Origin of the sequence: Halomonas sp. PA16-9, from assembly GCF_009728585.1 — a bacterium.
Lineage (GTDB): Bacteria > Pseudomonadota > Gammaproteobacteria > Pseudomonadales > Halomonadaceae > Vreelandella > Vreelandella titanicae.
On record NZ_CP040453.1, the window covers coordinates 111,379 to 163,128 of the forward strand.

The following is a 51,750-nucleotide window of genomic DNA, read 5'->3' on the forward strand; positions in this document are numbered from 1 at the left end:
ACCTCGCTCGCCGCCGCCCGGGAGCCAGGGTAGCGCTCTTCGCCAGCCAGCGGCTCCATGACTACGCCGAGGACCATGGCCTGCAAATCGTCCGCGAGTGTCCCGACACGGTACTGCTATGCCGCGATGTGCATTTCGACTATGCGGCGTTGACTCATCTCGTCGGCCATCTCCAGCGCGGCACCGAGCTGATCGTCGCCAACCCCGACACCTCACACCCCAGCCTACTCGGCCCCCCGGTACCCGAGACAGGGGCCTTGCTGGCCGCTGTACGGGCGGTTGTACCGGACCCCCCTCTGCGCATCATCGGCAAACCCCAGCCTTTTCTCTTCGAACTGGCATTAGCACGTGCCGGGGTAACGGCACGCGAGGCATTGATGATCGGTGATAACGCTAGCACCGATGGTGCCGGCGCCCATGGCTTGGGTATTGCCTATGCCAGCGTCGTACCCAATGCCGGCTTCCCGCACCTCACAGGAGGCTCCCCGTGCTGACCTTCTTAATCAAAAGCTTGTGCAAGATGGCCCTGACACTGTTTCTGATCATTACGGTGGTGTTCTTCGCCACGCGGCTCTCCGGTGATGCCATCGACTTCATCGCCGGCGAGGGGCTCGATGCCCAGAGCCGTAGCGAGCTGATCACCTACTATGGCCTGCAAGAAGATATCGTCACCCAATACTGGCGCTACCTGCACAGCATCGCTCAGGGCGAATTCGGCATCTCCCTGATCGAGCGGCGCCCGGTCACCACCATGTTCCGTGAGCGTGTGGTGCCGACCCTGCAGTTGATCGGTGGGGCCATTCTGCTGACGCTAGTGGTCGCCATTCCGGCGGGCATCTATGCTGCCGTACGGCGCCAGCATGCCTCGGCCAAAGGCATGATGACAGCCGCCTTTATCGGCTATGCCACGCCTAACTTCGTTTTGGCCACGCTGCTACTGCTGGTCTTCTCCTACTGGCTACAGATCCTGCCCAGTGCTGGCAACTCCACCTGGCTGCACTACCTGATGCCGGTGACCGCGCTGTCGCTGACCTATATCGCCTCCCTGCTTCGTTATACCCGCAATGCCACCCTGGATGTGCTCGGCCAGGACTTCCTGCGCACGGCACGCGCCAAGGGAGTATCGGAGCGCGAGGTGATCTTTTATCACGTGTTACGCAACACCCTGATCACCGTGCTGTCAGTCACCGGGCTGATGGTGACGGGGTTGGTATCGTCGGGTGCCGTGGTCATCGAGAGCATCTTCTCGTGGCGCGGTATCGGCGACCTGCTGGTTAACGCTGCGATCCGTCGCGACTACCCGGTGCTGCAGTTCGGTGTGCTGGCAGTTGCCGCTGCGGTCATCACTCTTAACACCCTGATCGACATCGCTTATGCACTGATCGATCCGCGTGTACGCTTGGGAGCACGCGCCGCATGAATCATCCTGCACTGCTCATCTCATCGCGCCGCCAGTGGCTGGGTATCTGGTATGACGCCGGCCCCTTGGTGCGTCTCGCCATCATCCTTGGCCTGGCACTGCTGGCCGCCTCTCTACTGGCCCCCTGGCTCGCCCCCTTCGATCCCAATCAGCAGAGCCTGCTGGCCCGTCTCCGCCCCCCTGTCGGTTTCGAACGTGGCATAGCGGGCCATTGGCTGGGCACCGATGAACTCGGACGCGACATCCTCTCCCGCACGCTTCACGCCCTGCGCATCACCCTAGGCATCGCCCTGGCCGGTGCGACCATCGGCATGCTGTTAGGGCTGACGCTAGGCTTAATGGCAGGACTCAAGGGCGGTGTGGTCGACGACATCATCGCCGGCATCGTCGATATGCAGATCGCTGTGCCCTTCACTCTCATTGCCCTGCTTGCCGTGGCCATCTTCGGCGGCGATTTACTGGTGCTGATCGCTGTGCTGGGCATCTCCGGCTGGGAAACATTTGCCCGCGTGGTGCGCGGTGAAGTGATCAAGATGCGCGGCCAGCCGTTCATCGAAGCAGCCCATGCCAGCGGTGCTTCAGCATGGCGCATCGCCACGCGTCACCTACTGCCCAACTTGATGTCACCGCTGGTGGTGATGTTCGCCTTGAACTTCTCGCAAATCGTGCTGCTTGAATCCACCTTGTCGTTCCTTGGGCTAGGGGTGCGCCCGCCCACGGCAACCCTTGGCAGCATGGTCGGACAGGGCCGTGACTACATGCCGAGTGCCCCCTGGCTGGTCATCGTACCGTCGTTACTGATTCTGCTACTGACACTGGTCGTCCAGTTATCGGCGATTTCCTACGTGATCGTGCCGATATCAAGCTACGCCGCAGATAACGCAACCCGCAACACCCGTGCAGGCCAAGCCAAAATGGCCCAGGCCGCTCCACTGGAGAGCATCATGAAGCAACTGCTACTTGGTACCCTTGCCATTACCGCCGCGACGCTGGCGCTAGAACCAGCCCTGGCACAAGAGCTACGTGTCGGCGTCCAGAACATGAACAACTATCTCGATCCCGGCAGCGACCACTCCAACGCCGGCTCCCAGTACTACTACAACAGCTTGACACCCTGATCGACCGCGACCATGGCGGCAGCGGCGAGTTTATCCCCGGCCTGGCGACCTCGTGGGAGATCGTCTCACCACAGATGATCGAGTTCACCCTGCGCGAAGGCGTGCGCTTTCACGATGGCTCTGAGATGACCGCCGACGATGTGGTGTTCTCGCTGAACCGCATGTTCTCGCCCACCTATCCTCCGTACCTGGTACGCAAGCGTGACCGGCTGAACAACTTTACCCGTGCCGAAGCCACGGAAGATGGCAAGGTCCGCGTCTATACCGCTCGTTCTGAACCGCTCTTCGAGACACTGCTGTCGATGCAGCAGACCATGATCGTGCCTAAAGGGTATCTCATGGGCCTCAGCGGCCATGCCGAAGTGGACGAGGTGACAGACTATGAAGCATTCGGTCTGGCACCGGTAGGTACCGGCCCGTACCGGATCGCTAAGTTCGTGCCGGGTGAGCGCATCGTCTACGATCGCTTCGATGACTTCTGGGGCGAACCGGCACCCTTTGAACGGGTTACTGTCACACGTATCCCCGAAACGGTCAGCCGCGTTACTGCACTGCGCTCAGGTGAGGTGGATATGATCACCAACCTCGCTCCAGACCAGCTCGAACTCGTTGATGGCGACCCTAACCTCAAGACTGCCGGCTCCATCACGCCGCTGTTCCACGTCATGATCATGAACGTCAACCATCCACGGCTTGAAGACCCTCGCATCCGCCGCGCCATGAGCCTCGCGCTTGATCGTGACCTACTCAACGAAGCCCTGTGGCTGGGCATGGCCGAGGTTCCCTCCTCGCACACCATGGCCGAGTTCGGCGAGTTTTATATGCCCGAACTCGACACCTTCCGCTACGCCCCCGACGAAGCCCGGCGCCTGCTCGACGACGCCGGCTACGACGGCACCGAGATCATCTACGACACCTACTCCTCCTATTACACCAATGAGCTGCTGGCTGCTCAGGCCATGAAAGAGATGTGGGGTGCCGTCGGCCTCAACGTCACGCTCAATGTAACGGAGTCCTGGAACGGCTGCTCGCCGGAGCTGATGGCCCGTAACTGGTCGAACCCGATGTACTTCGCCGACCCCTTTGGTTCCTTTGGTGTGATGTGGGGGCCGGATGGCCCTTCCGAGAGCTGTGGCCGCTTCAACACCGACGAGGCGTATGCCGAGATCTGGGATCGCTTCCGCTTCTCCCCCACGCTTGAAGAGCGACGCACTGCCTACGCCGAACTGATGGAGCGTATCGAGCTCGACCCACCGGTACTGCCGCTCTATCGGCCCTATGAAGCGTGGGGCATGCGTGACGAGATCGACTGGACGCCGCTGGAGACGCATATTCCCTATGTACTCGACTTCCGCGCCGGCCGCATCGCTGTATCGGCTGACTGAGCCACTGGCTCAGGCAACCGCTGCCAGCCGCGTTATCGAGCGTGCCTTTGCCCTGGCGGGGCACGCCTCTCTTGTATAGGTAGGAACACCCTACAGGAAGGAACACCATGAGTGTACGACTCGCGATCATCACCGATATCCACCATGGGCCGGACGTCTGGACCAAATGCGGCCATGCAGCGCTCAGCCTCACCCGTCAGTTCGTCGACTATGTCAACACCACCAAACCGGACGCGGTAATCGAGCTGGGCGACCGTATCTCGGATGTCGATGCCGCCACCGACCACCGTCACGCCACCGAGGTCGCCGAGGTGCTGGCAGGCATTCAGTGCCCGCGCTACCACATCAATGGCAACCATGACCTTGAGTACCTCTCGGTAGCGGAGAACGCCGCAATTCTTGGCCAACCACTCCACCATCGAGTCGTCAGGCTCGGCGACTGGGATCTGGTGCTATGGCATGCCGACGCACGGATTCATCAGCAAGCTGAAGGGCGCTACCTACAGCTTCCGGCAGATGACCTGGCCTGGCTGCAACGCACCCTTGAGTGCGCCGAGCGCCCCCAGCTAGTCGTCAGCCATATTCCCGTATCACCCAATGTGCCGGTCGCCCACTACTATTTCGAGCGTGCGGCACATCTCGCCGCCTACCCCCAGGCGCCCGCCGTGCGCGACGTCCTGGCGAACGCCAAGGTACCGGTCGTCTATCTGTCGGGGCATGTCCACTGGAATACCGTCACCCAGGCGAGCGGAGTCTTCTATCTCAGCCAGCAGTCGCTCACTGAGGGCTTCACCACCCAGGGCGACCCCGCCGCCGCATGGGGGGTGATCGAGCTTGGTGAGCATGTCGACTGGGAGGTGTTGGGTAACGACCCACTGCGCGTGCGCTTCACACCCCCCGCCGCACGCTGGATGCCGCCGCTGCAGCGGCTGGCTCCTCAACCCTCGGAGGCCGTCTCATGAACCAGCCCTTGCTCGAGGTCGAGGATCTGCATATCCGCTTCGCCGATACACCAGTGGTGAAAGGGCTCAGCTTCACGGTGCAGCGTAACGAGACCGTGGCGCTTGTCGGCGAGTCGGGTTCCGGAAAATCCACCACGGCCCTGGCCATCCTGCGCCTGATCGAACGCGAAGGTGGCGAAATCACCGCCGGGCGCATTCGCCTGCATGGCCAGCCACCCTTGGAACTCTCCTCACTGAGTGACAAAGCGATGCAGGCAGTGCGTGGGCGCTTGATCTCGATGATCTTTCAGGAACCCATGACGGCCCTCAACCCCTTGATGACCATCGGCCGCCAGCTGCTCGAGGCCATCGAACGCCACCAGCCGCTGTCACGCGGCGCAGCGCGGCAACGTGCCATCGCCGCACTCGAGGAGGTGCAACTGCCCACCCCGGCCCTCAAGTTCAGGCAGTATCCCCATGAACTCTCCGGCGGCCAGCGCCAGCGTGTCATGATCGCCATAGCGCTGGCCTGTCGGCCTCAGTTGCTGATCGCCGACGAGCCATCCACCGCCCTGGATGTCACCACCCAAGCGCAGATCCTCTCGCTATTACGGCGCCTTCAGGCCAGCACCGGCATGAGCATACTGTTCATCACTCACGACATGGGCGTCGTTGCCGAGATGGCCGACCGGGTGGTACTGCTGCGCCACGGTGACAAGGTGGAAGAAGCCCCCACCCGCAGGCTGTTTCGCCAGCCCCGTGAAGCCTATACCCGGTTGCTGCTGGATGCCGCACCACGCCTGGGGGCCGGCGCGCCGCCAGCGCCACCGCCCAGCAAACCACTGCTCGAAGTACAGAACCTGGTGACCGCCTATGCCGGACGCCGCCGCCACCCTTTCGCCCCGCGTAGTGAAGTCCGTGCAGTCGATGGCGTCAGCCTGCATGTCGGCGCGGGCGAAACCCTGGGGCTGGTCGGCGAATCAGGCTGTGGCAAGTCAAGCCTGGCCCGCTCGATTTTGCGGCTGGCGGCAATTCGCAGCGGCTCGATTCGCCTTGATGGCAACGAGATCAGCCAGCTAAAAGGGCGCGAATTGGTGCCCATGCGCCGCGCGGTGCAGATGATCTTCCAGGACCCCTTCGCCTCGCTCAACCCACGCCTGCCGGCCTGGCGCCTGGTCACTGAGCCCGCCTTGATCCACGGGCTTGTCAGCGAGCGAGAGCGACGCCAGCTAGCCATCAGCCTGTTCGAAAAGGTCGCGCTAGGCCCCGAACATCTACAGCGTTACCCGCATCAATTCTCGGGCGGGCAGCGCCAGCGGCTATCGATCGCCCGGGCCCTGTCGGTACAGCCCAAGTTAATCATTGCCGATGAGCCGGTCTCAGCACTGGATGTCTCCATCGCCAGGCAAGTGACCGAACTGATGCAACAGCTGCAACGCTCAATGGGCTTGGCGTTTCTGTTTATCAGCCATGATATTGCAGTTGTCGAGCGCGTCAGCCACCGCATCGCGGTCATGTATCAAGGCAAGATCGTCGAGACCGGGCCAACCAATAGCGTACTCAACAGCCCACGTCATACCTATACCCGCCGATTGATTGAGGCGGTGCCCCATGCTCGGTTCGGGAAAGAGAGCACAACAGAAATAGCGAAAGCAACAGCTGAAAGATTTGGGTATCCGGATGAAGTGGTTGACGATCCCTGCTGCTCCATCAATACCTTAATCCTCCCAGAAGGTTGATAGATCGACGCCGAAGTTCTTCTCTGGCTCTGGGAGCCCCATGCTGTAGGTCATGGTGGCCTTGCCTAGGAATGGGGATTCCTTGGTCTGCGGTGCCCTTTTCTTGTGCTTGGTGGTGTATAGCATCCGGGCTCGCATCACCTCGAATGAATAGCCTCGCCCATCGCGGTTTTTGTCCTTGGCTAACCGGTTAATCGACTCCGTGAAGGCGTTGGTGATCGGGTGTCGGTCTCGAAGTAGGTCAGCATCTCCTCATGCCAGCCACTGATAGCACTGACGAGATCTTTCCAGACCTCCTTTTGCCCCTGTGGGATGTCGTCAATCCAGGCAGTCAGCGCCTTCTCGGCGTCACGCCGGGTTGTGGCGTCCCAGATGTGGAAGAACCGCTCCTTGTGCTCGTAGGCCGCCAAGAGCTGGGGGAATGCCCCTGTCCAGGTCTCCATGATGAGCCGTTCGCGATCTGAGACATCGTGAGCGCGCTTCAGCAGGATCTTCCGGTCACCCTTGAGGGTTCGGCGCTGGTTGGACGTCAGCTTTTTCCTGAGCCCCTTGCGGACCTTTTCCAAGGCCTCGTTGGCCATTCGCACGACGTGGAACTTATCGACCACAATGCGAGCCTGCGGCAGCACCGCCTGGACAGCACGGCGGTAGGGTTTCCACATATCCATGCTGACGATCTCGACCTGGTGGCGCTCGGTCATGCTCATGAGGCGCCTCGTCACCGCGTCCTGCTGGCGACCGGGCAGCAGGTCCAGTAGGGTACGCTCCTCCAGGTTGGTCAGGATGCAGCGGTAGCGGCGGTTCAGGTACAGCTCGTCGATCCCCAGGCAGCGGGGTGTCTCGAAGCGATGCCAGGCTGCCAGGAACTCAGCCTTCTTCTTGAATATCTCGCGGACAGTCTTCTCGTCGAGGCCCGTGGTATCAGCCACGTAGGCGTAGGGGTGATTGAAGGCTTCCTTCTCGACGTGGTTGTAAAGCCTCCGCGTCATGCGGTGATCGTCTACCATTTCCGGAAGAGCTGGCCGGAACGTCCTTCCACACGCCCGGCAGGTGTAGCGGCGACGGACCACCCAGAGGGTGACCCGCCTTCCGTGGATGGGTAGGTCGCGATAGGCCACATCGCGCTTGCCGAACCTGACAAACTCACTCTCAACGCCGCATTCCTCGCAAGCTAGAGGCTCAGGAGCTTCGACCTGGTAGTGGAGATCATGCTCTTCCATCTTGGTGGCTAGGACGTGGTACTCGGGAAGGTGCAGGATGTTGTCAGGCAAGCTGGTCATGCAAACTTTCCTTGTCGACATGGTCCATAGATGATTGCGACTCTTTGACCGCGTTGTTTTCTACGAACTGAAGGTGATTTACTCCCTTGGGTCTTCTGCTTCTCTGAGCCCTTCATGCAATGACGCAATTAGCGGGCAAGTGATATTGCCTTGTTGTGCATGGCATCGGTCGACCATTTCGCTCAGCACCTTCTCAATTCTTTCAAGCCTGTCGATCTTCTCGCGAACGTCCCCTAACTTGTGCTCTGCGAGAGCACTGGCTTCTTGACAGTGGGCGCCATCTTCCAGCCGAAGTAGGTCACTGATCTCATCCAGACTAAAGCCCAGCTGCTGCGCCGTTTTCACGAACGTCAACCTGTCGATATCGGCGGCACTATAGCGTCGAATACCTCCGGGAGGTCGTTCGGGCTCCGATAATAGCCCTCGTCGCTGGTAATAGCGGATTGTCTCGACATTGACGCCGGCCGCCTTGGCCAGGCCGCCAATGGTCATGGTGTCCGCCACTTTATCTGCATGTCTCTTCATGATGCTTGACTCCGTACCAAGCTACGGAAGTAACCTTATCGTAGCTCCCCCCATCCCGAAAGGAGAATCGTCAATGCGGACACCTAAAACGGGGCGAGGGCCCCTGGCCGCCGGAGGAGTCGCGGCCCTCCTGGCCTCGGCGTGTTGCCTCGGCCCGCTGGTTCTGATCACGCTGGGCGTTTCCGGCGCCTGGATCAGCAATCTGGCGTCGCTGGAGCCCTATCGCCCGCTCTTTATCGGCGTCGCGCTGGTGGCGATGTTCTTCGCCTGGCGTCGCGTCTTTCGGCCAGTGGAAAAGTGCCAGCCGGGAGAGGTGTGTGCCGTGCCACGGGTCAGGACGGGCTACAAGGCGATCTTCTGGCTCGTATCGCTGCTGGTGCTAATCGCCCTGGTATTCCCCTACGTCTTGCCCTTGTTCTATTAAAAGGAGATCTACCATGAAAGCTCGTTTCGCCTTCATCGCGCTACTCGCCCTGCTCAGCACGCCCGCCTTAGCGGCCTTGCAGACCGTGAAGCTGTCGGTGCCGGGCATGACCTGTGCCGCCTGCCCGATCACCGTCAAGGCCGCCCTCAACAAGGTGGACGGCGTCTCGCAAGTCGACGTGAGCTACGCGGATCTCGAGGCCGTGGTCACCTTTGACGACGCCCGAACGTCGGTGGAGGCATTGACCGAGGCCACCACCAACGCTGGGTATCCATCAACCCCGACATCCTCGCAAGCGGATCGAGAGTGATCATGAAGAATCCCAAGACCCTGCTGCGCGTGAGCGTGATCGGCAGCGGCGGCGCCGCCATGGCGGCGGCCCTGAAGGCCGCCGAGCGCGGCGCCCGGATCACCCTGATCGAACGCGGCACCGTCGGCGGTACCTGTGTCAATACAGGCTGTGTGCCTTCGAAGATCATGATTCGCGCGGCCCATATTGCCCACTTGCGTACGGAAAGTCCCTTCGATGCAGGCCTGAGCGCCCAGGCGCCGGTGGTGGATCGGGCCAAGCTGCTCGAGCAGCAGCAGCGACGTGTCGAGGAACTGCGTGACGCCAAGTACGAGGGGATTCTGCGCGACCACCCGGCCATCACTGTCCTGCACGGCGAGGCCCGGTTTATCGATGCCCATAGCCTGATGGTCAAGCTGAACGAGGGCGGCGAGCAGGTCGTCCACTTCGACCGCGCCTTCATCGGTACTGGCGCCCGACCGGCAGTACCGCCGATCCCGGGTCTTGCCGACACCCCCTACCTGACCTCTACCAGTGCTCTGGCCCTGGACACTCTTCCCGAGCGGCTGATTGTGATCGGCGCCTCGGTGGTGGCCCTGGAACTGGCCCAGGCCTTCGCCAGGCTGGGCAGCCGGGTCACGGTGCTGGCCCGCAGCCGCCTGCTCTCCCAGGAAGACCCGGCGGTAGGGGATGCGGTGGAGGCGGCGTTTCGCCGCGAGGGCATCGAGGTCCTCAAGCAGACCCAGGCGAGCCGTGTGGACTACACCGACAATGAATTCATTGTCGACACCAACGCCGGCACCTTGCGGGCGGATCAACTGCTGGTGGCCACCGGACGGACACCCAATACCGAGGCCCTGAACCTGGCGAGCCTCGGCGTGGAAACCGCACATGGGGCTATTCTGGTCGATGAGCATCTGCACACCACGGTGCCGGGGCTCTATGCCGCCGGTGACTGCACCGATCAGCCGGAGTTCGTCTATGTCGCCGCCGCCGGGGGCAGCCGGGCTGCCGTCAACATGACCGGGGGCGAAGCCACCCTGGACCTGAGCGCCATGCCGGCGGTGATCTTCACCGACCCCCAGGTGGCCACCGTCGGCCTGACGGAAGCCGAGGCCATCGAGCAAGGCTTCAGCGTCGATACCCGTGAGCTGGACCTGGAAAACGTGCCGCGTGCGCTGGTGAATTTCGACACCGGTGGTTTCATCAAGCTGGTGGCCGAACGCGACTCGGGCCGGTTGCTGGGGGTGCAGGCGGTGGCGGGGGAAGCCGGTGAGCTGATCCAGACGGCGGTGATGGCGCTACGCGCACGCATGACCGTACACGACATCGCCAATGAGCTATTTCCCTACCTGACCATGGTGGAAGGGCTCAAGCTCTGTGCCCAGACTTTCACCAAGGATGTGACGCAGTTGTCCTGCTGTGCCGGGTGAACGATATGAGCGCGACCGTGGTGCCACTGGGCGGCGGCACCACGGGTTTTGGGCATGGACACCACAGGGAGCCCTGTCACGATGAACACGACACTACCAGATTGCGGGATGATGGGGGCGATGGGCTGGATAATGCCAGTGATCGGAATTGCCCTACTATTGCTACTGGTCCTGGGCATCGCCTGTTTGGTGAAGTATCTGCTCTCTAGCAAGTGAGCGTACTCAGCGAGCCATCAACCAGCTAATCCGTTGTGGGTTGAGTTTGTCGGCCACCTTTCGCTCTCGCATACCAACCAGATAATCCGGATACCCAAAATAGATTGCCACGATGAGCCTGATGATGCGCATGGGGGGGCCTATTACGGGTTGTGGGTCGCCAGGATGCCGCCCAACCAGTTGGTCACGTGCATCCGCTCCTGTTCAGTCAGCCGGTCAAGCAGGGCTCGGAGTTCATCGGCAGCCTTGATGAGCGCGCCGTGGCGAGTCGAGTCGAACTTGCCCCACTTCGGAAGCGCACGGTAGCCGCAGCCGCTGCCGTTCGAGGAGTTGATCGACACCGACCACATCCACTGTCCGTCATGCGGCTCAAGCTGGATTCGCGCCAGCGCCAGCTCCATATCACGAGGCCCGCCATGTGCCTTCATCCGCTGGGTGCGCATGAGGATCAGCTCGTTACCGTTCCCATCCGCCTGGGCGTTTGAAAACATATCCAGTTGGATCTCAGCCAGCATATCGTGCCCTCGGTCAGTTGGCGTGGTGCGTGATGCAGGCAGTCTCGGTGTCAAACACGAGATCGGCGCCGGAGAGATCCAGGGGGATGTTCAGCCGTCCGGCAAGCTGAACAAAGGCGTTCTCGCCCCCTTTCAGCAGCATGTGGCCGGCACACTGCATGTCGGTCTTTTTGTGGCAGACGAACGATTCAGCAGCCAGGATCTCAACCATCCGTTGCTTGCCGAGCCACCCCTTCAGGGTGTCCTTGCGAAACGGGCAGTCTCGGCAGGGCTTCTGGATGTGGGGCAGCTTGGGCATGTGCTTTATCCCGACCAGTTATCTGAGTGGGTAAGCCCGCAGGCGGCTCTTTGCATCTGGGGTGAAAGGGGAAAGCCTCAATGCGAGCATGTCGACTGTCTGGCCATCCCGCTTGAACCATTCGAGTGCTTCCTGGTTTACCTCGGCGTCGAAAGCGGCGATACCGTGAAGTTGCTGTATTGCTGCCTTAACACGGAGCTTGCGGAACTTCCTGGCGGTCATGGTCATTGGGCGTTTCCCCCGAGAGAATGTTGATGGTCTAAATGTACGCCTCTAGGGCGTACATGCAAGCGTCTTCATCTTCTAGCAGCCATTCTGTAGGCGGCCCGAATCAGGCGGTCGGCTTCCTCATACCGGGCCACCGCATCACTCACCGTCGAGCGCGTAGCACCTGTCTCCCGGCTTGCCTCGGCCTGAGACAGCCCATCCACCAATACTCGCCTAGCTGCTCGGTTAGCCGCGGACTCAGGGCTTCCGCGCATCAGCTTCACCAGGGCGTCGTATTCCGCTCCTGTCATCGCCATCAATGATTCTCCTTACACCAGCCCGGATCGGCCGCGCTGGGTCTGTTGACCACCTGTGAAGGCTTGGCTAACGAGTCTTGGTCGGCTTCACCCTGGGGGGTGGAAGAAGCCGTGGCAGCAGCCGGTCGGTGAAAGCAGCAGCACTCCCTGGCACAGTACCGCCTTCGGCACGGATGGAGTCGACCAAGGTGGCCCGCAGCATGTAGACCTGCACAGGCGCCGGCACCGGGTAGGTGCCGGCACGCCATTCGTACAGCCGGTTGAGGCGGTGCCGCGTGCCCAAGGCATCGTTCAGCTGCGCCAGGGCGTCAGCGTGTCGTTCGCCGTTGGGTGTGGCGGCCTGTAGCCAGCACTCCACGAGGTTCGAAGGGCGCTCCATAGGATCTCGGCTCTGTTGGTGGTGGGCAGGCGTGCATGCGGTCAAGGCGCAACGCAGAGCGTCATGGCCGGTGACATCACGAACTCCAGGCGGCGCTCGCCATCCTGAACGATAAACCCGGCTCCGATCGCGGTGCTGAACTCAGTGGGATGGATGACCAGCCTGAAATCGATCTCCTCCACCCCGAGGTAACCGTCCAGGTCGCTGAAGTGTAGGGTCACGTTCTTCCCCTCGGGGATACTGTCTATCGACTTGACCACGCCTTGGTAGTGGGTGCCATTGATTCCGCGCATGTCCACTTCCCGGGTGCTCTCACTCCACTCGAGGACGTTGAACGCAAACGCGACGTTCTCAGCACCCGCTCTCATGCAGTGGTAGTCGTCTGCCGCCGCGAGGCCGCTCGTGAAAAGTCCGGCCGCCGCAACGGCGCTAAGTCGCATCTTGCGTCCCATCATTGGTCAAGCTCCTAGTAGGTCCAGCCCAGAGTAAGCGAAATCGTTGGTTTGGCAATCGCCCCGCTACGCGAGGCGAGCCCGGGTGACCGGAATGAGTGCGGTGTCCCCATTCGGAAAGCCGACCCGCAAGTAGGCCGCCGCCGTCTCGATCCCAATCACCCTGCCCTTGGCAAGGGGGCTGTTGGCCAGTTTGAAGGGGCCAGCCGCGGCCACCGTGGCGGGGACAAGCACGGCGTCCCCAGTGCGAAACAGCCTTGGGAGGACTAGCCACGAGATGATCTCGGGCATCATGTCGAATACCAGGGCCATGCCGATGAAGGCGATCAGCAGCCCGCCCAGGAGCTGAGGCCAGGGTGGCATCAGGAGCATGGGCAGCACCAGGGAGTAGACCATCAGCACCGCGGCAGCGCTGAACAGGCAGTCGATCAATCGCGGTGCGTTGATGATCCATTTGCGAAGCCGCCCTGGCGCCGGCCGCTCCCAGGCGGGGTCAAACGGCATTGCTTTCCTCCTCGAACATGCGGGCCATGTCGATCTGGCGGCTGAGGTATTCCTCGGTGATGGCCGATGCGCGGGCCGCGACTTCGGCACCGTGGAGCACATGCGGGGTGTCCTCGACCCCCTGGGCGATCTCCCGGAGCCCGCCAGGATCGAAAGGCACAGCCCTGCCGGGGAAGATGGCACCGATGACAGCCTGGAGTTCGCCAATCGTGGTGATCTCGCGGGGCATTGTCCCGAAGATCCAGCTCCCCTCGAGGTTGAAGAAGTACGTGCCGAGAGGCCTGTCATGGCCGATGACGCCATGCTCCCGCCACTCAGCCAGAGAATGCCCGAGACGGTCGATCAGGCGATCATCACCCGTCCTTTCATCTGTGAGCACTTTGCTGAAGCGATGTCGTGACATGGGGCTATCCTCAAGGCGTGGCAGCATCAGCAGTGCTGTCCCGCTCCCGAGCAGCACTCTCGGTGGCGTGGCGCTCCCAGTCGCCCTCCTCGACCCACTGGTTGACCCGCTCGGCTACCGTGTCCCAATCCGCCCCCGCCGCGAGCTGCGCCAAGGCTTGTTCTTGTTTGCCCGCGGGCAGGTAGCGGAACAGGGTTTCCTTGGCGAGTTCGCGCCTGGCGGCATCGGTCTTGATGGTCATCTCAATTTCCTCTGTGGTTGGTGGTGATTTCCAGCGAGGGGTGCCATGGCCTTTCCCCTCGCCAGGGATGGTGTGTCCAACGCCGCGAGCCGGCGTGGAAAGCGTGGAAACGCTATGCGCCAGGCCAGCAGCAGGTTTCCCAGGCATCGGCAATGGCCACCAGGGCGCTCGATCGGGTGGCTTTCATTTCTGCGACTGGCTGGCGCTGGCCGGGGATCACCGTCAGCCAGGCCAAGGTGTCGGCGTCCACCTGGAAGGTGAGCGTGGCTTGGGCCTGGCACTCCAGCAGCGCCAGCAGCTCGCTGAAGGTGACCGGGCGGTGTTCGGCCTCGGGGCTGCCCACTGTGATCCCGGTGATCCTGTCCCCGTCTATCGTCCCGATCCCTCGTCGTGAGAGTTCTTCGAGCAGGGTGCGAAGGGAGGTGCGTGGCTGGTCAACCGTGTCGGCGTCTGCCGCGAGGAGAGCGTTACTGGAAGGCATGGAGGCGCAGGTTCCCCGTTTCCTGACGAACACGCTCAACCCACTCCCAGTAGCTGAGGGAGGTGTCGCCGTTGTCGCGTTCGAGCTTCCAGTCCCGGCGCGGGAATAGCGGGTGTTCGTCCGCCTTGCGGTGGCGCTGGTGCGCCAGCAAGGCGCGAAGGCTGGGGGTGGGCTTCTGCTCCATTCCTGAGTCTCCTTCCGTTGAGCAGCAGGCCGGCTGCGATCGCGCTGCCGGCCAACAGGGTTTACCAGTCGTAGACGGCCAGACCGTCCGTGGGCGATACATCGGCATCGAACATGAGCCAGCGGACACCCAGCTTGCGGGCATCACTCGCCAGGCTGTTGAGCACCGGCAGGGCGTCGGCGTGCTTGCCCAGGGGGTTGTACTCCTGGTCATCCTCGACAAAGCCTGCCAACACCACGAACCATTCGCGGTGAGAATTGGCCCCGTTGATCTCACGGCTTTCCATCAGGGTTGCCACGGTATCCGCCTCGATTTCCGGCAAGTGGCCGGTCATCAGGACAACCATGCTTTCCTGCTGGCGAATCTGTGCGGTGGCTAATGGGGTGGTCATGGTCTGGCCTCTCTCTCGCTGTGGAACACCCCTTTATTATAGTCCTATATCTAGGACTATGCCAGCGCGAAGCCTGCGCCAGCAAAGGGATATACCACAATTTCTCCAAGGGATAGGGGCGCGACCGTCACTCCCGTTTTGTTTCGCATGCGAAACAGAATGCCCAAACGCACACCGGGCAGCTCACCCGTAGGTGGCTGCCCGGTGGCGGTGCTGTGAGGCACCAGGGTCAGGTCTTGCTGGTGTCCTCGGCCAGCGTGTCCGAGGCAGAGGACAGGGAGGCTTCGGCCATGGCCGCTGCATTCTCACCGACCTCCTCGGGTGACAAGAGCCCACCCCCCTCGCCAAGCAGGATCGCGTGCATGGCCACCATGGTGAAGGCTTCCAGGCGCGTCATTTCCAGGGCAGGAAGGTCAAAGCGCGAGGTGTTCAGGTCTGGCTCGTCGTACATGTTCGGCATGGCTACCTCCTAAAGCGCAGCGGCCACCCGCGAGGGTGGCCATCTGGGGTTACATCTGCTCCCACTCGCCTCGCTCGTTCTGGCAGGCGGTGACACTGTTCGCGGCATCCTCGGGGCCACCGCTGACCGACACATGGTAGTCGATGCAGGTGTTGCCCTCGGCGTTCACATACGGCTCGCTCTGCTCGATGTTCTGCTGCATGTTGGCCACATCCTCATAGCCTACCTCGGATTCGCCCTGCATGGCGGTGAAGGCGCTACGCAGCCCTTGGTCGGCCACACCCAGCACGCCAGCGCCAGCCGCGCCGTAAGCGGTGCCTGCCAGGCCGGCAGAGCCCCCGTTCATCATTCCTTGCACGCCACGCATGTTGTGGGCGGCGTTGGCCCCTGCGTTGCTGGCACCGCTGTCGCGACCACTCATGCGGTCGGCTACCCCGGTGATGGCGTTGGCGGCGCTGCCTTGCAGGCTGCCTGCGCCCTGGGGGACGGCACACCCAGTTGCCAGCAGGAGCAGGGAGGTGGCGGCGATGGTCTTGATGGTGCGATTCATGGCTTCTCTCCTTGTTGGTTCTTATGCCAGTGGCATACATGTAATTATACTAGACGACAAATTACAGTTCAACCAGCAGCGCAACAATGAATGGACGGTTAAGCTACAGATGCTCGCCTTGTTTCGCATGCGGAACAAGCCTGTGGCTCGTAAATGGCGGAGTCAGCGCGGCGGGGGTAGGCGCACAGGCCAGTGGCTACCCGTTTCGTTGGCTGTACTGAAAAACATCGTTTAGTATAGATAAGGCTTATTGATGGACTCGGGAATGCTGATCCAGGAGGCAAGTGGGGAGCTGTCGCTGCTATCGCGCATGGTGGTAGATCGAGCGGACATGCGTGAAAAGGACGGGAAACTGGTGCTGACCATCGACCCCGATAGCGCACGCCTTCTGACGATGGGCCGTGTGCGCCAGGAGATCGAACAAGCCGTGAAGCTCACCTGGGGGCTGGAGGTCGTCTATGAGCGGTCCTCGTAGCACCCGCAGCGCCCAACTGCTGATCAAGCGCCTGAAGCGCGATTGCGATCTGGAGTGGCCGGGTGGCCCGGATAATGCCGGGCTCATCGTCAGCAGTGCCACACGGCGCTGGGAGCTGGTCACGCTGGATCGCACCCCCGCCCCTGTTATCACAGGCCCAAGCCCAATAAGCACTCTTCTGCGCGACGGGTTCCTTCTGATCCGTTGGCCTGACGATACCCAGGAGCTGTTTCACGTCGAGACAGCAGAGACGCAACTGAGCCACCGGCTGCAACAAGCGAGGGTGGCCGCAGCCGGAGCATGACTTGAGATGAGCGACACTACGACCTACCGGGTAAGCCACCGCGCCTTGCTGGGCTACTGGCTACTGATCCCCCTCGGGGCGGCCCTCTACTTCGTCCCTGGTGCCTTTTTCGGCACCGCGAGCGAGACAGCCCACCCGGCCATGCTGAGCGCCCTCACCTGGATAGGGATGGGGTTGGCGGCCTGGGGCCTACTCAATGCCGCCTATCAGCGCCTGGCGCACCTGTATGTGGTGGAGCCGGAGCGCATCATCGAGCGCCACGGCATCATCGCTCGCCGTGTCACCCCGCTCTATATCTCCCATATTCGCTCTACCGAGGTGAACCAGTCGATCCTCGGGCGGCTGCTGGGCTTTGGCACCGTGGAAATGTCCGCAGCGGGCACCAGCACCAGTGAGGCCCGGTTCGATCGCGTGGCCCATCCGATGAAGGTCATGGACGTGATCAACCAGCATGCCCAGCGCCAGACAGGGCAGGCTGAGGCATCAGGGGAGTGAATGGCCATGATGAGTGTGGATCTGCTGCTGGGGAATGCGCCGGTTGAATCCGGCGACCTGCAAGGCATCGAGGAGCTGATGCCGGAGCGCCAGCTCCTCGTTCAAGTTTTCCTGAAGGCCATAGACGATCTGAAGAATGGCACGGCTGGTCATCGGTTCTCGGCGGCCGAGTTCCTGGTAGGCCCCGTCGCGGAGGAGTACATCGGGCACCTGGGCCTGCCGGCCTATGTGCCGAAGCTGGCGCTTCTGATCCATGCGCCGACTGGGCTGAGATCCTGCCTCGAAATCCCAGACGACCTCTCCGATGTGCTGGCGCGGTATCAGCCCGCCTCGGAGGAGACAGGGGTTGCCGCTCGGTGACGCGCCCACCGCTGGATACGCTGACCTGCTCAGGGGGCCTATGATGGCCCCCTGAGTGTTTCGTGATGAGGTTCGATTAACGCCTCTAGCGAGTATCGCCAGGGGAGAAGCGCAAATTGAACTGCCTAAGGTCGGCGGCTTGCTCAGGGGGCAGTTGGCGTAGCTCGGGGAAGGGGGCTGCTTTTTCGACAGCCTCAAGGACTGACCTATCAAATGCTGAATCGCCACTGGTGCTCTCAATGGTGGCTTGCCACAGATCCCCGCTCTCAGTGAGCTGGACTTGAACAGTCGCAGCGTGAGGTGAATTAGCCTCGGGCGGCCTCACCCATGCGGCCTCTGTCGATCTTCGGACAAGATTGATAAAACTGTTGGCTGCCTCTTGCGATTGGCGTGCCGCTTCGGCGTTACGTCTAGCCTCGTACTGCCTTCGCTCTTGATGGGCCTGTCGCTCTCGATCGTCTAGCTCTTGGCGGACAATTTCACGGATTCGCTCATCCAGGGCACGTTGATCGTCTATGGTCTGTGCGCTTGGCGATGACTGTGCATGAGCCACCAGCGGGATCGCCAAACATGCAGCGCCGATTGCCTTTAACACCTTGCGCGATCGGCGTTTATTACGCTCATTCACTGATGCACTCCCTTCTAATAAAGGGTATACGGATTTAATGGTTGATGGGGCACCTTCACCCTCCAACTCGTGACGCCTCCGCCACGGCCAAAAACTTACTGATTAATGAGGCTTCTGCCCGGTCCTTGAGACAGATGACGTGCGCGTGTGTATAGAGCTCCAACCCTGCCACGGGTAAGGCCACCAATCGCTTACTGGGCGTAAAAGCCGTTTGCGCGACGACGCCCAACCCCAAGCCCTGAGCCACAGCTTCGCGAACGGCTTCCCGGCTGCCCATCTCCACGGATGTGCGCACTCTCACCCCCGCGGCGGCCAGGCCGAGCTCGAACACGGTGCGCGTGCGTGAACCATCTTCGCGCATCACAAATTCCTGATCCTGCAGGTCATGCAGAGTCAATGAACTTTTACGGGCCAGCGGATGGCCCACGGCGGCGAACACGACCAACAGTTGCCGCTTGAACGGCATACACCACACATTGGGGTCATCCACGTGATGCAACACCACACCCACATCATCTTCCTGATCCAGGACGCGTCGGGTGATCAGGCGCGAATCGCCCATGCAGACAGACACTCGCACCTGCGGGTACTGCTCGCGGAATCGTTTGATCATCGGCGTCACGTTGTAGGGCCCTATGGCCCCGACTTTCAAATGGCCCTGATACTGGCAACGGGCACTGAGCAGTAGCAACATGGCTTGCTGTTCGGTCTGATAAAGGCGGCTGGTGGTTTCGTGCAGCAGTTTGCCAAAGTCCGTCAGCTCGGCACCGCGCGGCGTGCGGTGCAATAACTCCACACCGTAGCGGGTTTCCAGGCGGCTCAAGTGGGCGGAAACCGTAGGCTGGCGCAATCCCAAAAAGCGGGCGGCGGCGGACAGGCTGCCACAGCGGGCAACCGCTTCGAAGGCTCGAAGTTCGGCGCTGGATGAATTTGTCATTACTCACTCCGCGAGACTATAGACTCCACCTATACCCTAAGCGGTAAATATGTCGATTTAATTAATAGGCACGTCATCAAGGCTCGGCATACTGTCGGCTCCAACCCCTGGAGAGGAGCCAAGATTATGTCGAGCACCAACACCGAGGCCGCCGCCCGGGATACTGCATCCCCGAGCCAACCGGCACAACTTCAAACCGAACAATTGAGTGTGACCTACAGCAACGGTCATCAAGCGTTACAGCCCAACTCCCTGGCCTTTGCGCAAGGCGAGTTTGTGGTTCTATTGGGCGCTTCCGGTGCCGGTAAGTCCACGTTGCTGCGTTGTTTGAACGGGCTCGTAAAGCCTTCACAAGGCAAAGTCCTGTCTTCGGCTTGTGGGGATATCGCTACGGCCGAAGCACGGCGAGCCCACCGCCGCCAAACGGGCATGATTTTTCAGCAACATCACCTGATTGGGCGGCTGTCCGTTTTGGACAATGTGTTGCTTGGGCGTATTGGCTACCACAACAGCTGGCGCACCCTGTTGCCCTGGTCCAAAGATGAGAAGCGCATGGCGCTGGCGGCCATTGATCGTGTGGGTCTGTTGGACTATGCCCTGCAGCGGGCCGACCAATTGTCCGGCGGGCAACAGCAGCGTGTTGGTGTGGCCCGGGCGCTGATTCAGCAGCCTTCCATTTTGCTGGCCGACGAACCTGTGGCCAGTCTCGACCCCGCCACGGCGGAGCACTGCTGACCCTGATTCACAGCATCTGTAAGAGCGATGGACTGACCGCTATCGTCAGTTTGCACCAAGTGAATTTCGCCCGGCGTTTTGCCGACCGCATTGTCGGTCTGCGTAGCGGTGCCGTGGTATTCGACGGCCTGCCCGGCGCGCTCACCGAGGCCGCCGCCCATGGACTTTATCAACGACCGGACAAAGCCAAATCCACGCAAGAACAACCTCACAGGCCTTGCGGAATGAGCCATTCCGCGATGCTCCACTTCCTTCAGCCCTGTAAATTACTCTCGGAGATTATTATGAAACTGCATTGGCTATTTGTTGCCTGCTTAAGCTTATTGACCCTGGTTTGCACACCGGCATTTGCCGAAGGGAAAGACCCTTCGCGCCTGCGTGTCGCCCTGCTTCCCGATGAAAACGCCTCCACTCTGATTCAAAACGCTCAGCCACTAAAACAATATTTGGAAAAAACCCTGGGCAAACGCATCGAAATTGTGGTCACCACGGATTACTCCTCCATGATTGAAGCCATGCGTTTCGGCCGTATTGAAGTGGCTTACTTTGGCCCCTTGTCCTATGTGTTAGCCAAGTCCCTCGCGCCCGGTCTGGAGCCGTTCGCTGTAGGCGTTGAAGACGGTACTCCCACCTACCACTCCGTCATCATCGCCAACGCCGCCGGCCCGGTGAAATCTTTGGCGGATGTACGCGGTCAGTCTTTTGGTTATGGTGACCAAGCGTCCACTTCCAGTCATTTGGTTCCGAGAGCACACCTGTTCAACCAAGTCGGACTGGATGGCGATAAAGACTATCGACCGGTACACCTGGGGACTCACGATGCGGTAGCCCGGGCGGTTCAGGCGGGGCAGATTCCGGCCGGCGCTCTGTCCAAACCCATCTACGATATGTTGGTGGCTCGCGGTACGGTGGACGCCAGCAAATTGGTAGAGCTGGAGCTAACTGCACCGATTCCCAACTATCCCATTGTCATGCAGGGCGACTTGGCTCCGGCGCTGAAGCAGTCCATTCGCGATGCGTTTTTGAACATGTCGAGCCCCGAAGTACTGGCGGCGTTTCGGGTTGAAGGCTTTGCCGCCACCGACGATTCGGCCTATGACGTGCTGCGTGATACCGCCCGCATTCTGAACATAAACCTGGGAGAAATGTAATGAGCTCGGTGGCAACACCATCCTACGACCACCTCCTGGGCCAAGCCCGGACCCAAGCGGTGCGCAAGGCACGTTTGGTGGCCGTGATTTTGGCGGTATGTCTGGCGGCTCTCGCAATCACCGGCTTTTTTGACCCGGCGCGCTTCATTGAGGGCGGCCCGGCCATCGCACAGCTGGCTTCGGAAATGGTGCCACCCAACTTTAGCCGTTGGCAGCACTGGCTTAAACCGCTATTGGATACTTTAGCCATGTCCATTGCGGGCACGGTGCTGGCGGTGCTGTTGTCACTGCCACTGGCATTGCTGGCGGCGGCGAACACCTCGCCCAACCCCTGGGTGTACCACAGTGCACGAACGCTGTTGGCGGCGCTGCGCTCCGTACCCGAAATCATATTGGGCATACTGTTCGTGGCTGCGGTGGGTTTTGGCGCATTGCCCGGTGTGCTGGCTCTGGCGCTGCACTCGGTGGGCATGGTGGGCAAGTTCTACGCCGAAGCCATAGAGCATGTAGACCCCAAACCCCTGGAGGCGGCCAGTGCCGCCGGGGCTAGCCGCATGCAGGTGATTACCCACTCGGTAATGCCCCAAGTGCTACCGCAATTGGCGGACATCACCATCTACCGCTGGGAATATCACTTCCGTGCCTCGGCGGTGTTGGGCATCGTCGGTGCCGGTGGTATCGGTTTTGAATTAATGGCCGCTCTGCGCCTGATTAACTACGCCGAAGTATCGGCCATATTGCTGGCAATTCTGGCCTGCGTTGTTGTGGTAGACGGCATAGGTGCCGCTTTGCGAAAAAGGCTTCGATAACTATGACAGACAAGATTTTGATCACCCACCCGGTACACGAGGATGTATACCACCGATTGGCTGCCGTAGCCGAGGTGGACATGAACCCCGATCTGGAACCCTGGCCCTACGCTGAAGTGTGCCGCCGCGCGCCGACGCTACCGCCATCATGGGTTTTTATGACGGACCGAGTGGACACCGAATTACTGACCAACGCACCGCGGTTAAAAATCATCGCCTGCGCGCTGAAAGGCTACGACAACTACGATGCCGAGGCCTGCGCCCAAGCCGGGGTGTGGCTCAGCATTGTGCCGGACCTGCTCACCGCCCCCACGGCTGAACTGGCCGTGGCGCTGGCGCTGGGTCTCGCCCGTCATGTGCGCGCAGGTGATGCCTTTGTCCGGCAAGGCAATTACCGTGGTTGGCGTCCGCACTTTTACGGCTACGGATTGCACAATTCCACCGTCGCCGTACTGGGGCTTGGCCGTTTGGGCAGCGCCCTGGTGGAGCGCTTGCAGGGGTTTGGGTGCGCCCGAATACTGGGTGTGGACACTCACGCCAGCTTACCGGGGGTGGTGAATTGCTCGCTTCAGGACGCGCTGGCGCAAGCGGACTTTGTGTTTTCTTTGTTGCCGTTGTCCGAAGAAACCTGGCACCTTCTGGATGCCGCGCACTTGCGTGCCTGTAAGCCGGGCCAACTGCTGATCAATGTGGGACGCGGCTCTGTGGTGGATGAATTGGCGGTAGCCGACGTGCTAGCGGAAGGCCGCCTGGGGGGCTACGCCGCCGACGTGTTCAGTTGCGAAGATTGGGCTTATCTGGAGCGTTTGCGAAAAATTCCGGACGCTTTGTTGCTGGCCGAAAACCCCTGTTCACTCCCCATTTGGGTTCGGCTGTACACAGTGCCCGACGCGCCATAGAACACCGGCTGCGGACAACATTCTGGCCGTGCTCGCCGGACGCGCGCCCGAAGACGCGGTCGCCGAGGCTGAGATACGCCTAGCCGTCTGCCCATAACACCATCGTCAGCCGGGGAGGCGGGGCCAGGCCCAGTCTCCCAGCTTACCTCTCGCCCCAACCTGCTGATTTGGGGAGATCAACCAGCTATTCCGGATACCCCTAATAAACCCAGCGTGGTGTGATTTATTCACTCGGCAGATAGGCTGCCGCCTTTAGCGTCAAGCCACGCCTCAAGCTCCCCTAGCCTGTCCTTGGGGAGCCTCACCGCCACCGTGACAAACTCCCTATCCAGCTCGGCCTGTATCCGCTTCACCGCCTGGGATACCGCCGCCCGACTGATGCCGTGGCGTTCCCCGGCCTCGCTCAATCTATCGCACACTCCCGTCAGAACGTCCGTCGCGGCGTCGCACGCCCTCCCCTTCATTCTGAGCCTCGCCAGAGCAGCGTATAGCTGCCCTGGTGTCACGCTTGGCTGATCCATGGTCCACTCCTTAAAAGTGTTCAAAGAACACCTTTTCTCTTGATGTAAATAGCTATAGTGACGTAAAGTGTTTACATGCTACCCCAGCTCGCCGAGGAGGAACACCAATGCTGGAACCACAGATGCAGGTGCCATCGCCCGCCATGGGCGCGATGGATGAGTTGCTGGCGCGTCGGGAGAAGGCGCTGGCGCTGGTGGCGTCGGCCATGGCGCAACTGGTGGAGGCCACCACCCTCATGCCCATCCGCGGCACCGAGTTCACCAGTGCCCTGCGCCAGCAGTCCTGGTTCAGTCTCGACACCCGCCCGGAGGGGTTTCAGCAGGAAGTGATGCAGGCCACCCAGCGGCCTATGACGGCAATGGCTGGCGCTGGCTCCTCGACTCGTCGGGCCTGGGCGACCTGATGACCGCTGACGACAAGAGGGCCATCGAGCGCCAGCTCCACAGCGACCCCATGCCGCTGAGCCGTGAGGCTATCCAGGGGACGTTCGTGGCGCTGTTCGAGAAGCGCCATGAGGTTTCCGCCGCGGCGTCGTTGAGCTGTTCCGGGCTCTGCAAGCAGTACCGCAGCCACAGCGCGTTCAAGATCCAACGCCGGCTCGTTCTGAATGGCGCGTTCAGCCAATACGGCGGCTGGGCGAGCTTCAGCAGCGCCAGAGAGCGGGTGGATGACCTGGAGCGGATCTTGCTGGTGCTGGAGGGCCAGAGCCCTCACAGGTGCCCCACGGCGAGCGCCTGAGCTACCGCCTGGAGGAGAGCCGCAAGGCCGCCCTGTTGGCCGAGGTGAGCGCACAGGGGAGCTTGAGACGGACTGGCTGCGCTGTCGCTGGTTTGCTAACGGGAACCTGCACCTCTGGCTGAAGCGAGAGGATCACATCGACCGCATCAACGCCCTGATCGCGGACTACTGCGGCGCTGCGCTGGCGCATGACCACCACAGAAAGACGGGAGCCTGACCATGATCCACGAGCCCATCGAGAACCGCGCCAGCACTGAGTACCTAAGCGACCCCGGAGAGTTCTTCGCCCCGGTGGCGGCCGACATGATCGACAACCTCGTGGGTAAGCGCGAGGCGCGGAAAGCGGAGGTCGAGGCGCTGGCTGACCTCGTGCTTGGCGAGGGATACCAAGGGGCCATGGCCCTCTTTCTGGATGCCAACCACGACCTTTCCCGGTACGGCGGCAGCCAGGTGTCTCGGCTGTTCAACGTGGAGAAGGCGATCGCGGCCCTGGATGCGGACATGTGGCAGCAGACGCTCAATATGACCGATGTGCTCGACGTGATGCCGGCCGCTCGCCGCAATGAGTGGCACGACGCCATCCAGCGCCATCAGGTGCCTGCCTTCGAGGAGCAGAGCGTTCGGGCCACCCTGGAGCAGCTACTGCGCCAGCGGGCTGAGTTCTTCGCGGAGAAGGTGGACGGGGTGTTCCGGGCGCTTTCGGGGGAGCACGTCACCAACCGGCCGGAAGGCTTCAGCAAGAAGATGATCTTTGGCGGACTGCTCGATGTATTCGACTTCATCGACACCCGGCGCAGCGGCTATCTGCATGACCTGCGCGATGTGCTGGCGCGGTTCATGGGCCGCGAGGAGCCGTTGTGCGACACCACCCTCAAGGCCCTGGACTTGGTTAAGCGTCGTCTCGGGGTGTGGCATGACCTCGATGGCGGGGCCATCAGGCTCAAGCTGTACAAGAAGGGAACCTGTCACGTCGAGGTTCACCCGGATCTGGCTTACCGCCTGAATGCAGTCCTCGCCAGTCGCTACCCTTCTGCCATCCCGGCCTCATTCCGTCGCCGCCCGGCGTCACGCGCCAGCGAGAAGCGCTTTGCAGCTCTCCAGACCCCGCTGCCCTCGCCGGTCATCAGCCTGATCGCGGATGGCCGCCTCGAAGGGGGCATCCTTCGACTGTCATGGCACAGCCTCGATCAGCAGCCCAAGCACGTCCGGCAGCTCGTGGAGGAGACCCTGGTGGGCCTCGGTGCCGTCAAACAGGACACCGCGACCTATGCCTTCGACTATGAGCCCGAGGATGCGCTGGCGCTGGTGGTGATGAACGGTTGCCTGCCGGAACAGCGCTCGCACCAGTATTACCCGACCCCCGGCACCCTGGCCGAGGAGCTGGTGGCGCTGGCGGGGATCACCCCAGAGGACAGCATTCTGGAGCCCAGCGCCGGCCAGGGGCACCTGGCCGACCATCTCCCCAAGGCACAGACCGTCTGCGTCGAACTGGCCGACCTGCATTGCCGGGTACTTGAGGCTAAGGGGTTTGCCTGCGAGCAGGGTGACTTTCTGGCCTGGGCGGCATCTCCGCGGGTGGCTGGCGCCTTCACCAAGGTGGTGATGAACCCACCGTTCAGCCAGGGCCGGGCCAACCTGCACCTTGCCGCAGCAGCGGGATGTGTCGCCCCGGGCGGGCGGCTGGTGGCCGTGTTGCCGGGCTCCCTGCGTGGCAAAGACCTGCTGCCCGGGTGGTCGATGTCCTGGTCAGAGCCGCGGCAGGGCGAGTTCGCCGGCACAGGGGTCACCGTGACGCTGTTGGTGGCTGACCGGCCGAGTGGTTGAGCCTATGGCTGGCGCTGGGCACCCTCTCGCGCCAGCCGTTCCCGATCGGTAGCATCGCCAGGAGCATGCCCATGAGTGGAGATCGCATGAGCCGTACCTGCCAAGAGGCCTATCGACTGTCCCAGGAGCTGTACCGCACCTACGGCCACTACCAGCCGTCACCCTTCCGTGCCTGGACAGCCGAGGACATGGCCTGGCTCGCGGGGGCCGATGATGCCTCGGGGCATTACGTCGAAAGCGCTCCAAGCGTGCTGATCCCACCAGAAACGTCTCTCGCAGCCGAGGCCCAGCTCACCCTCTTCTAGTGCCAGCGCCAGCGCCAGCCCTGGCCTGCATCATCGTGTGACACTCCCCTCGCACCTGAACCCACCATCCTTGTTTCGCATGCGAAAAAACGCGCCCTGGCAAACTTTTTTCGCCGATCGTGCCCTTTAGCGTCAGTGCCGCCCCTATCCGTCAGTGAGGCCCAATCGGGCAACTGATGAGAGAGCACCGCTGGAGGCGGAATCAATGTTTGCGATGCGTGGTAGCACGCTGATCGGCGTAGCGATGTTGGTCTGGGTTGCCTGGATCGTTCTGGCGACAAACTCCCAGGAGAGAATTGAGCGCGGCTGCCAGCCAGTGTTGTGGGCGGGCAATGTCGTGACCTCGCTGACTCAGCTGACAGTTTCGCAGTATCAGGACTCTGTTCACGAGTTCTTCCTGTCCACGGACTATGCCTGTCGCTTTACCCTGTGGCGCCTGCTGCACGAGGAGAGCTGGCAGGAGTATCAGCGCGAAGTCGACGGTGACGCGCTGGATGAGGAGGGCCGCTAATGCCCGCTCTCCGCATCATTACCGCTTTCCGCCGCACCCTGACGGCGATGGTCATCACCGCTGGCCTGAGCGCCGGAGCGGCGACCGCCAGTGATCAGCCCATTGCATTGGTCGAGTTCGCCAGCTTTGACTGTCAGTTCTGCCAGCAGATGGGGCAGCATCATCACAGCATCGAGGCCGCGGTAGACAGCGCCGGGCTCGACTATCGCTATGTCCCCCTTCCCTCTCACACCCGCCTCGCAGAAGCGTGGCGTGAACGCGCCTATTACGCCTCCCGGACCATCCCGGGCATTGCCGATGAGGCAAGGCGTGCCTTCCTGGCCGCTGGCGCCACCAACGTGCCGCTCAACGAGCTGGACGCCGTGCTGGCGCACCTGGAGCTGCACCTGCCCCAGGTCCGTTGGAACGACTTTGCTGAGGACCATATCGACGCACCGGGCTCCCAGGAGGCTCTGGAGCGTGGCGTCGAGCTGGCGCGGCGAGCCGGACTGCGCTCCTTCCCGTCCTTTGCCGTGGTGTCGCGTTCTGGCGTGGAGCTGCTGAGCCTGCCGGCGGACGTGGACGCGAAGGCGCAGGCGGTCATCGACTATCTGGAGACTCTTTGATGCCGATCCGTAACCCTGCGCTGGCCGTGGCGATCGCGGCCGTCCTGGCGGGCTGTGTCGCGACACCCCCCGAGCCGGAGCGCCGTACTGAGCTGCCCGAGGCCTACAACACCCTCACCAGTCGCTATGTCTACGTGCCCCCCTACACCCAGCAGGGCACCTACGCCACCCACACCTACAACTGGTACTACGGCGCCGGCAAGGGCCTGACCCGCTATGCCACGGGCGGCCGGGTCTATGACGAGCGCTACTGGCAAGAGCGGTATGCCTCACTACCGCAGTCACACCGGGACGCCATGGACTCGCTGCCGCTGGCACGCTTCAACTTCGAGTTCGACTCCACTGCTCTGACGCCGGAGGCCCAGCGCCAGCTCGCATCCTTCCTGGAAGGGGAGGCCCTGAGCGGCAGCGTCCTGGTGGTCGGGTACACCGATCACATCGGCCCCGAGAGCTACAACGTCCCCCTTTCCCAGCGTCGTGCCGAGGCGATCGCGCAACGTCTGCGCCAGGCGTGGCCGAACGTGCGCTTCCTGACGGAAGGCAATGGCACCTACCCCAAGCTCGTCAACGACACGACCGATGCAGCGCGAGCGGCCAACCGCCGCGTCGAGATTTTTCACCTGGAGGCTGACCAATGAACGTCTTTATCGCCCATGCGCAGATTCTGAGGAAGGAACCCCCGAAGGAGCGCGGACGCTCTGGCTTGATGGTGCTGAAGGTGGGGAAGAACAAGAAGACCACCGAGGCGCTGATCCAGTCGGTGAACCAGATCATCGTGCGCATCCCCGGCCACCTCTCCGACCGGGCCGCGAAGCTCGAGGTGAACTCCTACATCGAAATTTTCGGCCATGTCGGCGGCATCGTGCGCCGCTCTCACCTCAGCGGCGAGCAGCACCTCGGCGCTGAGTTGGTGGCGAACAACATCCAGGCCGCCGCCCCAGTCCTCGAGGGCAACGTCGAGAAGCACCTCTTCAACCGCTTTATCGCCATCGGCCTGCTGCGTGGCGTGAAGTCGCCCGAGAAAGAGGGGCCGCCGAGCACCGCCTACCTGCAAATCGGCCCGGATCGTCCCGACCTCGGCCGCTCGTTCCAGCACACCGGCGTCATTGGCCTGGCCGCTTACGGCCGTGTCGTGGATCGCCTCGCCAAGTACGAGGCGGGCATGCCGCTGCATGTGGAAGGCCGCGTGACCGGCCTGCTGCGCAAGATCCCCAAGCCAGGGGCTGAGGGTGGGTTCGAGGAGAGTCTGGAGGTGGGGCTCGTGATGGATCGAGTGAGCCCGACCGCCATGGTGGCCGAGCGCATGCTGACGCCCTTCCAGCCGCCCAAGCCGGCCGCGGAGCAGGCGCCTTCGGCTCCCGAGACCGAGCAGGCGAGCGAGGAGGCCAAGGCGCCGCCCGCTACCGCTACCACTGAGCAGCAGAACTAGGAGGTGGTCAGTGTTCGCCCTACCTGATTGTGCCATCGAGATCGCGGACTACTACCAAGTGCCCATCGAGATCGTCGCCGCCGTGCGCCAGCAGGAGAGCGGCAGCCGGGGACAGGCGGTAGGCCGCGTGGGGCCGAACAGCAATGGCACCTATGACCTGGGAGCCATGCAAATCAATACATGGTGGCTCGACCAGCAGACCAACCGGAATTACCTCCAGCAGTGGGGGATCACCGAGCAGGAGCTGCTGGAAAACGAGTGTACGAACATCGCCGTAGGCACGTGGATTCTCTACGAGAACATCACGCGCTTTGGCGACTGGGAAGCGGCCTTGGCCGCCTATAACGCTGGCAACCCGACACTGCCTGTTGGGCAGCGCTACGCATCGCAAGTCCTCTCAATACTAGGAGATCAGTACCAATGAAAACGTCCATCAATATGCGTGAGTCTGCGGCCAAGCCGGGCAAGCTCGCTACCTTCCGCCAGAATCTCGTGACCAAGAAGGACCAGCTGACCAACCAGGGGCTCTTCCTGATGGCCATGCTCATGGTGTCCTCGCCGGTGATGGCCGATGAGTTCCAGGACTTTGCCGACAAGGTGAAAGACCTGGCTCACGGCCCGTTCGGTATCGGTATCTCGATCCTCGCCTTGATCATGGGCTGCCTGTTCGGGCTGGCGCGTCAGTCCGCGGCACCGGCCTTCCTCGGGCTGGGCATTGCCGGCGCCTTCGCGGTGGGGCCTTACATGATCGAGATGATTTTCAGCTGGTTCGCCGACATCTAAGAGGGACGGGTCATGTCCAACGAGTCCTACCGAATCCCCAAGGACATTGATGCCCCCATCCCGATCTTCGCCTGGGAGATCACTGAGGTGGTGGTGGCGATCATGGTGTTAGGGGTAGCCATTATTATGCGCCTGTTCGTGCCAGGCCTAGTCGTAGCCATCTTCATGATGATGATGGCTAAGAAAATGCGGGCGGGGCAGAAGCGCGGCCAGGTACAGCATATGCTTTGGCGCATGGGGCTCCGGCTTGACCCGCTTCTGGCCAGATTTGGGCCTCGCCCGATGCGATTGGAGTACATGCGCTGATGAAATACCTCAACGCATTGCGAAATCAATGGATCGTTGCGAGGAGCTGGATGTTCAGTTCTCTGCTTCTCGCAGGGATGCTGTTCTACATGATGACGAGCTACGTCCAGCTGGCGGCAACATGCCGACTCGGCTGGTCCCTTATGACCTCCATGTGTTGGAAGGCCCGGTGGAAGTGGGTGCCCGCGCCAGCCACACCGATGGGGAGTATCTGAGCCAGATCGCCATCGCGGATGTCCAGCTGCACAGCAGCTGGACCCCGGCGAACGTGGCCAGCCAGTACGGTCGCTTCCAGAACCGGATGACCCTGCCCTCTACGCGAGGGCAGGCACCGACCTTCAGGCGCGGGTGCCTGACCTCGAAGACTCCGAGCGCTCACAGGCGTTGTTCGTGGAGCGCTCAGAAGCGCGGGATGACACAGTTCGCGTCTATGGCCGCCTGCGTGTGTGGCACGGCAGTGACCTCGTGGAAGACGATCCGATCGTCTATCGCGTTCGCTACAGCTTCAGCAATGGCATCCCGTACCTGGCAGCCTTCTCTGTGGAGGAACAATGAACAAGCCCAAGATGCTGCGGCTGGTAGCGGTGGCGGCCCTGGCGGTTGCTCCCCTTGCTGGCGCCAGCGATGAAGTCCAGACGGTGGAAATGTCCACTGATGCCTACAACCGGCTCGTGTTCCCCGAGCCCTACTCGCAGATCGTCATCCCCCCGGAGGCCGAGCTGCGGGATAACCCCGTGCCCACCGATGGCAAGCGGGGTCTGTTGATGCGTCCGGCCGACGAGGCCGACCCGTTCTCCGTGTTCGTCCAGCTGCGCAGCGGCGAGGCCTTCACGGTGAGAGTGCAACCCAAGAGCGGCATTGATGCCCAGGTGTTCCGCTACCGGAATGCCCCGGATCTCTCCCGGGAGCCGGAGCAAGAGCGCCGGCCCCAGGATCGCTGGATTGCCGACACTATCCTGTCGGCGTTCCAGGGTGAACGCCCGAACGGCTTTGAGCCGGCTGGCGCCCCGCCCAGTGCGCGGCTGACGATGCCCAACGGTGGCACCCTGCGCCTGACAGCAGAGACCCAGTACCGCGGCTCTGGCCATGTGGTGAACGTCTATCGCCTGTCCTCGGATGTGGCGGTGGAGGTAGAGCCCCGAGATTTCTACCGGCAAGGCGTGGTGGCCATCTCCCTGGAGGGAGATACCGTGAGTGAAGGCGACCGCCCCCGGATGATCGTGGTGGAGGTGGATCGTGGCTGATGAGCAAGAGAAGCACACGGGCGCCCCGGCCTCGGCCGAGGGCAAGACCAGCAAGGTCAAGCCGAAGTCCAAGATCAAGACCCAGCGCCTGCTGGAGAAGGCCCAGACCCGGAAATGGCTGCTCTATGGTGGCGCGGCCTGTTTGGTGATCTGGCTGGTGGCCAGCAAGGCGGTCAGCGAGCGCACCCGCCCCAACACGACGCCACCCCCCGGAGTTCGTGGATACCTCGCCTGATACCTCCCGCGGCGAGGAGATCACGATCGCCAGGCTCCAGCGCCAGCTCCAGGATGCCAATGAGGCGATGGCCGAGCAGCGCGAGCGCCAGCAGGAGCGTGATGAGGCCTTCATGCGACAGCTCGAGGAGCTGCAATCCAACATGCGTGAAGACCGCGAGCAGATGCGCACCACGATCAGCTCCCTCGAGGATCGCCTGTCCGAGGCGCGTGGCGAGGGTGCTGGCGCCTCAGGCGTCAGCTTTGGCACCGGTGGCCCCAGTCGTGACCGCAATGGCGCCAGCGACCCGGCCGACTACCTACGTCCGCCTCGGGGCGAAGACCGTGGCGTGGTCCCACCCCCGCCCCTGGCCAGGGATGATTCCCCGGCGCGTGGCTCATTGCCGCCGCGCCAGCAATCAACCTCAGGCGGCAGTAGCACCATCCCGCCCCAGGTGCCCTACATCCAGGAGCCTGAGCAGCCACGTGACCCGATCGTGCTGACCGGTTCTGGTGGGGAGAGCAACGCTCGCATCCTGCGCAACGAGGATGCCTCAAGCGATGACGATGGTGATCAGGAAGGGCCGCCCAAGGCCGGGTTCCTGCCCATGGGTTCGTTCTCCGACATCGCCATGCTGACCGGCGCTGACTTCGGTGCGGCCGAGCGTACCCGCAACAACCCCCAGCCGGTGCTGTTCCGCATCCAGAACGATGCGTTCCTGCCGGGGAGTGCCCGCTACCGCCTCTCCGACTGTTTCGGCATGGGCGGCGGATATGGCGACCTCTCCAGCGAGCGGGCGCATATCAACGTCACCCGCATCAGCTGTGTGGATACTCAGACAGGCATGATGCTCGAGGCTTCCATAAACGGCTACATCGTGGACTCGGATGGTCGCCTGGGCCTGCGTGGCAACGTCGAGCGGCGCTCTGGTGCCCTGCTGGGCAAGGCCATGCTCGCCGGCTTTGCCGAAGGCGCCAGCAGCCTGGCGTCCGTGGCCGCCCAGGGCACCCAGCAGACCGTGACGGGAAGCGGCGTCGTCACGTCCGTCGACCCCTCGCGTGGGGCGAAGTAGGCCTGTACGGCGGCGCCGGCCGCGCCATGGAGATCCTGGCCGAGCAGTACATCGCCGAGGCCGAGTCCATGTTCCCGTGATTGAGATCCCCTCTGGTCGCCGCGGCACCTTCGTAGTCCAGGAAGGCCAGCGCCTCGAATGGGAAGCCTATGAGCTGGCGGAAGCCATGCCGACCCAGGAGTAACCACGATGACTTTGAAGCAATTTTCTCCGCTGGCGGTCCTCTTGCTGCTGAGTGGCTGCGCAACCGTCCAGCACGAATGCCAGCTGGGCGAGGAGTGTGTCGGCACCACCGATGTGTATCAGGCGGCGGTGGCCAACCAGGGCAATTCCGAGAGTGTGATGGCCGGTGCTGCGATGCGTGTCGCCGGGGCGCAAGAGGAGATCGTTGAGCAGTGGCGTCCCTATGACGGGGGCGGCCTTACTGACCAACCGGTGTATCGGCCGGGCAAGCCGGTGCGGATCTGGGTCGCGCCCTGGCGTGGCTCAGACGGCATCCTGCGTTCGGGGGAGTACCTGTACGTGACCCTGCCGGATGAATGGAGCTACGGCGAGCTGCGGGCCGATGGGATCGGCGCCGGCATGATTGGCCCCTCGTTCGGCGGCCAGGAAGTGCGCCCGGCCCCGCAGTATCAGCCCAACCCGAATCGCGTCCAGCCGCGCATGCGCATGATCCCGGAGGAATGACATGAAGATCACTGCGATGACGCGGATGCGCCACCAGCTGCGCCGGATGATCCAGCAGGGGGCACCGGACTATGGCGACAAGGCCCTCCCGGTCCAGGCGGCCGAGGCGCTGGTGGAGCGCGAGAATCCCCGCGACCTCCTGCCCTACCTGGACTTCGAGGACGGCTATTGCGTCCGTGACGATGGCCAGCGCCCGCAGATTGGCTTCGGGCTCCAGTTCTCACCGCTGATGGTCGCGGGCAAGGACATCGAGGAGCAGATTGAGGCGCTGATCACTCGGGCGCCGGCCGATACCGTGATCCAGTTCGTGGCGCATAGCTCGCCTGCGATCGAGGATCGCGTGGCCACCTGGCAGGCTCGCCGGCTGCGCTATTGCAAAGACCCGATGCTTCAGGAGTTGGTGCAGCGTCGTAGCCAGCACATGCTCAATGCAGCGCAAAACAACGAGAGCCTGCTGCCTAATGAGCGCCTGTACCCGCGTGAGGTGCATTACTTCGCATTTTTCACACTGACCTATGATGGAGACCCGGAGCATCCCGGGGAAATCCGTTCATGGCGACATACGTGCGATGAGTTCCGCCAGTCCGTGCTGGGGGCCTTCAGCTCCATGGGACTGGGGCCTGCGCTGATCAATGAGCACGGCGCGAGGAAGATTCTGCGCCGGGTGGCGAATCCGCAGATGATCCCGGGAGAGCTGGACAGCCTGGAGACCGGGGAGGGGGCTTTCGCTGACAGCGTGTTCGACAAGCGTACTCGGCTGCGGGTGAAGTCCACGGGCTCTGTAGAGTTCAGCGACGACCAGCGCAGCGTGGAGGTAGTGCCCTCACGGTCGATTCCTACCCCGACCTCCTGCGGCTCTACATGTCCGGCGACTTGCTCGGCGAGCTGAAATCGGCGTCCGATCGCATCGCACCGGCCTACTGGATGCACACCACGATCCATAAGCCGCCACCGAGAAGGCACAAAACGACGTTGCCATACGTATGGGCATGATTCCAAGCAATGCATGAGTGATTCCGAGTGGTACAAAGGGATGATGCCGCACTGTTTACGCGGCGGAACGACACCAGCGCCTGCTCAACGACACTCGCTCGAAATACTGCCCGGTGCGGATGTGGACGGGATCAACATCGTCACCGAATCGGAGCGAGCGGCCTCGGATGCGGACTATGTGGCCTCGCTGGGCGGAAGGCCGGGTTCCGGGCCTCGCGTGAGCGCTACATCTCCCTGCCAATCTGGATGGCCTCGCTGCCCTGGGGCTACAACCCGCGCATGGACAAGCCGACCGCGGGCCTGCAACGGGCGCAGATGGTCTCGAGCCTCAACGCCTCGTGTACGGCGATCTGCCAGGGCGACTGGGGCGGCAACGGCCCCGTGGTGCGCAAAGACCCTGAAGGCAACCCTTACTCTACGCTAATGGCCTGCTGTTGATCTCGCGCCGTGGCCAGCTGGCCTGCATCGACATCTTCGACTCAGCGACCAGCTACAACTTTTCAGTGATCGCGACCTCTGGCGCGGCAAGTCGTTCCTGGCCAACGAGTTCGTGACCGATATGCGCTGTCGTGACGGCGTGGTGCGGATCATCGACGTGGGCGGCTCCTACAAGGAGCTGTGTGAGCTGCTGGGCGGCCAGGAGCTGCGATTCGACCCTAACCACCCGGTCAGCCTCAATCCCTTCTGGGGGATCAAGGGGCGGCAGCGTTTCGAGGACGATGACGGCGGCAGTGAGATTGCCGAGATGATCCCGGTGCTCAAGGACGCTATCTCGCAGATGGCCTTCCCCCTCGGGAGCCGAACAACTATGAGTACCAGCTGATCGAGAAGGCCATCCTCGAGAGTCACCATGAACTCGGCGAGGTGCTGGAGACGCGCCATGTCTATGAGTGGCTGCAGAAGCGCTCTGACGTGGACCCGGTGGCCAAGAACATCGCCCTGCAGCTCGAGCCCTATGCCGTGGGTCGCCACGCCTCCTGGTTCAACGGGGCGCCCCAGCTGGATCTCTCCAACGAGTTCACCATCCTCGAGCTGGAGGAGCTGAACGTCGATCGGGAGCTGCGCAATGTCGTCATGACGCTGCTGATGGCCCGGACCACCCGCGACATGTACCTGCGCCCGCGTAACGTCCCGAAGATGATGCTGATCGATGAGGCCTGGGATCTGCTGGCCGACCCCAAGAGCGGCAAGTTCATCGAGACCGCGTTCCGCCGGATCAGGAAATACTACGGCTCGGCCGGCTTCATCACCCAGGGCTTCAAGGACACCGACCTGTCACCGGCCGCCCAGGCGGCCTTCGACAACGCCCGTGGACCTTCGTGCTCAAGCAGTCTGGCCCGTCGCTCGACTACGCCGAGAAGCACGGCAAGCTGGGCGGTCAGGACGAGTTCTTGTTCGACATGCTGCGCGGGGTGAAGCCCGGTGCCGGCTACTCGGAGGTGTTCGTCAAGCACGAGAGCGGTGGTGCCTCTTCCGCTTCGTGGTCGAAAATACTCCTACTTCCTGTACTCGACCAACCCGAAGGATCAGGCCGCCTGACCAAGCTCACCGAGGCGGGTCACAGCAAACAGGAAGCCATCCGCATGCTGGCGGAAGGTAAGGGCTAGGCGTGCTGGCGCTGATGTCGCCCTGGCGGCCTGTGTCGCCGGGGCGCTCGGCTACACCATCATGGTGGTGCTGCCGGCAGTGGTCTTCATCGGCTCCCCTACAGCTGACGGCACCCCGGGCGACCTCTCCATGGTGAACTCGTGGCTCAGACGCGTTCCTGGTGGGCGGCGGAATGGCCATTCTCTCCTGGTTAGGATGCGGCTGGCGCCAGCCAGCCTACGCATGAGCCGTCTCTTCCCGGGCGCACGCGAGATTGGCCGTCGCGTCTGGGTCTACGAGTCCCTGCCTTGCAGGCCTACGCCCTGCCGAGCCCCACGGGTGGGGTTGTGCTGCTGACCCGTGCAGCCCTGAACCTGCCAGAAGACGAGCTGCGATGGCTGGTGGCCCATGAGCGCTCACACCTGCGCCGCGGGGACGCCTCGGCCAACCTGTGGTGGTGGACCCAGCACAGCATCCTGCGGCTCGCGTTGGGGCTGGCGCGGGTGCTCTACACCCTGCTGCGACCAATCCCCGTGGTGAGCTGGCTGTGCCGGCTGTACTACCGCCTGGCGGTGGTGGGCTTACGGCTGGCGCTCTGGCTCTTCAAGGCCTTCGATCGCCACCTTGGTCGCATGATGGAGTACCGGGCCGATCGTGACGCCGCGAGGGCTACCTCGCCTGCAGCCGGTTGCCGGCTGCTAAGTCGTCTCCCGGGAGGCCTGGAGCCCCACTGGGGCCTGTTTGCTACTCACCCGCCGACCTATCGGCGGATTCAGCGTCTGGAGCGCATGACATGAGCTTGATGGGCTATCGCTCTACTCTCCTGGGGTCGGTTATCGCTCTCACCCTGTTCTACGGTGGGGGCTCGGTGATCGCGTTCTATGCCCTGGGACCGGACACCCTGCAGGCTGGCTGGAAGCACGTGGGCTGTGGTCGCCCGATGAAGATGGCAAGATCACGCCGATCAATGCGGCCGGCGTGGCAACGGGGGTGGTGCTGGCGCGTGCAGACGCCGTTTGGCCATGGCTGCTGGGTGGCATGGTACTGGGCACCGCCATTGTGATGCTGCTCGTGGCTTATGGGCTGGCTCGCCGGAAGGTCAGAGAGGTGTCCCGTGGGGAGTACCGGGGGATGTCGCTGACCATCACCACGATTCCTGAGCCGGATGGCGTGTGCAGCAAGCCGGTGACCGCGGAGCTGGCCGGCGAGGTGCCCAAGCATCACTTGCCGCTCATTGAGCAGCTGCTGGGCTACCTACAGGCTCACCCGGATGCGTTCTGCGGCGATGGCCACAGCACGACGCTCTTGGATCACCACCTTGGCGTGATTGATCAAGCCTTTGAGTACGAGGGTGCCGATCCCCTCCTCCCCCTGGCGGCTGCCGCCCATGACATCGGCAAGACAGTTTCGCATGCGAAACAAAATGGCCAGTGGGTCATGAAGGAGTACCACGACAAAGCCGGCGGCCGGCTCCTTCCGAAGTTCTCGGCGTGGTGGGATCTTCCAGAGGTGGAGCGGTCGGTTCTGTTACTCGCCGTGAAATACGAGCACTCGCCAAACCTCATGCCCAAGACCTTCCCGGGGCTCGAAAGCGATGATGTGCGGCGGGCGGGCAAGCTGCTGCAACAGCTCAGGGAGATCGATGGCCTGGCCACCAAAGGGGAGAAGTCCAAGGTGCTGGAGAATATCGATGTCGAGGAACTGGCCATCGAGACCTTCCTGCGCGTCATCCCCCAGGTGCCCTATCAGGTGAAGGGGTTGGCCAAGGGCATCAAGGCAGCTGGATTCCGGGTTGGGGATCGACTGTACCTGTCCGAGCACCATGTCCGGGAAGCCGCCCTTGCCAAGGTGGATGATGATGTGGCCGCCGCCCTGGGTGGCGATTACCGCGCCCGAGGGGGGAGCGGGCCAGTTCACCCAAGTGCTGCTGAAGGCGCTGGAAAAGCGGGGGTGGCTGGTGACGGAGCTGGAGGGCAAGCCATCGGAGGAAGCCGAGGCCACCAGCTGGTCACTGCCGGCTGATCGCGCTCTCTGGCGGGTGCAGTCTGGGATCATCGAGTTCAGGGGGATGATGGCCGTCGAGCTGCCGGAGGAGCACCACGGCCTGTACCCCAAGCCAACTGCTTATGAGGTCACGGTTCTCGGCCCCCAAGGGCGCAAGAAGGGCAAGGCGGGGGTGTCCCCTACCCAGGGCAGCGGGAAGCGCGTAGAACGCGCTACCGCCGGCTCTGGCATCCTCGCGGCCGAGGTGTGCGAGATCAGTCTGTTCTCCTCGTGGGCAGCTGGCAGTGGTGATGTTGCAGAAGCGCCCCGTGCTGACGCCCATGGCGCCGGTGGGGATGATGCAGAGTCGCCAGCAGATGACACGCCACCCTGGCTCCTCGAGGGCGACTCCAGCATAGGTGGGGATGTTGCAGAGGAAGCTGCTCCGGCCGCCGCCGGCACCGGTGGGAATACTGCAGAGGCGCCAGCAGAAGACACCGCATGGCTGCTCGATGATGGTCCCGCCGCGACCGGTGGGGATGCTGCAGAGGAAGCCGCCCCGGCCGCCGCTGGCACCGGTGGGGATGTTGCAGAGGCGCCAGCAGAAGACACCGCATGGCTGCTCGATGATGGTCCCGCCGCGACCGGTGGGGATGCTGCAGAGGAAGCCGCCCCGGCCGCCGCTGGCACCGGTGGGGATGTTGCAGAGGCGCCAGCAGAAGACACCGCATGGCTGCTCGATGATGGTCCCGCCGCGACCGGTGGGGATGTTGCAGAGGAAGCCGCCCCGGCCGCCGCTGGCACCGGTGGGGATGCTGCAGAGGAAGCTGCCCTGGGCACCGCCGGCACCGGTGGGGATGTTGCAGAGGAAGCTGCCCTGGGCACCGCCGGCACCGGTGGGAATACTGCAGAGGCGCAGACGAAATCTCTTCCTGGAGAGGGGGGTGGTCAGGATTCAGCGCCAGCAGAGGAGAAGATGTCGCCGATCCAGCGGAGGTTGGAGAAGCGGCGCAAGGGGGCGAGCAAGAAGCCCCGTAAGTCTCAAGCACCGAAAGCCCAGGTAAGCGGCCCGCCTAAGCTGTTCAGCTGACTGGAATCAAGCGTCTCTGGCGGCCCTATCTCTCTTCGAGACCTGCAATCCAGCAGGGATGAGGAGAGACAGATGGATCACCATGATGACGTTCTAATTGTGCGGGATGGAGCCAACCTGACCGGTTACTGGCAGGCACTGGAGACGCAACCTGGAGCAGCTGTAGATCCTGCATCGTATGGGATCGAGGTTCGCTCAGCGGTTGTGAAGTTCCATCGACAGGATTGGCCGCATGCTGCCTCGGCTCGGCTATCCATCGATGGTAAGCGACGGACCTACCCAGTTCGCCATGGCGTTCATGGCTTGGTCGTTCGCCCGGATCGCTGATTGACCAAGGCCTCCCCCAGCCCTGCTGCGGGAGGCTTTTTGCTGCTCGCGGCTTGAGTGTCAGTGGCCGCCCTATCTCCTCATGAGACCTGCAATGCAGCAGGAATGAGGAGAAAGACTATGAAATTGAGAGAGAGGTTTCACCGATGGGTCGCCACTGTGCGACGAAGACTGTTCACTGGTCCGCCGCTGGTTGGACTGGAGAGCTTGAAAGTGATCACTGAGGACATGAGGAAGCTAGGCATTGGCGCCATGGGTGCTGGTGTTCTCGGATTCTTCGCTCCGAGCGAGAAGATCACTCTAGGAGCATCCGTTGCTCTACTGTTCGTGGGTGCTATTATTTGGTTAACTGGTATCGCGCTTCACGCCTACATTGAGCGTGAACGCTCAGTAAGAAAGGATTGACACCATGAGCCTTTTCGGATGGATGGTTACATTTTTTGCGCTTTTCATGGCTGGCGTGAGCATCTTCACGTTCATTCAGATCGAGCGCAACCGCTATCATCGTGACCACCAAACGGCAGCAGTTAGCTGAATCCTGGCGATTGTCATTCTCGCAAGGACAAGACCGATTGATCTTGCATTCAACAAGCTCCCCTCCGGGGAGCTTTTCTCGTTCTGGGCCAACGGTTCCTGAGTCCCGGGGAGGTGCCTCCCCCCCTGTTTGTTCCGCATGCGAAACATCCCTCCCGGCACAGCCCCGCTCCCAGGGTCACTGCTCCCCCTATCTCCTCTTGAGACCTGCACTCGCAGGAATGTGAGAAACCCAAGAGAGAGAGGCCATCATGGAAACGATCGGTGATCGTCTGGAAGCCGTCATCTACACCCGCCAATCTGGCAACCACGGTGAGTACCTGGGCACGGAGCCCGGCGTGTTCGGCGTGGCCAAAGTGGATGGCCAAACCTTCAAGGTGCGGAGTGGTGTCGATCTCGATGCCCCCTGGTGCTGGGAGGTAGAGCATGTGGCCAGTGGATTCGCACAGCGCTGCCTCAAGCGCTGGGATCTCGGCCTTGCTGCTGAGCGCCTTGCCCGCCTGGTTCGGGATGAGGGGCTGTGGGAGCTTGGCCAGGCCTGGTCTGTCACGGATGTGCCGATGGAGGCCTTCCTGGCAGCTCGTGCAGGGGAGGTGCGCACTCATGTTTTGAAGCGACCGACCTGATCCATGCCTACAGCCGCGCTGATGCCCTTGCGGATGGCCAGCTAATTGATGTCAGTGAGCAAGCCGCAACGGTCCATGGCGGTGTTACTGGCTTCAAAGTGCCTGTGGCAATGACGATAGGCGCATGGCATTCGCTGGTTGCTTGGGATGCTGACGCCAAGCCTCACGGTGCTCAGTTGAGCGAAGAGCAGCGCCTGAAGGATGCGCTGCTGGTTGCGCTTGAATCTGCAGCACGTGATCATGGCTCGAGCTACGTGGAGTTCATCGTAGACGTTCTTGAGCCTGCGGAGTCCGGCCTTGTGGTCGAACCCAAGCATGTGGTGATGACTATTGGCCCTGGTGATAACCATGAGCCGGTCATCACGATCATGCTCCCCGAAGAGGATTGACGCTCACGCGCTCTAGTCCTTTCATTCCTCAACCCCTGTAGCCTGGCTGCAGGGGTTTTTTCATGGCGCCGTGGGTCGGTTGTTCCGCATGCGAAACAAGCACGGGGTCACTGCTTCCTCTTGATACCTGGGCTCGCAGGAATGTCAGGCGCTCTCTCCTCAAGCCCTATGTAGGCCTATCAGCTCTGGGTAGGTGCCAGCAAAAAGCCGCGTGAACCTTCGCTCGAGGAGCAGTCAGCCCGTTCCGTATGGACACGGGTCTGCCGAGAGTGCTGGGTTTCTGCGACAATGCGAGCAACACTTTTTCACCGTGATTGCCCGGCGAGAGCAGAGCAGCGCGGCGAAGGCATACGATAAGGGAGCGACCATGAGCAAGCAGACCACATCCGATCTTCTGGCGCGGCTGGAAACGCTTACGCCCCAGGAGATGAAGCGCTATCTGGTCCAAGAGCTTACCCGCAAGAAATTAGGACTTGTGTGGGAGGCTGACCTTATCGAACGTGATGCTGCTCTTAACGAGAACATGGTTTTCCCTGAGTTAGTGGCAGACCAGTCCTTGCTAGATGACGCTGGAGCCAGCGGCAATTTCATCATCGAGGGAGACAATTTCGACTCTCTGCGCATGCTCAAGGCCACCCATGCAGGCAAGATACGGGTGATCCTGATTGACCCTCCATACAACACCGGCAATAAGGATTGGGTCTATAACGACAGCTACATGAAAAAGGACGACCGCTGGAAGCACTCAACCTGGCTTGAGTTCATGTACCAGCGCATGGTTTTGGCGCGTGACCTACTAACTCCTGATGGGGTGATCATGATCTGCATTAACGACGATAACAGGTCACGTCTTGAGTTGATGATGGATGAGGTGATGCCGGGAAGGAGGGTTGGCAGTTTTGTGTGGAAGACTCGCTCCGGTTCTAATGATGAGACAGGCGCTCGACTATCTAACGACCACGAACATGTTTTGGTTTACGCAAATCAGTCTTTTGCCTTCTCTGGTGAGTATAAGGACTTATCACAGTACAAAAACCCTGATGACGATCCTCGTGGCCCTTGGAAGACTGGAGATTTAACTAAATCGCATACCTATCTTGAGCGGAGGAATGGATATTATCCGATCCAGAATCCCGCAACAGGCGTCTGGTATCCATGTAACCCAAGCCGTGTTTGGGCTTTTGCATCAGAGAATATAGTTAAAGATACCTCAAAGCTCCGAGCTAAAACAATGGAGCAGTATATTCGCGAGGAAAAGGTTATTTTTCCCGACCCTGCTTCAGAGAGAGTAGAAGTGTGGGATACCAAGGAAGAGCTCCTTGACGCAATCAAGCGAAATGACGTTCCTATACGCCCCAAGACAAAAACGCCACTTCTTACCGAAAGCCTCCCTGATCTTGATTTCTGGGTAGGAAAGCCAGTTGGATTTGGGAGGCCCTGGTTCAAGAGACACGTAATCGATCTGCAAAGTGAAGTGCGCCCATTGTCCAGCTGGATACGAGGGGCAAGTGAGGTTGAGGCTCTGGATGAGTTTACTATTGGCTTGGTTTCCCAGCGTAGCGGGACTGGTGAGCATTCAGTGAACGAAGTTATGGGCTTCAATGCGTTCCCATTCCCGAAGCCTATCTCTCTGATTAAGAACCTTCTTACCCAGACAGCTCGACCTGGAGATACGGTTCTGGACTTTTTCGCTGGTTCTGGAACCACGGGCCATGCCGTGCTGGCGCTGAATGCGGAGGATGGCGGAAATCGAAACTTCATTTTGTGTTCGAGCACCGAGGCAACGCCGAAGGAGCCGGCCAAAAATCTGTGCCGCGATGTGTGCGCCGAGCGCATTCGCCGCGTTATCAACGGGTATGGCAAAACCGAGGGCCTGGGAGGCGATTTTGCCTATCTGACGCTGACGTTGTTGGAGGAGGCCGATCTTCTGTTTGATGCTACTCCCGAACATGCCTACGCCATCCTTTGCATTCGGGAGACTGGCAGAATCCGACAGCCAGACATGAGTCAGCCGGCATGGCCAGTGGTGATCGATGAACATGCCGCCATTGTGGTATGCCCAGCATTGACTGATGATTCGATTGCATCCTTATCTGATCTTGGAGCCAGTCGCTTGGTTGTCTACACTGATCGGCCCGAGCGGCTACAGGAGGTGTGTGATACTTCCGGCATCGAAGTTGCAGCGTATTCACTGGAAGATGCATTGCGTTGGGGTCAAATGGCACGTCAGAGAGATATTGCAACCACCTCGCCCCTGGATGCGGAGGTGGCCCAATGACCTCCATGCTGCTCGATGTCAGCACACCACAAGGATTTACCCTTGTTCCTGAGGTGTTTCAGCAAGGGCTTATCGAAGGGATGACAGCCAAGCTGTTACAGACACAACCACCGCCTTGTTTACTGAGGGCTCCCACCGGTTCCGGTAAAACATTCATGCTGACCAAGGTTCTGGGAAATGTCAGTAATGAGCAAAGCGTCGTATGGCTCTGGTTCGTGCCCTTTGTCAATTTGGTCAACCAAACACTGGATGCAGTGATTTCCAATGCTGGCGACCTGTCGCCTGTGCTTTTTAGCAATGGCCTCAACCAAGATCCTGGCGCTGGGCAAGTGCTCATCTCGACCACCCAGGGAGTGTCACGTGCGGCCTGGCGAAAGTTGAATTATCACGCCAACGGCGGCGAACAAGATCGTACTGCCGCCGAGTTTGTGGCATTGGCACGGGCGAACAATCTACAGCTGGGCGTGGTGGTGGATGAAGCCCATATTGCGCTCGACCACGCAACGGAGTTTGGGAAGTTCGTGGCATGGCTTAATCCGCAATATTTGATGTTGGCCACTGCGACTCCAAAGAGCGACAGAATTACACAGTTCCTGGCTAGTGCCCAGATGAGTAGCTTTGAGTCGTTCAATGTCAGCCGGGAAGATGTGGTAAAGGCACGTTTGAACAAGGCGTACATAGAGGCTGTTGTCTACGATCTTCGCGAATCCACGGCGACCGTCGCTGACCTCAAGCGAACCGTGTTACGTCAGGCGTGGCTTCGCAATAAGGCGATCAAGCTGGCGCTTTCCAACGCGGGCATTCCGCTGTCGCCACTATTGCTGGTGCAAGTGGAAAATGGCCCCGACGCCATCGATCAGGCGGAGCGCGATCTAATTGAGTTGTGCAAGATTCCGCCCCAGGCCATAGGCAAACACTCGGCGGATAAGCCAGACCCGCAACTGATGGATGCCATCGCCAACGACACCACCAAGGAAGTGCTCATTTTTAAACAGTCGGCGGGCACCGGCTTCGATGCGCCTCGTGCGTTTGTGCTGGCATCCACCAAAACGGTCAATGATAGTGACTTTGCGATGCAGTTCATTGGTCGAGTGATGCGCGTATCCAGGCAAGTCCGCGCCAGCTACACCCATTACAAGGACATACCTGCAGAACTCAACACCGCTTACGTTTACCTGGCCAACGCCGCTGCGCAACAAGGATTCCAGCAAGCGGTGCAGTTGACCGATGCCGTGCAGACCCAGCTGGAAGGCCAAGTCGAAAAAATGAGCGTGCGGACTACCCGGTCTGGCGCCACGACCTATACCAACCAGCCGACAAGCCAGCCGCCGCTGACTCCGCGACTGCCACTACCGCAGGGGACGGTGCGCCAGCCACAAGATCAAGAGAGTGATGTCAACCGGCCTGGCCCAGAGCCGACGGGGGGTGAAACATCATCCCTGTTCCTTGATGGCGAGCTGGATGAGCTTGATGAGCTGGCGCCTATCGAGCAGAAGGAAGCTCGACCTCGCCCGGAGAGTGCAGCGTCACGTGACGAGTGGGAAGGGACCATGAAAGCACGTGGGATAACGCTCTACCCTTTGCGCCAGGACATGCAGAGCGTACCGAATGCTCTGAAACGGGAGCGCCGGCCTGATGCCCTGGACATGGAAGCCATTGTTCGGCGTATAGCGATACGCCTTGTGCTGCAAGAGAGCCACCAGCGCAATGCGTTGCTGGCCGTCCGAGGGAAGTTGCAGGAAACCGAGCGGCGTACCGAACTGACCCGTCGCACAGTGGTTGATGGCAAAGTGAGCATCATCATCGACCGCAATCGGATTGCCGCCGAAGCCAATGCCGCCATGAAGCGGCTACCGCAGTTTGAGGAGGCGGATCGCCGTATTCTCATCGAGCTTATGGCAAGCCGGATCACCCCGAGACTCAGCGAGGCTTTGGAAGACGCAGACAGCATGGTGGAGGACAAGGAATTGCGGCGAATGGCGCGAACGGCTGCCTGTTGGCTAATCCGCGCCCATATCACTCAGATCGAGGAGGCGTTGCACGAGGAAATCGCTTCTCAAGCAGACACGCTAGACGCTGCACCATTGCCAGACATGATGCTGTTTCCAACAGCCGTTGCTTTGCCACCCTCAAGCAAGAATCTCTACGGAATATTACCCCCAACAAAAGATGATCTGCTGGGGTTGGAGCAGTCCACACTGCTGGAAGATCGCGAACTACTGCAAGACAAACAGTGGCGCATGGGGGAGAGCGGTGCAATGGTGCGCACTGGACGCTTTGACAGCACGTTTGCTCTCAACCCCGATGAGCTGCGTTTCGCCCAGGCCCTGGACCGAGCCAGCTTCGTGGCATGGTGGTTTCGTAATCCAGATAAGAAACCCTATTCCGTTCGCCTGGTGCGGGGCGAACATCGCAACTTCTTCTATCCCGACTTTGTAGTGTGCCTTTCTCACGTCGATGGTGCCGATCCAATTCAACGATTGGTCGAAACCAAGCACGACCTCAAGGACGCCAGTCGAAAAGCCCGTCATACGCCGGAGCACTACGGCAAAGTGCTGTTTCTAACACGCGATGGCGGGCGTTACTGCATCGTGACGGAGGAGGGGAGCGTGGGTGAGCCATTAGACCTGGATGATTTAGAAGCACTGCGGGAGGCATTGCAGCGGACTGCACCTTAAAAAGTGAAGCTGCGAGACCTGATCTTTGCGCTGAGTGAGGCAGTGGGGGTGTTTCGCATGCGAAACACCCCCACTTTTTGGCGTCACTGCCCTCCCTATCTCCTATCGAGGCCTGCAATCCAGCAGGTATGAGAGAGGAGAAAGACCATGGGAACACTGTGCATTCCGATGCCGGCCGACAAAAAAGCCTACCTGGACGACAACTACTCCAGCGCGGATGGCTCCCATATCGTGCTGAAGTCGACCTTCGTGGGCTCGACCTACTACGCCGCGGTCAGGATCACCAAGCGAGGTGACTCGGATGACGAGCCACCGGTGATCTTCACCCTCGGGGCAGTCGTCAAGACCAGCAGCATGCAGGGTGAGTTCTGCTACAAGTCGATGGACGAGAGCATGGGGCCGAATGAGTCCCAGTGTCCTATCGGCATCCTGTTGCTGCTGACGCCGACTGAGGAGCTGATCCGCATGGGCATCTTTTCGGAGATGTCGGGAGGATGGGCTCAGGCGTGGCGAGATCGGTGCCTTCAGCATGCTGAGGCGAAGAAGAAGCGTCCGCGGCTCAAACCGGGCGATCGCATCAAGCTACCGTATACAGTACGGTTCGTTGGTGGTCTTGAGGCGGATACGTTCACCAAGGTGGAGCTGCCTCGGCGGCGTAACGTCTTCAGACCCGAAGGGTCGGCCAGCTATGTTCGGCTGACCCCTCAGCATCTCAACGATGCTGAACTGCTCGCATAACCATTCAAGCCCCCTCTGCCTTTCCTGGCATGGGGCTTTTTCCGTTCAAGGCCAGCGGTATTGGCGCCGATAAATCCGACTCACGGAACTGGAGATGGCTCATGAAATCACGACTGCTGGCCGCCGCGCTCGCCTCAGCAGCGCTACTCAGCGGGTGTGCGTCACTGGACAGGCCCACGGGGGACATCAGCTACAGCGAGAGCAATAGCCGCGCCTACAACCTGGCCAGAGCGGGTGGGCTCTATCAGGCCAGGGACCGAGCCGTGTCGGCGGATGAGTATGCCGTGGCCACATCCACGGTCTCCGATGCTTTTGGCGCCTCTCTGGCGCTCAGCAGCTCGCACGGACTGGGCTTGTCGTCCGGCGGGGCGATTGGCCTTGGGCTGGCGAATGCGCTGCTGGCGCCCCCGGGACGATGGAGCGGAGCAGTGCCTTTTTCTTTGTGCCGGCCGAGGAGGCTGAGACCCGCGGCGAGGCAGTAGAGTTGGTGCTGGCGCTGTACCTCGAGGCCTTGGCTGGCGCCAGCGATGCCCTGGCACTTGAGCCCTACCGTGATAACCCTGGTGACGATCCGCGGCTACGGTTCCAGACGAACGGCCGGGAGGGTGTCGGCATGTACCTGATTAACCCCGAGATCGGCTGTCCCGCCCGGGAGGAGGTAGAGAGGTTCCGGGATATGTGTCTGGCGACCTTGCAGATCCCGATTCGGTCGGGCTCCCCTACCCAGGCGCCACTGGCGATCGGTGGCGAGGGTCAGGTTCACGCCTTTGCCGCGAACCACAAGACCCGCTATCCCCGGTTTGTGCTGAGCGTGCCAGACGAGGCCGCTACGCTGCGACCCCTCCTAGCCGCTCAGATTTCGGCACGGATGCCGGAGTGGTTCTTCGCCTACCTGGCCCCCAGCCGGAAGCACGGCACACCGCCGATGGTCTTTGAGAAGGGCGAGCCTCAGCTGTTCATCGTCAAGAAGTGATCTGGCCAGCTGGCGGCGCCCTGCCGCCAGCTCTGCAACATCCCCACCGGCGCTACGAGCGTCTGCGCCTCTGTCACTCCCCGCCCTATCTATCGGTGAGGCCTGCAATCCCGCGGGCATGAGAGAGGAACGTGATATGGCATCTCGCATCAACCGCTTTGACTGCATCACCACTGCAGCGCTACGTGGCGTGGCCTGGGGATCTCTCTATGGCCTGACTGTAGCTGCCCTGATGACGGTAGTGGCCATGCTTGCCAGCCTGCACCCAGGCGTCTCAGGCACGATTGATTGGCCCGGCGTCCAGGGGTGGATCATCATCTCAGCGGCTCCCGCCCTCTGGGCGATCGTGATCTTCCGGCGGCGTGATAGAGCCTGACCTCTCTCGCCGTTCTGCTACCTTCCCCGGCCCCATCGCTGATCTCAGCATGGGGCTTTCTCTCTCCAGACCTCTGCAATATCCCCACCGGTGCCTTGGGCGCCAGCACGGGGCACCTCTGCAACATCCCCACCGATGCCGATTGCTGCCACCTGAGCCCGCCCAGTGTCAATTCATGCCCTACCTCTCATTGAGACCTGCACCCGCAGGAATGAGAGAGGAGAGAGCGACATGATGACCCAGATCAGCAACACCACCTGCTGGATTCCGAAGTGCCACCTGCCGGCTCTCAAGGCAAAGGTGGAGGCGCTGGATCGCAAGGCAGCTAAGCTCGGCATGGAGCCGTTCAACATCGAAGTGCTTGAAGAGGCTGTGAAGCCTTGGACGCGGCAGATCCTCGACCTCGAGGACAAGATCGGCTATCACCGCGAGGAAACGATCCGAGCAGTGAAGGTGCGCATCACCGGTGAGCCACCGCAGATCGATGGCTACCGGCTGATCGCCAGGATCGACATGGCAGCGGCTGAAGCTGTCAGAGTCACCCCCCTGGCATGGGCCTATGATCGTCTTCCCGAACCGTACCGGTCGGGCGAGGCAACAGGGCACTGCGACCACTGCCATCAACCGCGTGAGCGTCGTTGGCTGTTCCTCCTGGAGGAAATGGCGACCGGCAAGATCCTGGAGGTGGGCAAGACATGCCTCAAGGACTTCCTTGGCCGCCAGGGAGGCGAGTCCATGCTCCGGCGTGCTCAGATCCTGTTCTCGGTGATCAACATGATCGAGGAGATCGATGAGGACGGGGGTGTGCAGGGTGGCAGGCCGCCTGAGCCGGTGGTCGACCTTCGCTGGCTCATGTGCGCCGCAGCCATGCAGATCCGCAAGCGGGGATTCGTCTCGCGAACGCGAGCCGAGGAAACCGGGGATCTGGCCACCGCTGAGATCGTCGGTGAGATGACGCGCTCAAGCGTGATGCGCCGCAAGGGTATGGCGGCGTTTGAGTCTGAGGATGTCGCGAAAGCGGATGCCGTTATCGCCTGGGCTCGGGAGGTGCTGCCGGCGAAAGCCGAGCACTCCGAGTTCGAGACGATGATCGTGCATCATGCCCGCTTCGACATGGTAGGCCTCAGGCGCGGTGTCGGGGTGATGACTGCAGCCATCACCGCCTACGACCGCTACAAGGAGCAGACGGCTGGCTTGGAGGGGCTTCTGGCCCTGGGCTATGCCGGCGACCCGGGTGAACGCCTGGAGCTGGTGTGCGAACGCAAGCGGTCCTTCTCCTCGGAGACGAGGTGGGGGCTGATGTGGAAGCACATCTTCTGCGACACCGATGGCCGTCAGCTGGTCTGGAAGACTGGCAAGGCGATCGAGGAGACCAAGGTGAAGCTGAAGGGGCGTGTGAAGGAACACGGCGAGTACCGCGGGATTCCGCAGACCGTCGTGACGCGCTGCTCAGTCCAGCCTGCTTGATTCACCTACCCCCTTGCGCTCTACGAGCCTTGGGGTTTTTTCTTCTTCCGAGCCCTCGTAGAGCAGTTGGCCCTTCACGCTGGCCCGCGGTGTCTGGCGCTCGATCGCCTCATGCAACACCTCGACAGTTGGGATGAAGAGGGCCTGATTGATGCGGCACAGCCGGACCAGCTGTTCGGCTGGCGTCTCGACCAGCAGCGTGGCCATGTCAGGACTGAGGTGCAGGGTCTCTGGTGGGCAGCCGTCCTCTAGCTGGCGCCGGATGTGGAGCAGCAAGGCGAGGTTCAGCTCCTGAAGCTCCTGCAGCAGTTTTTCGTGGCTATCCATGGGCTGGCCCTCGTCTCCAGTCACTTCGGCGCCAGCGGACCTCCTCGCCCCGTCAGCGGCGCTTCCCAAGGGGCACATCCTACCGGCGCGGATGCGTCTCACAAACCGCACGATTTGTTCCGCATGCGAAACAAAACCTGGGCTGCGCCGGAGCATCCCGTATGGCAGACCGCCCCCTATCTCCTCATGAGACCTGCGCCCGCAGGAATGAGAGGAGAGAGCAATGAATATCGAGCTGATCGTGAACCAAGAGGATGCCCTGGCCTTCGGCCGTGAGTTCGGCGGGCTAGACATGAATGCGCTCCAGCCCGACGAGCTGGCGTTTGCCGCGGACCCGCAACACGGCGGGCGTTTTGTGCCCCCGTGAAGCTGGCCGCAGCTGGCGCCAGCCGACACCGCGAGAGATCGCGGCGATTGGCGAAGATGGCAACGTCGCCTTCGAGGTGTTCGCGCTGAATGAGTTGGATGGGTTCGCCTTCTCCACTGAGGATGGCACCGTCATCCAGGTGCGGCGCCCCGACCCGAACCTGCATCGCCAGGACACCCTCCAGGCTATTCAGGAACAGGACACGTTCGTGGTGAGCTTCACCAAGCGCTTCTTCCAAAGCACGTTCCTGTCCAACCTTGCCCAGTGGCGCTTCCTGCAGCCACGCGCCAAGGTCGCACGTCACCCTTCGCGGTGATTCCCAGCCTCCTCGACTCATTGAGTCAGGGGGCTTTTTCATGCCCTGCCGCCCGCCACGGCCGTTAGTGTCAGTGTCGCCCCTATCTCCCATCGAGACCCATATCGGTGGGAATGAGAGAGAGGAGTTAGATCATGCACGGTAAGACTTTCCAGATCGGCCATATCGGTCAGCCAGAAGTGCGCCAGAACGGTAACGGCAAAACCTACGTCCGTTTCGGCGTCAACATGGCCAAGAAGTCTACTGACGAGCCCATGTGGCTGAACTGCATTCTTGGCGGCCGGTTCGCCGAGGTGATGAAGGATCGACTGATGCGGGGCCAGCTCGTGTTTGTCGAAGGTCAGTTGTCCATGCGCAAGGCGGATAACGGTACGGTCTACACCAACCTGATGGTTGATGTGTGCCGCATCATGCGTGACCCCCGTTCGGCTGGTAACGGCAACGGTAATGATGACGACCAAGACGGAGAAATTCCGTTCTGACTTGTTGATTCCACAGCCCCTTGGCATGCCTTGGGGCTTTTTCATGCGTAAACGAAGGGCATTCCATGAGCGACACAGATCAGGAAACCACCTCCTCCCCCGCGCCAGCTCACCGCCTGGCCCAGGTGCTCCCGCTGGCGGGCGGCGTGCTCGGCGCCATCGCCTTCGCCGTGACGATGCTGCCGGTCAGTTTGCCGTGGAAGGCCGCTGCTGAGCAGACGCCGCAGGTTGTCACCTTCGACACCGCGAAGTACGTCAATGCCCGCCGGGCAGCGGCAAGCGAGCTGCTGGGAACCTCGCAAGAAAGCGATGCGGCCGTATCTACGCTGGCGCGGGTGGATCGTGGCGTGAGGCCCGCTATTGAGGAGGCGGCCGGGGGTGCCGTGGTGATCGTCAGGCAGGCTGCTGTCCTGGACGGCAATCTGCCCGACATCACTGACTCTGTGCTGCGTGACCTCGGGCTGCCCACCGATGCCCCGACCATCGAGACCTCGATTGATCGGCCAGCCGATACCAACTACAGCGCCTCGAGCCTTTACGAGGAGGCTCGAGAGCTTGTCAGTCGTGCCAACCAAGACGCCCGGACACGACTGGAGACCCGCGGACAAGCGGATATTGAGGAGCTGCTGCCCTGACGCAGCGATTGAAATCGACATGTGGCCATCCGGCTGCATGGCAGTATCACGCCAGCCACGAGGCTGGCGCCAACAGAAGCTCAAGGAGCCAACATGAAGCGCACCACTCTGATCGCCACTGCCGTTACCCTGGCCTCTTCCCTGATGGCTGGCGCCGTTCACGCCCAGCAGCAGGATGCCGGCGACATCGCGCTGCCGAAGGCGATCGCCGACCTGGGCATCCCCGACGCGACGGTGGATAAGCAGTTCGAGACCGGCATCGAGGGCATCAATGGCTATGTCGTCAGCGTCGAGACGGACACCAACGTGCTCTACACCACCGAGGATGGCCGTCACGCCTTCATCGGCATGATCCTTGGCGAGGGGGGCATGAACATCACCCAGCAGCACATCGAGGAG

The 51,750-nt window shown here is 61.6% G+C and carries 75 protein-coding genes and 2 pseudogenes (2 of these 77 cut by a window edge); 58 read left to right on the top strand and 19 right to left on the bottom strand.

From position 1 onward, the window contains the following. The 6 genes from FDY98_RS25445 to FDY98_RS25470 all read left to right on the top strand — a co-directional run. Positions 1-494 carry the 3' portion of an HAD-IIA family hydrolase gene (locus tag FDY98_RS25445; protein ID WP_340147119.1) on the top strand. The gene continues 286 nt to the left of window position 1, outside the view, so only the last 494 of its 780 coding nucleotides appear in the window; the start codon falls outside the window, past its left edge; the stop codon is at positions 492-494. Then, the gene (locus FDY98_RS25450; protein ID WP_340147120.1) at positions 488-1,420 is read left to right on the top strand and encodes an ABC transporter permease; all 933 of its coding nucleotides are present in this window, start codon (positions 488-490) and stop codon (positions 1,418-1,420) included. Before FDY98_RS25445 ends, FDY98_RS25450 begins: the two co-directional genes overlap by 7 nt. Further along, positions 1,417-2,538: an ABC transporter permease gene (locus tag FDY98_RS25455; protein ID WP_340147121.1), complete on the top strand. Its 1,122-nt coding sequence runs from the start codon at positions 1,417-1,419 to the stop codon at positions 2,536-2,538. The genes FDY98_RS25450 and FDY98_RS25455 overlap by 4 nt, the downstream gene beginning before the upstream one ends. A 74-nt stretch (positions 2,539-2,612) precedes the next feature. After that, entirely contained in the window at positions 2,613-3,923 is a 1,311-nt protein-coding gene (locus FDY98_RS25460; protein WP_340147122.1) for an ABC transporter substrate-binding protein, read from the top strand. A gap of 107 nt (positions 3,924-4,030) precedes the next feature. Beyond that, complete coding sequence (locus FDY98_RS25465; protein WP_155706410.1) at positions 4,031-4,885, top strand: metallophosphoesterase family protein; 855 nt, start codon at positions 4,031-4,033, stop codon at positions 4,883-4,885. Continuing rightward, positions 4,882-6,603 (top strand): ABC transporter ATP-binding protein, encoded by a 1,722-nt coding sequence (locus FDY98_RS25470; RefSeq protein WP_155706411.1) that lies wholly within the window; start codon positions 4,882-4,884, stop codon positions 6,601-6,603. The genes FDY98_RS25465 and FDY98_RS25470 overlap by 4 nt, the downstream gene beginning before the upstream one ends. Here FDY98_RS25470 and FDY98_RS25475 read toward each other — a convergent pair. Together FDY98_RS25475 and merR are read right to left on the bottom strand one after the other, a co-directional pair. Then, positions 6,583-7,883: pseudogene (locus FDY98_RS25475) on the bottom strand (ISL3 family transposase). The gene FDY98_RS25470 and the pseudogene FDY98_RS25475 overlap by 21 nt on opposite strands. 78 nt (positions 7,884-7,961) lie before the next feature. Continuing rightward, entirely contained in the window at positions 7,962-8,408 is a 447-nt protein-coding gene (gene merR / locus FDY98_RS25480; protein ID WP_006911920.1) for an Hg(II)-responsive transcriptional regulator, read from the bottom strand. A gap of 73 nt (positions 8,409-8,481) precedes the next feature. On the opposite strand from merR, the gene merT reads away from it, so the two are divergent. From merT to FDY98_RS29185, 4 genes are all read left to right on the top strand, one after another. Beyond that, positions 8,482-8,832 (top strand): mercuric ion transporter MerT, encoded by a 351-nt coding sequence (merT, locus tag FDY98_RS25485; protein ID WP_008957404.1) that lies wholly within the window; start codon positions 8,482-8,484, stop codon positions 8,830-8,832. Positions 8,833-8,845: 13 nt separating this feature from the next. After that, positions 8,846-9,142, top strand: a complete 297-nt coding sequence (gene merP / locus FDY98_RS25490) for a mercury resistance system periplasmic binding protein MerP (RefSeq protein WP_006911918.1) — start codon at positions 8,846-8,848, stop codon at positions 9,140-9,142. Between the two features lie 2 nt (positions 9,143-9,144). Continuing rightward, positions 9,145-10,554 carry a mercury(II) reductase gene (gene merA, locus FDY98_RS25495; protein ID WP_155706412.1) on the top strand — a complete coding sequence of 470 codons (1,410 nt, stop codon included), beginning with the start codon at positions 9,145-9,147 and terminating at the stop codon, positions 10,552-10,554. 81 nt (positions 10,555-10,635) lie between these two features. Then, positions 10,636-10,770 (top strand): hypothetical protein, encoded by a 135-nt coding sequence (locus FDY98_RS29185; protein ID WP_008957399.1) that lies wholly within the window; start codon positions 10,636-10,638, stop codon positions 10,768-10,770. Between the two features lie 143 nt (positions 10,771-10,913). Here FDY98_RS29185 and FDY98_RS25500 read toward each other — a convergent pair whose 3' ends face one another. The 4 genes from FDY98_RS25500 to FDY98_RS25515 all read right to left on the bottom strand — a co-directional run bounded on the left by FDY98_RS25500 (position 10,914) and on the right by FDY98_RS25515 (position 12,107). Beyond that, the gene (locus FDY98_RS25500; protein WP_155706413.1) at positions 10,914-11,285 is read right to left on the bottom strand and encodes a hypothetical protein; all 372 of its coding nucleotides are present in this window, start codon (positions 11,283-11,285) and stop codon (positions 10,914-10,916) included. Positions 11,286-11,298: 13 nt separating this feature from the next. Continuing rightward, positions 11,299-11,583: a hypothetical protein gene (locus FDY98_RS25505; protein WP_155706414.1), complete on the bottom strand. Its 285-nt coding sequence runs from the start codon at positions 11,581-11,583 to the stop codon at positions 11,299-11,301. 18 nt (positions 11,584-11,601) lie between these two features. After that, complete coding sequence (locus FDY98_RS25510) at positions 11,602-11,811, bottom strand: hypothetical protein (RefSeq protein WP_155706415.1); 210 nt, start codon at positions 11,809-11,811, stop codon at positions 11,602-11,604. 68 nt (positions 11,812-11,879) lie between these two features. Next, positions 11,880-12,107, bottom strand: coding sequence for a TrfB-related DNA-binding protein (locus FDY98_RS25515; protein WP_155706416.1), 228 nt, complete (start codon positions 12,105-12,107; stop codon positions 11,880-11,882). Positions 12,108-12,162: 55 nt separating this feature from the next. Between FDY98_RS25515 and FDY98_RS25520 the strand changes: the two genes are divergently transcribed. Continuing rightward, positions 12,163-12,453 (top strand): hypothetical protein, encoded by a 291-nt coding sequence (locus FDY98_RS25520; protein ID WP_155706417.1) that lies wholly within the window; start codon positions 12,163-12,165, stop codon positions 12,451-12,453. 74 nt (positions 12,454-12,527) lie between these two features. Here the strand turns inward: FDY98_RS25520 and FDY98_RS25525 are convergent, their stop codons facing one another. The 9 genes from FDY98_RS25525 to FDY98_RS25565 all read right to left on the bottom strand — a co-directional run bounded on the left by FDY98_RS25525 (position 12,528) and on the right by FDY98_RS25565 (position 16,152). Continuing rightward, entirely contained in the window at positions 12,528-12,941 is a 414-nt protein-coding gene (locus FDY98_RS25525; RefSeq protein ID WP_155706418.1) for a hypothetical protein, read from the bottom strand. Positions 12,942-13,004: 63 nt separating this feature from the next. Beyond that, complete coding sequence (locus tag FDY98_RS25530; RefSeq protein WP_155706419.1) at positions 13,005-13,442, bottom strand: hypothetical protein; 438 nt, start codon at positions 13,440-13,442, stop codon at positions 13,005-13,007. Next, positions 13,432-13,845 carry a hypothetical protein gene (locus tag FDY98_RS25535; protein ID WP_155706420.1) on the bottom strand — a complete coding sequence of 138 codons (414 nt, stop codon included), beginning with the start codon at positions 13,843-13,845 and terminating at the stop codon, positions 13,432-13,434. Before FDY98_RS25535 ends, FDY98_RS25530 begins: the two co-directional genes overlap by 11 nt. 10 nt (positions 13,846-13,855) lie before the next feature. After that, positions 13,856-14,233 carry a hypothetical protein gene (locus tag FDY98_RS25540; RefSeq protein WP_155706421.1) on the bottom strand — a complete coding sequence of 126 codons (378 nt, stop codon included), beginning with the start codon at positions 14,231-14,233 and terminating at the stop codon, positions 13,856-13,858. Beyond that, positions 14,199-14,429 (bottom strand): hypothetical protein, encoded by a 231-nt coding sequence (locus FDY98_RS25545; RefSeq protein ID WP_155706422.1) that lies wholly within the window; start codon positions 14,427-14,429, stop codon positions 14,199-14,201. Before FDY98_RS25545 ends, FDY98_RS25540 begins: the two co-directional genes overlap by 35 nt. A 124-nt stretch (positions 14,430-14,553) precedes the next feature. Then, the gene (locus FDY98_RS25550; RefSeq protein ID WP_155706423.1) at positions 14,554-14,751 is read right to left on the bottom strand and encodes a hypothetical protein; all 198 of its coding nucleotides are present in this window, start codon (positions 14,749-14,751) and stop codon (positions 14,554-14,556) included. Between the two features lie 61 nt (positions 14,752-14,812). After that, positions 14,813-15,142: a DUF5983 family protein gene (locus FDY98_RS25555; protein WP_155706424.1), complete on the bottom strand. Its 330-nt coding sequence runs from the start codon at positions 15,140-15,142 to the stop codon at positions 14,813-14,815. 229 nt (positions 15,143-15,371) lie between these two features. Next, positions 15,372-15,602 carry a hypothetical protein gene (locus FDY98_RS25560; protein ID WP_155706425.1) on the bottom strand — a complete coding sequence of 77 codons (231 nt, stop codon included), beginning with the start codon at positions 15,600-15,602 and terminating at the stop codon, positions 15,372-15,374. A 49-nt stretch (positions 15,603-15,651) separates the two neighbouring features. Continuing rightward, positions 15,652-16,152 (bottom strand): hypothetical protein, encoded by a 501-nt coding sequence (locus FDY98_RS25565; protein WP_155706426.1) that lies wholly within the window; start codon positions 16,150-16,152, stop codon positions 15,652-15,654. Positions 16,153-16,417: 265 nt separating this feature from the next. Here FDY98_RS25565 and FDY98_RS25570 point away from each other — a divergent pair, with 265 nt between their 5' ends. Genes FDY98_RS25570 through FDY98_RS25585 form a run of 4 tightly spaced genes read left to right on the top strand, consistent with a single transcriptional unit; the run spans position 16,418 to position 17,786 of the window. Continuing rightward, the gene (locus FDY98_RS25570; RefSeq protein WP_155706427.1) at positions 16,418-16,627 is read left to right on the top strand and encodes a hypothetical protein; all 210 of its coding nucleotides are present in this window, start codon (positions 16,418-16,420) and stop codon (positions 16,625-16,627) included. Then, entirely contained in the window at positions 16,611-16,931 is a 321-nt protein-coding gene (locus FDY98_RS25575) for a hypothetical protein (RefSeq protein ID WP_155706428.1), read from the top strand. Before FDY98_RS25570 ends, FDY98_RS25575 begins: the two co-directional genes overlap by 17 nt. Before the next feature lie 6 nt (positions 16,932-16,937). Beyond that, entirely contained in the window at positions 16,938-17,426 is a 489-nt protein-coding gene (locus tag FDY98_RS25580) for a PH domain-containing protein (RefSeq protein ID WP_155706429.1), read from the top strand. Next, the gene (locus tag FDY98_RS25585; protein ID WP_196518332.1) at positions 17,427-17,786 is read left to right on the top strand and encodes a hypothetical protein; all 360 of its coding nucleotides are present in this window, start codon (positions 17,427-17,429) and stop codon (positions 17,784-17,786) included. It begins immediately after the preceding gene. 85 nt (positions 17,787-17,871) lie between these two features. On the opposite strand, the gene FDY98_RS25590 is transcribed toward FDY98_RS25585, so the two are convergent. Then, positions 17,872-18,414, bottom strand: coding sequence for a TonB family protein (locus FDY98_RS25590; protein WP_196518334.1), 543 nt, complete (start codon positions 18,412-18,414; stop codon positions 17,872-17,874). 55 nt (positions 18,415-18,469) lie between these two features. After that, on the bottom strand, positions 18,470-19,351 hold the full coding sequence (locus tag FDY98_RS25595) for a LysR substrate-binding domain-containing protein (RefSeq protein WP_086511885.1): 882 nt from the start codon (positions 19,349-19,351) through the stop codon (positions 18,470-18,472). A gap of 126 nt (positions 19,352-19,477) precedes the next feature. On the opposite strand from FDY98_RS25595, the pseudogene phnC reads away from it, so the two are divergent. From phnC to FDY98_RS25615, 4 genes and pseudogenes are all read left to right on the top strand, one after another. Then, a pseudogene (gene phnC / locus FDY98_RS25600) lies at positions 19,478-20,349 on the top strand (phosphonate ABC transporter ATP-binding protein); the annotation flags it as partial. A 21-nt stretch (positions 20,350-20,370) separates the two neighbouring features. Then, positions 20,371-21,237, top strand: a complete 867-nt coding sequence (gene phnD, locus FDY98_RS25605; protein ID WP_086511898.1) for a phosphate/phosphite/phosphonate ABC transporter substrate-binding protein — start codon at positions 20,371-20,373, stop codon at positions 21,235-21,237. Continuing rightward, positions 21,237-22,046 (top strand): phosphonate ABC transporter, permease protein PhnE, encoded by an 810-nt coding sequence (gene phnE, locus FDY98_RS25610; RefSeq protein ID WP_086511883.1) that lies wholly within the window; start codon positions 21,237-21,239, stop codon positions 22,044-22,046. The genes phnD and phnE overlap by 1 nt, the downstream gene beginning before the upstream one ends. A 2-nt stretch (positions 22,047-22,048) precedes the next feature. Further along, the gene (locus tag FDY98_RS25615) at positions 22,049-22,945 is read left to right on the top strand and encodes an NAD(P)-dependent oxidoreductase (RefSeq protein ID WP_340147123.1); all 897 of its coding nucleotides are present in this window, start codon (positions 22,049-22,051) and stop codon (positions 22,943-22,945) included. Between the two features lie 227 nt (positions 22,946-23,172). Here FDY98_RS25615 and FDY98_RS25620 read toward each other — a convergent pair whose 3' ends face one another. Beyond that, positions 23,173-23,352 (bottom strand): hypothetical protein, encoded by a 180-nt coding sequence (locus FDY98_RS25620; protein ID WP_155706432.1) that lies wholly within the window; start codon positions 23,350-23,352, stop codon positions 23,173-23,175. Positions 23,353-23,573: 221 nt separating this feature from the next. Between FDY98_RS25620 and FDY98_RS29190 the strand changes: the two genes are divergently transcribed. The 34 genes from FDY98_RS29190 (at position 23,574) to FDY98_RS25785 (ending at position 49,224) form a co-directional block, all read left to right on the top strand. After that, complete coding sequence (locus FDY98_RS29190) at positions 23,574-23,870, top strand: hypothetical protein (protein WP_340147124.1); 297 nt, start codon at positions 23,574-23,576, stop codon at positions 23,868-23,870. Beyond that, complete coding sequence (locus FDY98_RS25625) at positions 23,870-24,205, top strand: DUF4942 domain-containing protein (RefSeq protein ID WP_340147125.1); 336 nt, start codon at positions 23,870-23,872, stop codon at positions 24,203-24,205. The genes FDY98_RS29190 and FDY98_RS25625 overlap by 1 nt, the downstream gene beginning before the upstream one ends. Next, on the top strand, positions 24,135-24,422 hold the full coding sequence (locus tag FDY98_RS29890; protein WP_196518336.1) for a DUF4942 domain-containing protein: 288 nt from the start codon (positions 24,135-24,137) through the stop codon (positions 24,420-24,422). The genes FDY98_RS25625 and FDY98_RS29890 overlap by 71 nt, the downstream gene beginning before the upstream one ends. A 2-nt stretch (positions 24,423-24,424) precedes the next feature. Beyond that, on the top strand, positions 24,425-26,029 hold the full coding sequence (locus FDY98_RS25635; RefSeq protein WP_155706434.1) for a DUF4942 domain-containing protein: 1,605 nt from the start codon (positions 24,425-24,427) through the stop codon (positions 26,027-26,029). Positions 26,030-26,100: 71 nt separating this feature from the next. Next, positions 26,101-26,334 (top strand): hypothetical protein, encoded by a 234-nt coding sequence (locus FDY98_RS25640; protein ID WP_155706435.1) that lies wholly within the window; start codon positions 26,101-26,103, stop codon positions 26,332-26,334. A 244-nt stretch (positions 26,335-26,578) separates the two neighbouring features. Further along, complete coding sequence (locus FDY98_RS25645; protein WP_155706436.1) at positions 26,579-26,845, top strand: hypothetical protein; 267 nt, start codon at positions 26,579-26,581, stop codon at positions 26,843-26,845. Continuing rightward, entirely contained in the window at positions 26,845-27,450 is a 606-nt protein-coding gene (locus FDY98_RS25650) for a hypothetical protein (protein ID WP_155706437.1), read from the top strand. The genes FDY98_RS25645 and FDY98_RS25650 overlap by 1 nt, the downstream gene beginning before the upstream one ends. Further along, on the top strand, positions 27,450-28,088 hold the full coding sequence (locus FDY98_RS25655; protein WP_155706438.1) for an OmpA family protein: 639 nt from the start codon (positions 27,450-27,452) through the stop codon (positions 28,086-28,088). Before FDY98_RS25650 ends, FDY98_RS25655 begins: the two co-directional genes overlap by 1 nt. Continuing rightward, complete coding sequence (locus FDY98_RS25660) at positions 28,085-28,879, top strand: hypothetical protein (RefSeq protein ID WP_155706439.1); 795 nt, start codon at positions 28,085-28,087, stop codon at positions 28,877-28,879. The genes FDY98_RS25655 and FDY98_RS25660 overlap by 4 nt, the downstream gene beginning before the upstream one ends. Positions 28,880-28,889: 10 nt before the next feature. After that, positions 28,890-29,303 carry a transglycosylase SLT domain-containing protein gene (locus tag FDY98_RS25665; protein WP_196518338.1) on the top strand — a complete coding sequence of 138 codons (414 nt, stop codon included), beginning with the start codon at positions 28,890-28,892 and terminating at the stop codon, positions 29,301-29,303. Continuing rightward, complete coding sequence (locus tag FDY98_RS25670) at positions 29,300-29,662, top strand: TrbC/VirB2 family protein (RefSeq protein ID WP_155706441.1); 363 nt, start codon at positions 29,300-29,302, stop codon at positions 29,660-29,662. The genes FDY98_RS25665 and FDY98_RS25670 overlap by 4 nt, the downstream gene beginning before the upstream one ends. A 12-nt stretch (positions 29,663-29,674) precedes the next feature. Beyond that, complete coding sequence (gene traL / locus FDY98_RS25675; RefSeq protein ID WP_155706442.1) at positions 29,675-29,968, top strand: type IV conjugative transfer system protein TraL; 294 nt, start codon at positions 29,675-29,677, stop codon at positions 29,966-29,968. A 390-nt stretch (positions 29,969-30,358) separates the two neighbouring features. Then, a complete protein-coding gene (locus FDY98_RS29895) occupies positions 30,359-30,523 on the top strand; it encodes a hypothetical protein (protein ID WP_442908008.1) in 165 nt (54 codons plus the stop codon). Then, complete coding sequence (locus FDY98_RS25685; RefSeq protein WP_155706444.1) at positions 30,520-31,212, top strand: TraK domain-containing protein; 693 nt, start codon at positions 30,520-30,522, stop codon at positions 31,210-31,212. The genes FDY98_RS29895 and FDY98_RS25685 overlap by 4 nt, the downstream gene beginning before the upstream one ends. Then, entirely contained in the window at positions 31,205-31,447 is a 243-nt protein-coding gene (locus FDY98_RS25690; protein ID WP_155706445.1) for a hypothetical protein, read from the top strand. The genes FDY98_RS25685 and FDY98_RS25690 overlap by 8 nt, the downstream gene beginning before the upstream one ends. Continuing rightward, entirely contained in the window at positions 31,431-32,498 is a 1,068-nt protein-coding gene (locus FDY98_RS25695) for a TrbI/VirB10 family protein (protein ID WP_155706446.1), read from the top strand. The genes FDY98_RS25690 and FDY98_RS25695 overlap by 17 nt, the downstream gene beginning before the upstream one ends. A 189-nt stretch (positions 32,499-32,687) precedes the next feature. Next, complete coding sequence (locus FDY98_RS25700) at positions 32,688-33,185, top strand: TraV family lipoprotein (RefSeq protein WP_155706447.1); 498 nt, start codon at positions 32,688-32,690, stop codon at positions 33,183-33,185. Position 33,186: 1 nt separating this feature from the next. Next, positions 33,187-34,074: a TraC family protein gene (locus FDY98_RS25705; RefSeq protein ID WP_155706448.1), complete on the top strand. Its 888-nt coding sequence runs from the start codon at positions 33,187-33,189 to the stop codon at positions 34,072-34,074. 383 nt (positions 34,075-34,457) lie between these two features. After that, positions 34,458-34,616, top strand: a complete 159-nt coding sequence (locus FDY98_RS25710; RefSeq protein WP_155706449.1) for a hypothetical protein — start codon at positions 34,458-34,460, stop codon at positions 34,614-34,616. Positions 34,617-34,713: 97 nt separating this feature from the next. After that, the gene (locus FDY98_RS25715; protein WP_340147137.1) at positions 34,714-35,001 is read left to right on the top strand and encodes a TraG/VirB4 family ATPase; all 288 of its coding nucleotides are present in this window, start codon (positions 34,714-34,716) and stop codon (positions 34,999-35,001) included. A gap of 41 nt (positions 35,002-35,042) precedes the next feature. Further along, entirely contained in the window at positions 35,043-35,594 is a 552-nt protein-coding gene (locus FDY98_RS25720) for a TraG/VirB4 family ATPase (RefSeq protein WP_340147126.1), read from the top strand. Next, positions 35,570-35,785 (top strand): hypothetical protein, encoded by a 216-nt coding sequence (locus FDY98_RS25725; RefSeq protein ID WP_155706452.1) that lies wholly within the window; start codon positions 35,570-35,572, stop codon positions 35,783-35,785. The genes FDY98_RS25720 and FDY98_RS25725 overlap by 25 nt, the downstream gene beginning before the upstream one ends. Before the next feature lie 288 nt (positions 35,786-36,073). After that, positions 36,074-36,562 (top strand): M48 family metalloprotease, encoded by a 489-nt coding sequence (locus FDY98_RS25730; RefSeq protein WP_196518340.1) that lies wholly within the window; start codon positions 36,074-36,076, stop codon positions 36,560-36,562. Continuing rightward, positions 36,559-36,828 (top strand): hypothetical protein, encoded by a 270-nt coding sequence (locus FDY98_RS25735; RefSeq protein ID WP_155706454.1) that lies wholly within the window; start codon positions 36,559-36,561, stop codon positions 36,826-36,828. The genes FDY98_RS25730 and FDY98_RS25735 overlap by 4 nt, the downstream gene beginning before the upstream one ends. A 795-nt stretch (positions 36,829-37,623) precedes the next feature. Further along, positions 37,624-38,838: a hypothetical protein gene (locus tag FDY98_RS26390; RefSeq protein WP_196518342.1), complete on the top strand. Its 1,215-nt coding sequence runs from the start codon at positions 37,624-37,626 to the stop codon at positions 38,836-38,838. A 72-nt stretch (positions 38,839-38,910) separates the two neighbouring features. Then, on the top strand, positions 38,911-39,165 hold the full coding sequence (locus FDY98_RS25745; RefSeq protein WP_155706456.1) for a hypothetical protein: 255 nt from the start codon (positions 38,911-38,913) through the stop codon (positions 39,163-39,165). A gap of 785 nt (positions 39,166-39,950) precedes the next feature. After that, complete coding sequence (locus FDY98_RS25750) at positions 39,951-40,325, top strand: hypothetical protein (RefSeq protein ID WP_155706457.1); 375 nt, start codon at positions 39,951-39,953, stop codon at positions 40,323-40,325. Further along, complete coding sequence (locus FDY98_RS25755) at positions 40,220-40,714, top strand: DUF6573 family protein (protein ID WP_340147127.1); 495 nt, start codon at positions 40,220-40,222, stop codon at positions 40,712-40,714. Before FDY98_RS25750 ends, FDY98_RS25755 begins: the two co-directional genes overlap by 106 nt. A gap of 367 nt (positions 40,715-41,081) precedes the next feature. Continuing rightward, entirely contained in the window at positions 41,082-42,992 is a 1,911-nt protein-coding gene (locus FDY98_RS25760; protein WP_155706458.1) for a site-specific DNA-methyltransferase, read from the top strand. After that, positions 42,989-45,670, top strand: coding sequence for a DEAD/DEAH box helicase (locus FDY98_RS25765; protein ID WP_155706459.1), 2,682 nt, complete (start codon positions 42,989-42,991; stop codon positions 45,668-45,670). The genes FDY98_RS25760 and FDY98_RS25765 overlap by 4 nt, the downstream gene beginning before the upstream one ends. Positions 45,671-45,817: 147 nt before the next feature. Continuing rightward, positions 45,818-46,408 carry a DUF6927 domain-containing protein gene (locus FDY98_RS25770; protein ID WP_155706460.1) on the top strand — a complete coding sequence of 197 codons (591 nt, stop codon included), beginning with the start codon at positions 45,818-45,820 and terminating at the stop codon, positions 46,406-46,408. 415 nt (positions 46,409-46,823) lie between these two features. Continuing rightward, complete coding sequence (locus FDY98_RS25775) at positions 46,824-47,381, top strand: hypothetical protein (protein WP_155706461.1); 558 nt, start codon at positions 46,824-46,826, stop codon at positions 47,379-47,381. A 136-nt stretch (positions 47,382-47,517) separates the two neighbouring features. After that, the gene (locus tag FDY98_RS25780; RefSeq protein WP_155706462.1) at positions 47,518-47,757 is read left to right on the top strand and encodes a hypothetical protein; all 240 of its coding nucleotides are present in this window, start codon (positions 47,518-47,520) and stop codon (positions 47,755-47,757) included. A 231-nt stretch (positions 47,758-47,988) separates the two neighbouring features. Beyond that, the gene (locus FDY98_RS25785) at positions 47,989-49,224 is read left to right on the top strand and encodes a hypothetical protein (protein ID WP_155706463.1); all 1,236 of its coding nucleotides are present in this window, start codon (positions 47,989-47,991) and stop codon (positions 49,222-49,224) included. Here FDY98_RS25785 and FDY98_RS25790 read toward each other — a convergent pair. After that, entirely contained in the window at positions 49,207-49,551 is a 345-nt protein-coding gene (locus FDY98_RS25790; protein WP_155706464.1) for a flagellar transcriptional regulator FlhD, read from the bottom strand. The two genes, FDY98_RS25785 and FDY98_RS25790, sit on opposite strands and share 18 nt — an antisense overlap. 223 nt (positions 49,552-49,774) lie before the next feature. Between FDY98_RS25790 and FDY98_RS25795 the strand changes: the two genes are divergently transcribed. The 5 genes from FDY98_RS25795 to FDY98_RS25815 form a co-directional block, all read left to right on the top strand. Next, positions 49,775-49,918, top strand: a complete 144-nt coding sequence (locus FDY98_RS25795; protein ID WP_155706465.1) for a hypothetical protein — start codon at positions 49,775-49,777, stop codon at positions 49,916-49,918. Then, a complete protein-coding gene (locus FDY98_RS25800; RefSeq protein ID WP_155706466.1) occupies positions 49,875-50,234 on the top strand; it encodes a hypothetical protein in 360 nt (119 codons plus the stop codon). The genes FDY98_RS25795 and FDY98_RS25800 overlap by 44 nt, the downstream gene beginning before the upstream one ends. A gap of 134 nt (positions 50,235-50,368) precedes the next feature. Next, on the top strand, positions 50,369-50,716 hold the full coding sequence (locus FDY98_RS25805) for a single-stranded DNA-binding protein (RefSeq protein ID WP_155706467.1): 348 nt from the start codon (positions 50,369-50,371) through the stop codon (positions 50,714-50,716). 65 nt (positions 50,717-50,781) lie between these two features. Continuing rightward, entirely contained in the window at positions 50,782-51,351 is a 570-nt protein-coding gene (locus FDY98_RS25810) for a hypothetical protein (protein WP_155706468.1), read from the top strand. Positions 51,352-51,444: 93 nt separating this feature from the next. Beyond that, a protein-coding gene (locus tag FDY98_RS25815; protein ID WP_155706469.1) for a thioredoxin fold domain-containing protein crosses the window boundary here: on the top strand, positions 51,445-51,750 show its start. It continues 513 nt past the right edge of the window; only the first 306 of its 819 coding nucleotides appear in the window; the start codon lies at positions 51,445-51,447; the stop codon falls past the right edge of the window.

What these genes read in the sequence shown, in the direction of transcription:
- FDY98_RS25555 (WP_155706424.1), bottom strand. Translation starts at nt 15,142, where the DNA reads ATGACCACCCCATTAGCCACCGCACAGATTCGCCAGCAGGAAAGCATG.
- FDY98_RS25465 (WP_155706410.1), top strand. Translation starts at nt 4,031, where the DNA reads ATGAGTGTACGACTCGCGATCATCACCGATATCCACCATGGGCCGGAC.
- phnD (WP_086511898.1), top strand. Translation starts at nt 20,371, where the DNA reads ATGAAACTGCATTGGCTATTTGTTGCCTGCTTAAGCTTATTGACCCTG.
- FDY98_RS25525 (WP_155706418.1), bottom strand. Translation starts at nt 12,941, where the DNA reads ATGATGGGACGCAAGATGCGACTTAGCGCCGTTGCGGCGGCCGGACTT.
- FDY98_RS25655 (WP_155706438.1), top strand. Translation starts at nt 27,450, where the DNA reads ATGCCGATCCGTAACCCTGCGCTGGCCGTGGCGATCGCGGCCGTCCTG.
- FDY98_RS25650 (WP_155706437.1), top strand. Translation starts at nt 26,845, where the DNA reads ATGCCCGCTCTCCGCATCATTACCGCTTTCCGCCGCACCCTGACGGCG.
- FDY98_RS25470 (WP_155706411.1), top strand. Translation starts at nt 4,882, where the DNA reads ATGAACCAGCCCTTGCTCGAGGTCGAGGATCTGCATATCCGCTTCGCC.
- FDY98_RS25805 (WP_155706467.1), top strand. Translation starts at nt 50,369, where the DNA reads ATGCACGGTAAGACTTTCCAGATCGGCCATATCGGTCAGCCAGAAGTG.
- FDY98_RS25455 (WP_340147121.1), top strand. Translation starts at nt 1,417, where the DNA reads ATGAATCATCCTGCACTGCTCATCTCATCGCGCCGCCAGTGGCTGGGT.
- FDY98_RS25460 (WP_340147122.1), top strand. Translation starts at nt 2,613, where the DNA reads ATGATCGAGTTCACCCTGCGCGAAGGCGTGCGCTTTCACGATGGCTCT.
- FDY98_RS25625 (WP_340147125.1), top strand. Translation starts at nt 23,870, where the DNA reads ATGACCGCTGACGACAAGAGGGCCATCGAGCGCCAGCTCCACAGCGAC.
- FDY98_RS25505 (WP_155706414.1), bottom strand. Translation starts at nt 11,583, where the DNA reads ATGCCCAAGCTGCCCCACATCCAGAAGCCCTGCCGAGACTGCCCGTTT.
- FDY98_RS25710 (WP_155706449.1), top strand. Translation starts at nt 34,458, where the DNA reads ATGGACAAGCCGACCGCGGGCCTGCAACGGGCGCAGATGGTCTCGAGC.
- FDY98_RS25705 (WP_155706448.1), top strand. Translation starts at nt 33,187, where the DNA reads ATGAAGATCACTGCGATGACGCGGATGCGCCACCAGCTGCGCCGGATG.
- FDY98_RS29890 (WP_196518336.1), top strand. Translation starts at nt 24,135, where the DNA reads ATGACCTGGAGCGGATCTTGCTGGTGCTGGAGGGCCAGAGCCCTCACA.
- phnE (WP_086511883.1), top strand. Translation starts at nt 21,237, where the DNA reads ATGAGCTCGGTGGCAACACCATCCTACGACCACCTCCTGGGCCAAGCC.
- FDY98_RS25685 (WP_155706444.1), top strand. Translation starts at nt 30,520, where the DNA reads ATGAACAAGCCCAAGATGCTGCGGCTGGTAGCGGTGGCGGCCCTGGCG.
- merP (WP_006911918.1), top strand. Translation starts at nt 8,846, where the DNA reads ATGAAAGCTCGTTTCGCCTTCATCGCGCTACTCGCCCTGCTCAGCACG.
- FDY98_RS25745 (WP_155706456.1), top strand. Translation starts at nt 38,911, where the DNA reads ATGGATCACCATGATGACGTTCTAATTGTGCGGGATGGAGCCAACCTG.
- FDY98_RS25570 (WP_155706427.1), top strand. Translation starts at nt 16,418, where the DNA reads ATGCTGATCCAGGAGGCAAGTGGGGAGCTGTCGCTGCTATCGCGCATG.
- FDY98_RS25515 (WP_155706416.1), bottom strand. Translation starts at nt 12,107, where the DNA reads ATGGCGATGACAGGAGCGGAATACGACGCCCTGGTGAAGCTGATGCGC.
- FDY98_RS25670 (WP_155706441.1), top strand. Translation starts at nt 29,300, where the DNA reads ATGAAAACGTCCATCAATATGCGTGAGTCTGCGGCCAAGCCGGGCAAG.
- merR (WP_006911920.1), bottom strand. Translation starts at nt 8,408, where the DNA reads ATGAAGAGACATGCAGATAAAGTGGCGGACACCATGACCATTGGCGGC.
- FDY98_RS25780 (WP_155706462.1), top strand. Translation starts at nt 47,518, where the DNA reads ATGGCATCTCGCATCAACCGCTTTGACTGCATCACCACTGCAGCGCTA.
- FDY98_RS25565 (WP_155706426.1), bottom strand. Translation starts at nt 16,152, where the DNA reads ATGAATCGCACCATCAAGACCATCGCCGCCACCTCCCTGCTCCTGCTG.
- FDY98_RS25580 (WP_155706429.1), top strand. Translation starts at nt 16,938, where the DNA reads ATGAGCGACACTACGACCTACCGGGTAAGCCACCGCGCCTTGCTGGGC.
- FDY98_RS25645 (WP_155706436.1), top strand. Translation starts at nt 26,579, where the DNA reads ATGTTGGTCTGGGTTGCCTGGATCGTTCTGGCGACAAACTCCCAGGAG.
- FDY98_RS25770 (WP_155706460.1), top strand. Translation starts at nt 45,818, where the DNA reads ATGGGAACACTGTGCATTCCGATGCCGGCCGACAAAAAAGCCTACCTG.
- FDY98_RS25765 (WP_155706459.1), top strand. Translation starts at nt 42,989, where the DNA reads ATGACCTCCATGCTGCTCGATGTCAGCACACCACAAGGATTTACCCTT.
- FDY98_RS25585 (WP_196518332.1), top strand. Translation starts at nt 17,427, where the DNA reads ATGGCCATGATGAGTGTGGATCTGCTGCTGGGGAATGCGCCGGTTGAA.
- FDY98_RS25750 (WP_155706457.1), top strand. Translation starts at nt 39,951, where the DNA reads ATGGAAACGATCGGTGATCGTCTGGAAGCCGTCATCTACACCCGCCAA.
- FDY98_RS25575 (WP_155706428.1), top strand. Translation starts at nt 16,611, where the DNA reads ATGAGCGGTCCTCGTAGCACCCGCAGCGCCCAACTGCTGATCAAGCGC.
- FDY98_RS25560 (WP_155706425.1), bottom strand. Translation starts at nt 15,602, where the DNA reads ATGCCGAACATGTACGACGAGCCAGACCTGAACACCTCGCGCTTTGAC.
- FDY98_RS25660 (WP_155706439.1), top strand. Translation starts at nt 28,085, where the DNA reads ATGAACGTCTTTATCGCCCATGCGCAGATTCTGAGGAAGGAACCCCCG.
- FDY98_RS25595 (WP_086511885.1), bottom strand. Translation starts at nt 19,351, where the DNA reads ATGACAAATTCATCCAGCGCCGAACTTCGAGCCTTCGAAGCGGTTGCC.
- FDY98_RS25775 (WP_155706461.1), top strand. Translation starts at nt 46,824, where the DNA reads ATGGAGCGGAGCAGTGCCTTTTTCTTTGTGCCGGCCGAGGAGGCTGAG.
- FDY98_RS25735 (WP_155706454.1), top strand. Translation starts at nt 36,559, where the DNA reads ATGAGCTTGATGGGCTATCGCTCTACTCTCCTGGGGTCGGTTATCGCT.
- FDY98_RS25535 (WP_155706420.1), bottom strand. Translation starts at nt 13,845, where the DNA reads ATGTCACGACATCGCTTCAGCAAAGTGCTCACAGATGAAAGGACGGGT.
- FDY98_RS25530 (WP_155706419.1), bottom strand. Translation starts at nt 13,442, where the DNA reads ATGCCGTTTGACCCCGCCTGGGAGCGGCCGGCGCCAGGGCGGCTTCGC.
- FDY98_RS25500 (WP_155706413.1), bottom strand. Translation starts at nt 11,285, where the DNA reads ATGCTGGCTGAGATCCAACTGGATATGTTTTCAAACGCCCAGGCGGAT.
- FDY98_RS29185 (WP_008957399.1), top strand. Translation starts at nt 10,636, where the DNA reads ATGAACACGACACTACCAGATTGCGGGATGATGGGGGCGATGGGCTGG.
- FDY98_RS25810 (WP_155706468.1), top strand. Translation starts at nt 50,782, where the DNA reads ATGAGCGACACAGATCAGGAAACCACCTCCTCCCCCGCGCCAGCTCAC.
- FDY98_RS26390 (WP_196518342.1), top strand. Translation starts at nt 37,624, where the DNA reads ATGTGGCCGCCGCCCTGGGTGGCGATTACCGCGCCCGAGGGGGGAGCG.
- FDY98_RS25635 (WP_155706434.1), top strand. Translation starts at nt 24,425, where the DNA reads ATGATCCACGAGCCCATCGAGAACCGCGCCAGCACTGAGTACCTAAGC.
- FDY98_RS25785 (WP_155706463.1), top strand. Translation starts at nt 47,989, where the DNA reads ATGATGACCCAGATCAGCAACACCACCTGCTGGATTCCGAAGTGCCAC.
- FDY98_RS25795 (WP_155706465.1), top strand. Translation starts at nt 49,775, where the DNA reads ATGAATATCGAGCTGATCGTGAACCAAGAGGATGCCCTGGCCTTCGGC.
- FDY98_RS25760 (WP_155706458.1), top strand. Translation starts at nt 41,082, where the DNA reads ATGAGCAAGCAGACCACATCCGATCTTCTGGCGCGGCTGGAAACGCTT.
- FDY98_RS29190 (WP_340147124.1), top strand. Translation starts at nt 23,574, where the DNA reads ATGCTGGAACCACAGATGCAGGTGCCATCGCCCGCCATGGGCGCGATG.
- FDY98_RS25640 (WP_155706435.1), top strand. Translation starts at nt 26,101, where the DNA reads ATGAGTGGAGATCGCATGAGCCGTACCTGCCAAGAGGCCTATCGACTG.
- FDY98_RS25540 (WP_155706421.1), bottom strand. Translation starts at nt 14,233, where the DNA reads ATGCCTGGGAAACCTGCTGCTGGCCTGGCGCATAGCGTTTCCACGCTT.
- FDY98_RS25700 (WP_155706447.1), top strand. Translation starts at nt 32,688, where the DNA reads ATGACTTTGAAGCAATTTTCTCCGCTGGCGGTCCTCTTGCTGCTGAGT.
- merA (WP_155706412.1), top strand. Translation starts at nt 9,145, where the DNA reads ATGAAGAATCCCAAGACCCTGCTGCGCGTGAGCGTGATCGGCAGCGGC.
- FDY98_RS25510 (WP_155706415.1), bottom strand. Translation starts at nt 11,811, where the DNA reads ATGACCATGACCGCCAGGAAGTTCCGCAAGCTCCGTGTTAAGGCAGCA.
- traL (WP_155706442.1), top strand. Translation starts at nt 29,675, where the DNA reads ATGTCCAACGAGTCCTACCGAATCCCCAAGGACATTGATGCCCCCATC.
- FDY98_RS25550 (WP_155706423.1), bottom strand. Translation starts at nt 14,751, where the DNA reads ATGGAGCAGAAGCCCACCCCCAGCCTTCGCGCCTTGCTGGCGCACCAG.
- FDY98_RS25790 (WP_155706464.1), bottom strand. Translation starts at nt 49,551, where the DNA reads ATGGATAGCCACGAAAAACTGCTGCAGGAGCTTCAGGAGCTGAACCTC.
- merT (WP_008957404.1), top strand. Translation starts at nt 8,482, where the DNA reads ATGCGGACACCTAAAACGGGGCGAGGGCCCCTGGCCGCCGGAGGAGTC.
- FDY98_RS25615 (WP_340147123.1), top strand. Translation starts at nt 22,049, where the DNA reads ATGACAGACAAGATTTTGATCACCCACCCGGTACACGAGGATGTATAC.